The organism is Burkholderia sp. AU19243 (assembly GCF_018148075.1).
GTDB classification, from domain to species: Bacteria; Pseudomonadota; Gammaproteobacteria; order Burkholderiales; family Burkholderiaceae; genus Burkholderia; species Burkholderia latens_A.
In genome coordinates, this window is record NZ_JAGSTV010000013.1 from 1 (window position 1) to 56,487 (window position 56,487).

Sequence of the window (56,487 nt, forward strand, 5' to 3'; positions counted from 1 at the left end):
CGGTGGTCGCGGTGGTCGCGGTGGTCGCGGTGGTCGCGGTGGTCGCGGTGGTCGCGGTGGTCGCGGTGGTCGCGGTGGTCGCGGTGGTCGCGGTGGTCGCGGTGGTCGCGGTGGTCGCGGTGGTCGCCGAGATGCGTCCACGGAGGAGGCCACATTCGCCGGCGATTTATGCGCATAAACTGACGACGCCATCGGCTGCAGCCGGATCGCGCGGGCCAAGCTCCATTACCACCACCGCGACCACATTCGGAACAGCAACGCAGTTGCCGGATCGCCGCCCACGCGAATCCTCGCGCCCGAGCTTCACACCGCTCCAAACTCGGTCCCACGTCAGCGCTCCGGCAGAGCGTGACTTTATGCGCACAAACCAATAGCCCAAACGGCCAACGCGTAGTTGGCGAACCACAATTTCATTGAAATATAAATATCGTCCTGTAGAATTTCAACGACCAAAAACAGGAGTGAAAATTGGCCGCGGAAATCATTGCAGTCACTCAACAAAAAGGCGGCGTCGGCAAGAGCACGATCGCCATGCACCTGGGTGCCGCATTCCATGAAAAAGGGAAGCGCGTCCTCGTCATTGACGCAGACGGTCAAAACACGCTGGTTCACTGGTCCAGCGCATCCGGTGACAGCGACGCCGGTATCCCTTTCCCGGTAGTCAATCTCGCTGAAGCCGGCGGCCAGATCCACCGCGAGATCAAGAAGTTCATCAACGACTACGACATCATCGTCGTCGATTGCCCGCCGTCGATTACCGAGAAAGTATCCGGCGTCGTGTTGCTGGCCGCATCGATCGCCGTGATTCCGACTTCGTCGTCGCCGGCCGATTACTGGTCGAGCGTCGGGCTGGTCAAGCTGATCCAGCAGGCGCAGGTAATGAACGAAGACCTTCGCGCCGTTTTCCTGCTGAACAAGACCGAAGAGAAGCGCATGCTGACCCGCGAGCTCAAGCGCGCGCTCGAGGAGCTCGGTTTCCCGTTGCTTAAGACGCAAATTCCGACCCGGGAAGCCTACAAGCAGGCGATGGCGCTCGGTCAGACCGTGCTGCAAATGAACGATCGCGGCGCCAAGCTGGCCGCCGCGGAAATTCGCGCATGCGCCGACGAAATCGTCGCCATGCTGCCCTGACTTTATGCGCATAAAGGAGTCACATGAAGCCCTCCCAATTTGCAAAAGGATTCCAAGCGCGCCCGGATATCACGACGAGCGAGAAGCGGACCGCGCTTGATCGGCTGAATGCCATCGACGGCATCGTCAAGTCCGAGACTGCTACGACAGCACCGACGAAATCCGCCAGAAAGGACGTCGCGCCACCTGCCGTTGCCGACGTCCTGCTCGATCCGTCGACGGACGAGTCGCCGCAATATCGCGCGTGGCGCCTCGAGAACCGCTATGCCCCCGGTCAGGTGATCGAGCTGCCGCTGAAGGCGATCAAACATAGTCCGTTCAACCCGCGGCATTTCTATCTGAAGTCGTCGATTGCAGAGCTTGCGGTCAACCTCGCGAAGCAGGGGCAACAGCAGGCGATTCACGTGATTCCCGATTACGAGAATCCGGGTTCCTATTTCGTCAGCGACGGCGGCCGCCGCGTGCGCGCGTTGAAGGAAGCGAACAAGGAAACCGTGAAGGCGATCGTGATCGACGTGCCGATCGGAATCGAGAGCTACAAGCTCGGCTACGACTTGAACGTGCAACGCGATTCGCAGACGGTATTCGACAATGCCGTCGTATGGCGCCGCTTCCTGGACGACAAACATTTCCAGAGTCAGAAGGAACTGTCCGAACATCTCGGCCTTGATGAGTCGACGGTCGCAGTTGCGCTGTCGATCGGCAAGCTGCCGGAAGCCGTAATGCAGGAGATGGTCGCACGCCCCGATCGTTTCGGTTCGAACATGGCGTATCAGGTCGGCCGTTATCACAATGCGCGCGGCACCGAGGCAACGCTACGGCTGATCAACAAGATCGTGTCCGACGACCTCAGCACGCGCCAGGTGTCGGACATCGTAAAGGGTCGCGTGGCAGCGCAGGAAACGCCTAAGCCGGCCGGCCGCCAGCGCTACGCGCAGCGGCTCGAGATCAAGCTTGGCGGCAAGTCGGTCGGCGACCTGAAGTCGTACGGCGAGGACCGGATCGAATTGCGCCTGCGCGGCTTGCCGAAGGACAAACGCGACGCGATCCTCGAGCAACTCGAGCGGATGCTGCTGTCGGAGTGACGGTAAGAGCGGGATGGGCCTGGCGATGTGCCGGGCCCGCTCAGATTGGACGAGACGAGCCGGCGGCTCAGAGGGAGGCCTGAACGGCCTCAGGCCGCCCGCGATTGATTCAGCGTGAATGCAAGCAGATCGCCATCGGTCGGCTCTCCCCAGGTCTTTTGCGCAAGCCAGTCGAAAAACGCCGTTTCTGCCAGCTTGGATTCGAGCCCGCGCTTGCGCCAGTCGTCACGCAGATGCGAGCCCATTGTCGGCAACACTTCCGACTCGAACGACTCGCGCGCCACTTCGCGCTCCGCGTCGCCCTGCTCCTCGTACAGCACCTTCGCTTCCTTGCGGCGGAACGCAGCGAATTCGCTCAACAACCGTGCCTTCAGATCGTCCGGCTGCGCCGACACCGCCTTTGCCGACGGCGTGGAAGGCAGCGCATCGACGGACTCGACCGGCGGCGCATATCCCTTCTTCAGCGCATCCTTGAACAACGCGGGCGCGCTGCGCACCGGCGGCAGCGTCGTGCTACGCATCCGCTGCTCGGTCATCTGCAGCGCCGCGCGAATCCGGTTTTCCTCGCTGTCCGCGTAGAGCGTCTGCGCTTCCTTGAGCGGAATCCCGAGCTTCACCATCCGGTCGACCAACGTACTGTCAAACACGTTCGGATGCTCGTCGAGCGCGAGCATCGGCTGCTTGCGTTCGGTCACACGGAACTGGATCTCCGCGACTCGCCGCCCTTCGCGATGCTCGATCAACTCGACGAAGATGTTCGTGACCGCGTTCACCTCGGCGATCGCCGGGCGCAGATAGTCGCGCTTGAAATACTTGTACTCGCGCTTCGCCTCGTCGCCCGCTTCAGTATCGGGCGTGCCCGACAGGATCGGCCGCCACCATTCCCACGGCTCGCGCATCGTCAGGTGGCTCGGGTTCGTCAGATAGCGCACGCAGATCTCGTACAGCGCGAGGCCGGCGCTGCTGCGCAGCTGGCTCTGAAACTGCAAGCTCAGACGCGCGTATTGAACCGGATCGAGTAGCTTCTTCTTGATCTTCGGCGCGAACGAGAATTCAACCCACACCCGACGAGTAGCCGGGTCCTCGAGAATTTCCGCATCGGCGATCAACGTCGAGATCCCCCACTTGCGGCCAGGCTTCTGGCTCGACGTGCCGGTGCTCCATTCGACCTGCACCGACACCATGCGGCGCAGGTGTTCCTTCACCAGTGCAGTGTCATTCGAATCGAACGCGGAATTGGCGACGATGTCCGACAGCAGCGCGCGATAGGTGTCGCCCGAGTCGTCGGCCTGCTGCGCGACGGCGAGCAGCACGTTGAACAGCTTGCGGGTCAGCAGCGTGATCTTGCCGCTCTTCGGCTGAATTGCGATCGCCTCGACGGCCTTCCGCAATTCGGCTGAACTGGCACTCACCACATCCACATCGGTCTTCTTGGCGCGCTTCGTGGCCATGCGTCGGGTCGGAGGAGAAGTTTCACGGAAGGATAGCGCCTGTGGTGATGTGCGTCCAGAACGACATGCTCACCGTTGCCGGTGAAGTGCGCGTGCGAAACAGCGCTCACCCCAACCCACTCCCGAAAATCCTCACCGGTCCGGATTGACGGCGTTTCCGACGCATCCCGACGTGTCGCGGGATGCGCGGATTCACAGATTTTCGCCTGTGCCGGACCCGTGCGGAACTTGCTCCCGTATCAGCTCACCTTTCGATTTGTCGTAATTTTGCGACTGTACGGCGACACGCCGGCCATGGCATGCCGTCACTCGTCTGTGCCGTCCTGTATGCATGTACAGGCAGGACGGTGCCCGCGATTGCGGCCAGGTTTGCCGTGTACGAACACAGGCTCAAAAAGCCGTTGGCCGTAGGGACGACAGCGATTTCGCGCGCCGGCGCGCATTGTACAGCGCCTAGCAAGCAGCCAATCCCGAAAATTCTCACCTTACCGGCTCGATAAGCTGTGACGCGAGCACCCGGAATCCCGCGCCGCACGCGGTGCCGGCACAGCTGGCCTCCCGAAAAAGCTCACCTTATTGGAAAAAACGGCGCCGTAGCAGCCCGAGAACCGACTCCCGAAAAATCTCACCGTAACCGGCGCGGTATCAAAAATGTCAATCGCATCCGATACTTATGCGCGAATGGCCGCGACGCGGGCCCGGCGCTTCTCTCCCCGAAAAGCCTCACCTTTGCGGCATCCACAGCGACGCAACACCTGTGCGAGGATTCCCGAAAATCCTCACCTGCGCCCAAGAGTGGCACAGCGGAAATTGGATTTCTGCCCCTTCCGGCGGGCTTTTCAGCGAATTCGACTGGTCGGTGCCCCCGTAAAGCCTCACCTGTGCACAATTTTTGCGCACAGAGGTCCCCCGAAAACCCTCACCTTTCAACCGAACGGCGCGCTGTGATCTACCTCCCGAAAAAGCTCACCCTAGTGAAACCCGCCTCGGCGAACGGGCAATTTATCTCCCGAAAACCCTCACCTTCCTGCCGTCGATGGACCTCCACTGCACTTTTACTGTGCAAAATGGCGGTCCGTTCCCGGAAATCCTCACAGCAAATCCTGGTCCAGTCCCGCGAAACCTCACCTTTGGCCTAAAGTGCCCAAAAGATAGGCAGAATCGGGGCACGAAGAAGGTCCCGCAAATTCTCACCTATGTCTGCACAGGCAGAAAACTGTGCGCGTAGGCACAGCGCGGGTTGTACGGCTGTGGTGTCCCGTAAACCCTCACCGTTCGGGAATCTCGTGTTTTACTGTGATCCCGAATCCGCTCACGACCTTTCCTGTATCGGCTCACGCAACTTCCCGAACCCCATCACTTCAGCTCCCGCAGAAGATCACCTTGGTTCCCGTAAAACTTCACCTTATCGGCTGGAAACCCTTGATACGTAAGGCTGTGCCGTGGCGTTAACGTTTTTAACTAAGGGTTCAAGGGTGTTTACTTCTAATACTCTCAAGACCTCGGTCACCGAGTTTTCCACAGATACCCCAACGCCTGAACACCGATCGGCTACGATGACGATCGCGATGTGAAACAAATGCCCTTTTTTCGTGCTTGCCAAAAAATCCTTTGGGAACAATGGATTAGGCAACTTTCTTCGCTTTGTTTCACGAAATCCGGCCACGGGATCGCCGAGATCGGCTCACGCATGCGGTTTCCGGCCACAGCGACGTAAATGCGCCACAGTCGACGGCAATCGGTATCAAAAAATACGTATTTCGTTATGATCTCAACATCTCAATGTCTGTGAGTGTTGTCATGACGCTGGATGAAATGCGGGAAGCTATCCGTGGTGAGCTCGAATCCCTGCGCGCAAGCGGCGCGCGCCGCCAGGAGTTGTCACTCCATGCGTGCAAGCGCCTGTTTTTCGACCTCGGTATCCGGCCGTCGGCCGCCAGCGTTCGAGATCTCACGCAGACGGGCAGTGCGAGCGACATCCCGAAAGATATCGATCACTTCTGGGAGCGGATTCGTTCCGCGTCCAAAGTCCGGCTCGACGGCGCGGCCATCCCGAAAGCGGTAGAGGAAAAGGCGGGAGCATTGCTCGGCGCGTTATATGAAGAAGCATTGAAAGCGGCACGGGAAAGTCTCGATGTCGACCGGGAGCAGGTCCGCGCGGGCATAGCCGATGCGGAACAGCGGTTGCGCGACGCCACGGTCCGCCAGGAAACCCTTGAAGCGGCGCTGGCTCGCAGTGAAAGCCGCAACGATCAACTGCAGGCCCGCGTGACCGAACTCGAAGTGCAGCTTGCGTCGCAATCGACCCACGGTTCGGCAAACGAAGCAACGCTGCTCACCACGGTCGCCCGGCTCGAAAAGGAACTGGCCGCGATGGCAGGCCGCGTCGACGTCGAACAGACACAGAATGCCGCGCTGCGCGAGCGAATCGATACGCTGCAAGCCGAATTGCAACAGCGAACCGAGCACTACGCGCAGCAAATCAAGGATGCGGTGGCCGAAGCCGAACGCCGCGTGAAGCCGATGCTTGTCGAACTGGACTCGCTGCGCAGCATGGCGTCGACTTACCAAAGCGGGTTACGCGACGTGCAACGCAAGGAATTCGATTTTCTTCAGCAATTGAGTGCAGCCAAGACACGTGCCGACCGGCTCGAGGAACAGTTGCGCGCGCAGAGCGACGAACTCGAACGCGCGACGCGCGATCTGCATGCGCTGCAGGCCAGCCGCGGCATGAATCCGGAAATTTCGGCGCTGATTCGGCGTCTGGCCGACGCCGGTCAACTCGACGCAGCAGCGTTTGCAGCGATCGGTACGTCGATGGACCACGACACGCCGGTACCGAACCAATGTCCACGTTGTGACGGCGAACCAGAACTTTCGCATGGCGCTGACGGGTTCGAAGTGTCTTGCCCCGAATGCGAACATGCGTCGGGACCTTGGCCGTCCCGATTCGAAGCGGTCGCGCGCTTTACTCGCGACTGACGCGTTGACGCGCACAGCGATCACACAGGTGAGACTTTCCGGGAAGCTTGAGGTGAGGTTTTTCGGGAGCTGTGAAACGGTGAGGCCACATCGCACAAGGCTGCTCACGGATCATGTCGTCGTGAGCAGCCGACGCCGCATCAGTGAGTTTCGTCCAGATCCGGTGCGTCACCGTTCGTGAGACTTTCCCGCCAGTTTTTCCATGCGCGGTGCAGGCGGTTCGACGAGATCGGCCGCATGAAGCCGAGCCATTTGCCGACGCGTTCGGGCGGCACGTCGTGTTCAAACAGTTCGGCTGCATAGGTGTTACGCAGCGTTTGCGGGCTCGCGCGTGCGGTGCGCGACGATGTGAGCCCGGCGGATTCGACGATCGCATCGATCGCGCGCAACATCGTTGCCTTGTGCATTGGCCGCCCTGTGTGGGATGCCGGAAACACGAGTTCTCCCGGAATCTCCTGGCGCTTGCGCTCAACGAGCCACGCTTCAAGCAACGCGATCGCAAATGAAGCAAGATGGGTTTCGCGCGCGAAATCGGGATGCGTCGACGGGATCTGCAGCGACGTTCCACTCGTATTGATGCAACTAATTGTGAGCACGCGCGCTTCGCCGGTTTTCACGCCGGCACCGAGAAACGCGGCGACGAGCGCACGGTCGCGGCGTTCTTTCCAGTACGCGGCGCCGGATACACCGATCGGCGAGAACAAGTAGGCCAGCAATTTCGCGCGCTCGGCCGGCGTGAGGAAGCCGGTCGGCTCGTTGTCTCGCGCCTGACGCCAGTTCGCTTCGCCATCCTGAGCAATGAAGCGCGCAGGGTTGGTGGATGCGAGCTCGGTGCGGCGGATATGGTCGAGAACGCGCTCGATCAAACGGAGATAGCGCATGCGCTGGGTTTTCCGGATCGGAAGCTCGGCGACGAAGTTCGCGATTGACGCGGTGTCGACCGTGGCGAGATTCTTCTGATGCGCGCGCAGCCACGCGAGAAACGCCCCCCATTGGGCGCGGTAGACGTCGGCCGATGAGCGGCGGTAGTCCTGCATCGCGAGCCACGCATCGAATGCGGTTTCCGGCGACAAGATCCAGTCGGAGGCGCCGCGGTCGAACAGATCCTTTTCTTCTGGACGAGCCGGCGTGTCGAGTGACGTAGGAGGGGACATGGTATTTATTCCGTTAGTTGCGTATATGGTAGCCCTTTGCGCAACATCGCGGGCGGCGACACTGCAACGGTCCGCCGCCGGTTTTGGGAATGTCGACGCGCGGCGTCAGTCGCCCCAAGCCTTCGACGGACGATGCGTTCGCTCGCGGGGCGCAGCTTCTTGCGAATCCGCGGCCGCTTCATACGCGAGAACCGCGAACGAGAACACGGCGGGCAGCGCATTCGAACGGCCGAAGTCGATCGGATCGTCCGTTTCGGGGAAAGTCATGTCCGACGGCCGTTCGAACAGCTGGCGCATGCCCGCGTCGTGCCGGCTTGCAAAGCCGAGATCGGCGAGCGCTTCGGCTTCGATCGCGTGCAGCAGACGCCACGACAGCGGCACGCGCTGACGAATGTAGCGCGCGGCAATGTGGCGAACGATCAGTTCGAGGTCGTGCGCGGCAGCCTTGAAGCTGAGCGCGGCCAAATCTTGTTCTTCTGTCATTGCAGGCTCCTGTCGACCGCCGCAGCGCCTCGGTGCGCCGCAGCGGCCAATGCATGGCGGAATGTCCGTATACTGTACAAATATACAGTTATTTCCGCAACTGGCCGTTCGGCCAGCTAGGCGCCGCGTCAACGATGAATCACGATCAGCAGTGCACGCGCCTCGGCTTTGCCGTGGTTGCGGATCGCGTGCGGCGTGTCGGCCGGGTAGCGCGCGGTATCGCCGGCCTTCAGGCGTCGGCTGGCCGCGGCGGCTTCGATTTCCATCGCGCCTTGCAGCACGGTCAGGTGCTCGCGTGTTCCGGGCTCGTGCGCGTTCGATACGAGCGCGCCGCCGCCCGGAAGCGTCAGCTCGTACCACTCGAACTTGCCGGCCAGGTCGATCGGGCCCCATACGCGCAGCTGGTAGCGGCCGTCGTGGCCGGCGAGCGTCGGGATGTCGTGCGGGCCGTCCACGCGGATCGTCTCCGGCGCTTTCGGCTGCGAGAACAGTTCGTCGAGGGTGATGCCGAGCGCGTTCGTGAGCCGCCACGCAACGGCGATCGTGGGGTTTGCCTTGTCGCGCTCGATCTCGGAGAGCATCGACTTCGACACGCCGGCCGCGCGCGACAGGTCGTCGAGCGTCAGCTTGCGCTCGTTGCGCAGGCGCTGGATTTGCTCGCCGACGCGAGGCGGCGTCACGCCCGGCGGCTGCGGTGCGGCGCCGGCGGGCGTGCGCCGCGACGCGGAGGAACTTGCCATTTGGTTTCCGTTCGCTTAGAGTTGTTCGATATTCCGAATTCTAGTTCGGAATATCGGATAAATGCGGTCAATCGAACGACCGACTATAACAGTAGCAGGCCGCCGCGCCGCTGCCACGAGCGGCGCGCGTCGGCATGCGAATCCCTGTCAGGAGCTTTGCGATGCGTGATGCCTTTCTCGCCCAGGTGCGCGGGACGCTCGACCAGATCCGCGCGGACGGTTTTTACAAGACCGAGCGCGAGATTGCGAGTCCCCAGGCGGCGGCCGTGCGGCTCGCCGGCGGTGCCGGCGTGCTGAATTTCTGCGCGAACAACTATCTGGGTCTGGCGAACGATCCGCGCCTGATCGCCGCGGCGCAGGCCGGGCTGGATCAGGACGGCTTCGGCATGGCATCGGTGCGCTTCATCTGCGGCACGCAAACCGTGCACAAGCAGCTCGAAAGCGCGCTCGCGTCGTTTCTGGGCACCGAGGACAGCATTCTCTATTCGAGCTGCTTCGACGCGAACGGCGGCCTGTTCGAGACGCTGCTCGACGAGAACGATGCGGTGATCAGCGACGAGCTGAACCACGCGAGCATCATTGACGGCATCCGCCTTTGCAAGGCGAAGCGCTTCCGCTACAAGAACAACGATTTGTCGGACCTCGAGGCGAAGCTGAAGGAAGCCGACGCCGCCGGCGCGCGCCACAAGCTGATCGCGACCGATGGCGTGTTCTCGATGGACGGCATCATCGCCGATCTGAAAGGCATCTGCGACCTCGCCGATCGTTACGGTGCGCTCGTGATGGTCGACGATTCGCACGCGGTCGGCTTCATCGGCGCGCATGGCCGCGGCACGCCCGAGCACTGCGGCGTCGACGGCCGCGTCGACATCATCACCGGCACGCTCGGCAAGGCGCTCGGCGGCGCATCGGGGGGCTACGTCGCGGCCCGGCGCGAGATCGTCGAACTGCTGCGCCAGCGTTCGCGTCCGTACCTGTTCTCGAACACGCTCACGCCTAGCATTGCCGCTGCGTCGCTGAAGGTGCTGGAACTGCTCGGCAGCGACGAAGGCGCGAAGCTTCGCGAACGCGTGCGCGAGAACGGCGTGCGGTTCCGCGAGCAGATGACCGCTGCGGGCTTCACGCTCGTACCGGGCGCGCATCCGATCATTCCGGTGATGCTGGGCGACGCGCAGCTCGCGACGAACATGGCCGACAAGCTGCTCGCCGAAGGCGTCTACGTGATCGGCTTCTCGTTCCCGGTCGTGCCGCGCGGCCGCGCGCGGATCCGCACGCAAATGAGCGCCGCGCATACGCCCGAACAGATCGATCAGGCGGTCGCCGCGTTCGTGCGCGTCGGCAAGTCGCTCGGCATCGTCTGACGGAGGCGCGAACATGAAAGCACTGGCAAAGCTCGAACGCGGCCCGGGGCTCACGCTTACGCGCGTGAAGCGCCCGGAAGTCGGACACAACGACGTGCTGATCAAGATTCGTCGCACGGCGATCTGCGGCACCGACATCCACATCTGGAAGTGGGACGACTGGGCGCAGAAGACGATTCCCGTGCCGATGCACGTCGGTCACGAATACGTCGGCGAGATCGTCGAGATGGGGCAGGAGGTGCGCGGTTTCGAAATCGGCGATCGCGTGTCCGGCGAAGGCCACATCACGTGCGGTTTCTGCCGCAATTGCCGCGCCGGGCGGCGGCATTTGTGCCGTAATACGGTCGGCGTCGGCGTGAACCGCGAGGGTGCGTTCGCCGAATATCTGGCGATTCCCGCGTTCAATGCGTTCAAGATTCCGCCCGAGATTTCCGACGATCTGGCGTCGATCTTCGATCCGTTCGGCAACGCGACGCACACGGCGCTGTCGTTCAACCTCGTCGGCGAGGACGTGCTGATCACCGGCGCCGGCCCGATCGGGATCATGGCGGTCGCCATCGCGAAGCACGTCGGCGCGCGCAACGTCGTGATCACGGACGTCAATGACTACCGGCTCGAACTTGCGCGGAAGATGGGCGCGACACGCGCGGTCAACGTGGCGCGCGAATCGCTGCGCGACGTGATGGCCGATCTGCGGATGACGGAAGGCTTCGACGTCGGCCTGGAAATGTCGGGTGTGCCGAGCGCGTTCACGAGCCTGCTCGAGGCGATGAACCACGGCGGCAAGGTCGCGCTGCTCGGCATTCCGCCCGCGCAGACGGCGATCGACTGGAACCAGGTGATCTTCAAGGGGCTCGAGATCAAGGGCATCTACGGACGCGAGATGTTCGAGACCTGGTACAAGATGGTCGCGATGCTGCAAAGCGGCCTCGATCTGTCGCCGATCATCACGCATCGCTTCGCGGCCGACGATTACGAGAAGGGCTTCGCCGCGATGCTGTCCGGCGAAAGCGGCAAAGTGATTCTCGACTGGACGGTCTGAGTGTCGAAGGAGCGGCCCGGCGTTCTTTGCCGGCCGTTCCGCTCGCATCGGCTCGTGTGTTTGCCGGAGCTGTCAGCTGCGGCAAGCGCTTGAGGTGAGGATATTCGGGAGCCGTGATTGCGCGCCCGACGAAGGCTCGATCTCGCTGTCGCGACGTGCTTCGGCGGCACTCAATCGGCGGCGAACGGTTACGCGTTGACTGTACGCGCGCGATCGAGCCAAAGCGGCCCGCACCCATCGGTGACATCACATCGCGCACGCAGCTCACCTGTCAGCGGGGCTCCGCCGATGCTTCGCTCGCGTCCTTTGACGCGGGTCTTTCTTCTCATCCTTCCGTATCCGCTCGCCACGTTCGACTGGCAAGCGCGTGCCGCGTGATCGGAGGCTCGCGTGACGGACGTACACGTGTTTCCGCGACAACACAGCGACGGATGATGCATATCGCATTGCACCCTCCGACGTGAGGCTATCGATCACTCGCGATCTCACCTTTCCATCATGCATGTACCCCGGTCGGTGCGGTGTCGGCGATCGAAGCCGCTCACCATTCAGCTCGTATCGTCCGGGCTCCCGATGCACTGACGCGCCGGGGTTGCGGGCATCTCGAGCCGATCTTGACCGGTTTGCCGCAGAGACACGCAACCGTCGCGAGTCCGTGCCGTGCCGCATCCCGTTATGTGCCGCACGCGCCCCCGCGGCCGCAACGTGAGGTGACGAAGCGCCCCGGCCTTCACGTCACCGCTTCGGGCATGAGGCCGCCGCCCGACATTCGCCCTCCATCCGACAGGGCTTTTACACATCCGCGTTGACGAGGGAGAACGATCGTTCTACCGTAAACGCATGAACTCACACGACGATCCCTCAACCGAACCGGTCGTTCGCGACCGGCTGCTCGACGCGGCGGAAGCGCTGATCTACTCCGGCGGTATTCATGCGACCGGTGTCGATGCGATCGTGAAACGCTCCGGCGCCGCGCGAAAGAGCTTTTATTCGCATTTCGAATCGAAGGAAGCGCTGGTCTTGGCCGCGCTCGAGCGGCGCGACGAACGCTGGATGCGCTGGTTCGTCGACGCGACGCTTGCGCGGGGCAAGTCGCCGCGTGCGCAATTGCTCGGCATGTTCGACGTGCTGCGCGACTGGTTCGTGCAACCGGACTTTCACGGTTGCGCGTTCCTGAACGCGTCCGGCGAGATTGCCCGCGCCGACGATCCGGTGCGCGTCGTCGCGCGCATGCACAAGGCGCGCTTGCTGGCGTTCGTGCGCGAGCGGTTCGACGCGTATGCCGACGCAGTCGCGCTCGAGCGCCGCGGGCTGGCTCGCATTGCGCGTCAATGGCTGGTGTTGATCGATGGCGCGATCGGCGTCGCGCTCGTCAGCGGCGACGCAACCGCCGCGCGCGATGCGCGCGCGACCGCCGAACTGTTGCTCGATGCGGTGTCTCGAGCGCAGAAGAAGTAACACGTCCCAACCGGTTGCGCGCGTGCGCGGCCGGAACCTTGCTCAGGAGCATTCCATGTCCGCTTCCCCGGAAGTTCGCCCGCCCGTTCCGCCCTTCACGCTCGAAACGGCACGCCAGAAAGTGCGCGCCGCCGAAGACGCATGGAATACGCGCGACCCGCAGCGTGTGTCGCTGGCCTACACGCCGCAGAGCCGCTGGCGCAATCGCGCGGAGTTCGTGACGGGCCGCGACGAGATCGTCGGCCTGCTGCAGCGGAAATGGACGCGCGAGCTTGACTATCGATTGATCAAGGAGCTGTGGGCATTCGGCGGCAATCGCATCGCGGTGCGGTTCGCATACGAATGGCACGATGACGCCGGCAACTGGTTTCGCTCATATGGAAACGAGAACTGGGAGTTCGACGAAAACGGGTTGATGGCGCATCGCCACGCGAGCATCAACGACCTGCCGATTCGCGAAGCGGATCGCCTGTACCACTGGCCGCTCGGTCGTCGTCCGGACGACCATCCGGGCTTGTCCGATCTCGGCCTCTGACGCGCGCGATGACGACGCCCGACCGCGCTCGATGTCACACCGTGCGCGGGGGCAGCGTTCAATGGTGAGGAAATACGGGAGCCGCGTGCTGAGGTGAGTGTTTTCGGGAGAACAGCGTTTCGCACGGAACGGTGTGACGCTTCGCGTCCTGCTTCTCACCGATCATTCTTCGCAGGAAACGGCGCGATTGCGCTGATGAAAGCACCGCGCATTGCCGTGGGCGCTGTCGCGTCGCGAACATGCGCGTACGAACCCGCATCGAAGGCGACACGGTGGCGTCGCTGCCGAATGACGATGAAGTCCAACCGGTGTGTGTCGACGCGCGATGCAACTCACCGCTCGGCGTCGACGTGATGCCTTTCACATCGATGCATCACCGTGACGAAACCTGACGTGCCGCGTCGCCGAACGACATGACATGCAGAACCGGCATCGCGCGGCGCATCGAATTCGACAAAGGTGTGCGGCGCTCCGTCGTGTTCACACTACTGAACACAACGTGCATCGATGCCGTCTCCGCCGCGCACCCTTCCCGTTCGAGTGTCAGCCGGCGATCCGCGCAGCGATCGCTTCGCCCACTTCTTGCGTTCCGGCCTGACCGCCGAGATCGCGCGTGCGCGGGCCGGCTCGCAGTACGTCCTCGATCGCGGCGACGATCGCGTCGTGCGCTTCGCGTTCCGGCCCCGCGCCGTTGCCGAGGAAGTCGAGCATCATCGCCGCCGACCAGATCATCGCGATCGGGTTTGCGATGAACTGCCCCGCGATGTCCGGTGCGGAGCCATGCACCGGCTCGAACAAGGACGGAAACGTACGATCCGGGTTCAGGTTCGCCGACGGCGCGATGCCGATCGTGCCCGTGCATGCCGGGCCGAGGTCGGACAGGATGTCGCCGAACAGGTTCGACGCGACGACGACGTCGAAGCGGTCCGGCTGCAGCACGAAGCGCGCGCACAGGATGTCGATGTGCTGCTTGTCGACGGCGATCTCCGGATAGCGCTCGGCCATTTCGGCTGCGCGGGCATCCCACCACGGCATGCTGATCGCGATGCCGTTGCTCTTCGTCGCGACGGTCAGGCGCTTCGCGCGGCGCTGCGCGAGCTCGAACGCGAACTTCAGCACGCGTTCGGTGCCGTGCCGCGTGAAGATCGACTGCTGCATCACGACTTCGCGCTCGGTGCCTTCGAACATCGTGCCGCCGACCGACGAATATTCGCCCTCGGTGTTTTCGCGCACGATCATGAAGTCGATGTCGCCGGCGCGGCGGCCGGCGAGCGGCGACGGCACCCCGTCGAACAGGCGCGCGGGCCGCAGGTTGATGTACTGATCGAACTCGCGACGGAATTTCAGCAGCGAGCCCCACAGCGAAATGTGATCGGGCACCGTGGCGGGCCAGCCGACCGCGCCGAACAGGATCGCGTCCATGCCCGACAGCTGCGCCTTCCAGTCGTCCGGCATCATCTTGCCGTGCTGCGCGTAGTAGTCGCAGCTCGCCCACTCGATCTGCTCGAACGCGAACCGGATGCCGAAGCGCGCGGTGACGGCGTCAAGCGCGCGCAGGCCCTCGGGCATCACTTCACGGCCGATGCCGTCACCGGGGATGACGGCAATCTTGTACGTCTTGTCGCTCATGCGAGTCTCCTTGGCTGGTTGGGCCGCTGGCGGCGTGCGCAGCGGAACATGACGTCATTCTATTTATTTCCATTCGGATTAAAATCGCGGAAAAGGTTAATCAACTTTCCACGAATCGTGAATAAATCGCCGAATCTCGACGACCTGCGTGTGTTCAGCCTTGTCGTCCGCTTGGCGAGCTTCAGCGCGGCCGCCGAGCAGCTCGCGGTGTCGCCCGCGTACGTGAGCAAGCGCATCGCGTTGCTCGAGGCGCAGCTCGGCACGCGGCTGCTGCATCGCTCCACGCGCCGCGTGACGGTCACGGAAGCCGGCGAACGCGTATTCGCGCGCGCCGAGAAGATTCTCGACGACGTCGATCATCTCGTCGAGGACGTGTCGACCACGCGCACGGTGCCGCGCGGCACGCTGCGCATCTCGACCAGCTTCGGCTTCGGCCGGCATGTGATCGCGCCGGCGCTGCTGGACTTTTCCGCTCGCTATCCGCAGCTGAACGTGCGGCTCGATCTGTTCGACCGGCTCGTCGACGTCGCGGGCGAAGGCTACGACGTCGACGTGCGCATTGGCGACGAAATCGCCGACCATCTGATCGCGCGTCGCCTCGCCGCTAACTACCGCGTGCTGTGCGCGTCGCCAGGCTATCTCGCACGCCGCGGCACGCCGCGCACGCTCGCCGATCTCGCATCGCACGACTGCCTCGCGATCAAGGAGCGCGATCATCCATTCGGTGTATGGCGGCTGAACGTGCGCGGAGAAACGGCGACGGTGAAGGTCGGCGGCGCGTTGTCCACGAACCATGGCGAAGTGGCTGTGCAATGGGCGCTCGCCGGACGCGGGATCGTGTTGCGTTCGATCTGGGAAGCGGGGCCGCTGATCGAACGCGGCGAGCTGCGTCGCGTGCTGCCGGATGCGATTCAGCCGGCGAACATATGGGCGGTGTATCCGGAGCGCGTCGCGGCGTCGGCGAAAGTGCGCGTATGCGTCGACTATCTGGCGGAGACGCTCGCCGGTCTAAACGCCGCAGCAAGCGACGACGCGGGCTGACATCGGGGAAAGGTGAGCTTTTACGGGGGCACGTGATTGGCATCGGCGCATGCCCGTTTTTTTGCGACTTGCCGCCGCGTTGCCGGTGCAACGGCCTGCGGCGGGCAGGGATGCACTGCCCGCCGCGAAGCGCCTTTCAAGTTGACGATGGTATCGGCCGGGCACCCTGCGCGCAGCTCCACGCTGCGCGCCCACTGCCCGCGACGCAAAGTTCAACACCGCACATTAACGCCCCTTACGCCACGCTCTGCACGCCCAGCATCAGGTCGAGATTCTGCACGGCCGCACCGGACGCCCCCTTGCCGAGATTGTCGAACACGGCGGACAGCAGCACCTGACCGTGCTCTTCATTGACGAACACGCCGAGCTGCAGGTCGTTCGTCCCGTTCAGTGCTTGGGGATCGAGATGCGTGATCGCGCGGGTGTCCGCGAGCGGCATGACGTCAACGTGGCGCGCGCCCGCGTAATGGTGCGCGAGACACGCATGCAGCATCTCACCGGTCACGCCAGCGGACAAAAGCCGCAGCTCGATCGGCACGGTCAGCACAATGCCCTGCCGATAGGCGCCGTAAGCCGGCACGAACAGCGGCCGATGGGCGAGCCCGACATGCTGCCGGATTTCCGGCACATGCTTGTGTGCAAGCGCGAGGCCGTAGACCTGCAGCGGTTTCGCGCGGGCAGCGTCGCTCGATTCCAACGCGTCGACGGCGGCCCGGCCGCCGCCCGAGTAACCCGACACCGCGTGAATGCTCACCGGATAGTCGCGCGGCAACAGGCCGGCTTCCCGCAGCGGCCGCAACAGGCCGATCGCGCCGGTCGGATAGCAGCCCGGATTGCTCACGCGCCGCGCGCCGGCGATGGTCTGCGCGTGTCCGGCGGCCATCTCCGGAAAGCCGTACACCCATTCGGCGTCGGTGCGATGGGCGGAACTCGCGTCGATCACGCGTACCGCGGGATTGCGGATGAAGCCGACCGCTTCGCGTGCGGCGGCGTCGGGCAGGCACAGGATCGCGATATCCGCCGCGTTGATCGCTTCGGCGCGCGGCGCGGGATTCTTGCGAGCGGCATCGGGCAGTGTGACGAGCCGCAGATCGGTGCGATCGCGCAGGCGCTCGTGAATCTGCAAACCGGTCGTGCCCTGGTCGCCGTCGATATAGACAGTGGCGTGGCTCATGATCGTCGCGTTCCTCGTGTCGGAGATCGGGAAAGCCGTATCGTCCACCGGACGCATAGAATAGGAAAAGTTGAATTTCCTGATTACAGGATTCAGCTTTTCTGAACGAGAGGTGGGAATGCGCGAGATCAGTCTGGATCGGCTGCGTACGCTGGTCGCGATCGCCGATCGGGGCTCGTTCGTCGCCGCCGCGCAACTGTTGCATCTTGCGCCGCCGACGGTCAGCCTTCATGTTGCCGAACTCGAAAGCCGCATCGGCGCGCCGTTGCTGTCGCGCACGCGCGGCAACGTGCGGCCGTCGGCAATCGGCGCGGTGCTGGTGGAGCGCGCGCGCCGTCTGCTCGCCGAAGTCGAAGCGACGCTCGACGACGTGGAGCGGCAAGTGCAGGGGCTGACGGGGCGCGTACGCCTCGGCGCATCGACCGGCGCGATCGCGCATCTGTTGCCGCAGGCAGTGGCCCGGCTTCGCGAACGGCATCCGGACATCGACGTGCAGATCGCGGTGCTCACGTCACACGACACGCTCGCGCGCGTTGCACAGGGCACGCTTGACGTCGGGCTCGTCGCGCTGCCGCAGCCGGCGGTCGCGGGCTTGTCGATCCGCGCGTGGCGGCGCGATCCGGTGCTGGCCTTTCTGCCGGCGGACTGGAAACTGCCGGCCCGGGTGACACCGGCGTATCTGGCTGCGCGTCCGCTGATTCTCAACGATGCGACCACCCGCCTGTCGAGGCTGACGACGGAATGGTTCGCGCTGGGCGGCCACCGGCCCGAGCCGCGCATCGAACTCAACTATAACGATGCGATCAAGAGCCTGGTTGCCGCGGGCTACGGCGCGACGTTGTTGCCGCACGAAGCCGGCGCGCCGCTGCCCGATGCGCGCATTGTCACGCGGCCGCTGCGCCCGGCGCTGTGGCGGGAACTCGGTATCGCGCATCGGGCCGGCCCGGTCGAGCGGTCGACGCAGCACGTGCTCGACGCGTTGTGGGCGCTCGGCGTGCGATAGAAAATCGCGCCGGAAAGCGACGCATCGGACGCGCCGCCGTGGCCGGCCGTTACAGCCGGTTGTCCTTCGCAAGCATCAGCACGCGGGCCCAGCGCTGCGCGTCGCGCTTGTCCATCATCGGCAGTTTCCATTCGCCGCGCTCCGTGTCGCGCACACGCACGACCAGATGCCAGCGGCCATCGATCGGCGCGGCTTCGCAGCCATCGAGCTGCGACAGCGTATAGCGGCCGTCCGCGCCGTCGTGCGACATCCACAGCAGGCCTTGTGTCGCGGACACGCGCAGCTCTCCCCATGCGCGATGGACGATATGCGTCCAGCCTTGTTCCTTCGTGTTCGGGGCGATGTCGCGGCGGCGCTTGATCCACCACGCGGCCAGTGCGAGCACGATCGCGGCCGCGAGCACGGCGGCCGCGATCGCCACCGGTTGGCCGAACTGCGCGGCGATGACGTGAAACAGATGAACGGCGCCCCATCCAAGTGCGATGAGCGCAAACAGCGCAATGAAAATCGGCATGTCGAATCGGAAAAGAGAACGGACCGGCGCTGCGAGCGTCCCGGCCCGTTGCATGCGGCGTTACCGGTGGCGATGAATGTCGTGCGTGACGAAGCCCGCGTCATTGGTGGGGAGCGCGAGGCCGTCCTTGACGGCGAGCGTCTTGCGGATGTCGTCGAGACCGGCGCTCCAGTGGTCGCGCATCGTCGACAAACCGAACTGGTAGTCCTTGTAGTGGTGCTCGTACGCCTTCTGCTGATAGATCAGGTGCTGGATGTTGTACTTCTTCCCGCTCGACATCGCTTCTGCCTCGATGCACCAAGGGTCGTTCTTGCGCTGCTCTTCCGGCACCTGCTCGAGTACGTGGCGCAGCACGTTGCGGTAGCGCTGTTCGCGCTGCAGCGTGTCGGTGACGAAACGCGTGCGGCTCGAATACTGCACGTCCTTCGTGCGTTCCGCGACGTCGGCCATCGTGCGCGGCAGCGGGCCGCGCGCGCTCCACAGGTCGACCTGGAACGCGAGCGTGTCGCGGCGCGGCCGCGCGCGCAGCACTTCCATCAGCGGCGTGTTCGATACGACGCCGCCGTCCCAGTAATACTCGCCGTCGATCTCGACGGGCGGGAACGCGGGCGGCAGCGCGCCCGACGCCATGAAGTGCTCGGGCAGCAGGCGGATCCGCGAGTTGTCGAAGTACACGAAGTTGCCCGTGCCGACGTTGACTGCGCCGACCGACACACGCGTCTCGCCCGAGTTGATCCGGTCGAAATCGCAGAGCTTGAGCAGCGTCGCGCGCAGCGCGGACGTGTCGTACCAGCTGATTTTTTGCGGATGATCGGACACGCCCGGCAGCGGCGGCGGGAAGCGCGGCACGAAGAAACCCTGCTGGCCCTGCATCATCGCGCTCGCGGCCTGCGACGCGGTGAAGAATGTGCGAATCTGGTCAATGCTGTTGAACAGCGCGAATTCGAAGGCGGCCGGGATCGCGGGAAAGAACGCCGGCTGGCAGATCGTTTCCCAGAATTCGCGCAGCCGCTCGACGCGATGCTCGGGCGCATTGCCGGCGATCAGCGCGGTATTGAGCGCGCCGATCGAGATGCCGGCGATCCAGTCGAGCGGAATGCCTGCTTCGTGCAGCCCTTCGAATACGCCGGCCTGATACGCGCCGAGCGCGCCGCCGCCTTGCAGGACGAGCGCGATCGTTTCGTACGGCAGCGATCGCGCAGAGGCCGGTGCGCCGGCTTCGTGGTGCAGGTCCGCCGCATCGACGGCCTGCTTTTCTGTACGCGCGTGCGGTTTCATCAGTTGCTCCGAGAAATCCCGCCGTGGAGGGCGGAGACGCCGGGAGCAACGTCGGCCGACGGCGCTCCCGCGTGGAAATGAGCGAGGCCGCGGGAATTGCTTCCCGCGACGGACGCGGCGACGTTACTGCATGAACCAGCCGTGGCTGACGACGAACGACTGCCCCGTGAGCGCGGCACTCGGGAATGCCGACAGAAACAGCACCGTCTGCGCGACGTCCTGCACCGTCGTGAACACGCCGTCGACCGTGTTGCCCAGCATCACCTTCTTCACCACTTCCTCTTCGCTGATCCCGAGTTCCTTCGCCTGCTCCGGAATCTGCTTGTCCACCAGCGGCGTGCGCACGAAACCCGGACACACGACGTGCGAGCGCACGTTGTGCTTCGCGCCTTCCTTCGCCAGCACGCGCGCGAGGCCCAGCAGCCCGTGCTTGGCCGTCACGTATGCCGACTTCAGCGGCGATGCTTCGTGCGAGTGCACCGAACCCATGTAGATCACGACGCCGCCGCGGTCGTCCTTGTACATATGCTTGAGCGCGGCCTTCGTCGTCAGGAACGCGCCGTCGACGTGGATCGCCTGCATTTTCTTCCAGTCGGCGAACGAATAGTTCTCGATCGGATTGACGATCTGAATGCCGGCGTTCGACACGAGGATGTCGACCGAGCCGAACGTCTCGGCGACCTTGTCGATGCCGCTGTTCACCGCGTCTTCGCTGGTCACGTCCATCGCGACGCCGATCGCCTTGCCGCCTGCCTTGTTGATCTCGTCGGCCACCGCATTCGCGCCGTCCTGGTTCAGGTCGGCGATCGCGACTGCCGCGCCCGCCTTCGCCAGCTCCAGTGCGATTTCCTTGCCGATGCCGCTTGCGGCGCCCGTGACGACTGCGGTCTTGCCATTCAGGTTGCTCATTTTGGATTTCCCGTGGTGAAAGGATTGACAGGGAGAAAGGACTGCCGACGTATCAGTATGGTTACTGGGCGAGGTAATCGTAGACGACTTCGCCGAGGCCCAGCGTGAGATCGGCGATGATGTGGCGCGCTTCGACGATCTCGAGCACCGGCAGGTCGGCTACCGGCGCGAGCGCATGCGGCGCCAGTTCCAGCGATGCGAGGCCGGTCCACGCGCCCTTCATCTTGATGTCCTGCATGTAGTAGCGCACCAGTTCGCATACGCGCGCGGTACCGTCGACGTGCGGGATGATCTTCAGCAGGAAGTTCGGGCCGGCGAGGCGCTTCGTCTGCTCGTCGATGTCGAGTTCCTTGTGCTTGTAACCCATCGTGCCGGTCGCGACGCGCACCTTCCCGTAGTCGAGCGTGCCGAGCAGGTGATCGGTGTTCACGTGCAGCGTCGGCGACGCGAGCTTCTTCGGGAAGCCCCACAACTCGCGGCCGCCGGCAATCGGCGGGTGATCGTCGAGATACATCGCGAGCGTATAGCCGCCGGCCTGGCCGTTGTATTCGACGGGGATCACCTGGCCGCTTTCGGTGTAGTCGCCGAAGCCGGTCGAATCGGCCATGCGAATGAATTCGTAATGGACGAGCGGCTCGGTGATCTGCAGCGGCTCCGGGACGATTTCGCGCAGACGGTCCGGATCGGTGCGATACGTGATGATCAGAAATTCACGATCGACGAAACGGTACGGCCCCATTGGAAATGCCGGGCTGGTCAACGGCATCGCAAACGCTTTCGATCGGACATCGCTCGTTTTCATGCGGACTCCTTTGTTGATCGCTTCGTGGATGAATGCTCGCAAGCTCGTAATCCTATGCCTGTGCGATGCCGTTGTGCGATGCCGCATATGGAATTAATTGTTGCCGATTTCGAATTATTTACCGGGCAATGTTGAGGCGATCGGTACGAAGGACACGGATGGCCGGGGAGCGCCCGATCCTCGCACGCTTCGATGACGCGATGATGTGAAGAAGGTGAGCCTTTACGGGACGCTTGGTGAGCTTTTACGGGAGACGGCTACGCGCCAGTGTGACAATTGTGTGAACTTGTGTTGCAGTGCGGGATCTAAGTGCGCTCGCGCGCAAGTCGGAGTCCACATCGCCGATCGGGCTGCGCATTAAGCGGCGCTTAAGCGAGTGAGCACTAGCATCGTTCGCGTCCGACCGGCCCGCCCGGTCTTGTCCCATCCTTACGCCCCACGCAACCTGATTCATGCAAAACCTCAATCTCATCCTGTTTTCCGCGATCAATGCCGGCAACGCGCCGCACCAGGGCATCGCCCGCGTCGCGATCTTCGCCGCCGACTGGCTCGTCTATGCGTTGCCCGCGATGTTGCTGTCGACCTGGATCTTCGGTGAGCGGCCGACGCGGCGCCAGGCGATCGAAGCCGGCCTCGGCACGTGCGTCGCGCTCGTACTCGCGCAGGTGATCGGGCATTTCTGGTTCTCGCCGCGGCCGTTCATGGCCGGCGTCGGCACGCAACTGATCCCGCATGCGCCTGACAGCTCGTTTCCGAGCGATCACATGACGTTCGCGTGGAGTCTTGCGATCGGCATGCTGTTCGCCGGCACCACGCGGCTCACCGGATACGTGATGATCGCGATGGCCATCGCGATTGCATGGGGGCGCGTGTACGCGGGCGTGCATTGGCCGTTCGACATGGTCGGCGGCGTGCTGGTCGGCACGGCCGGTGCGCTCGGCGCACACGTGTATGGGCAACGGGTCGTCGAACTGCTCGAACGGATCGGCGACGTCGTGCACGCGGTGATGATGGGGCGCGAACGTATGCCCTGAGCGCGGGAACGACGCGGGAGCGGATGCGCCGGACGCCGTCAGCCGGGCGTCTTGGCAGACTCCGCCGATGCCGAAGTGCCGCCGCCCGCATCGTGCAGTTCGGGCGTTTCGCCCGGCTGCCTTGCGGCGTCGCGCTCGAGAGAACTTTCCTTCAGGATCGCGCACATCGCGACGAATAGCGCGAGCACGACCGCTGCCAGGCCGCAATAGCCGGCGATTTTCAGGTTGCGAAGGAACGGCGAAGCGTGGCTTTCTTTTGTCATGACCTGGCGCTCCTGGGGGCTGCGGCGGCTGTCGCCCGACAGCGGCGTCGCAGACATACATATATACCAGCCGCCCCGCGGATGCCAAGCCCGCCGATGCACGGGGGGCCCTGTCCGCTCAGTCGTCCAGCGTTTCGTGCACGGCCGTTGCGCCCCGTTTCCAGTAGGCTGCCGCGCGGATCCGCGACTTGTCGATGCCGCGCTCGCCTGTCAGGTGCTGGCGCACCGCGCGCATCGACTGCGCTTCACCCGCCGCCCACACGTACCCGTCGCCGGACGACGGCAGCGGCAGTTCGCGCACGGCGCTCAGCAGCGCGTCGCCGTCGGCGGTATCGGCTTCGGCTCGAAAACGCCAGATCTCGTGCACGTCGGCGCGCGTGTCGAACGCAATCTGCGCGGTGCGATCCGCGACTTCCAGCACGACGGCCACACGCGCATTGGCCGGCAGCTGCTCGAGACGCCGCGCGATAGCCGGCAGCGCCGTATCGTCGCCGATCAGCAGGTGCCAGTCGAAATCGGTCGGCACGACAAACGAACCGCGCGGGCCGCCGATACCGAGCCATTGCCCCGCGCGCGCCTGTGCTGCCCATTGCGATGCGGGGCCGGGATGGTTCAACACGAATTCCAGATCGAGTTCGCACGCGGCGCGATCGAAGCGGCGCGGCGTGAAATCGCGGGCAACCGGTTTCGGCTGGCCTTCCGGAAACTCGGGGCCGTTCGCACCGAGCGTCGGCATCGTCGGCCGTTCCGCACCGGGCGCCGGGAAAAACACCTTCACGTGATCGTCGAACGACGACGATTCGAAATCCGCGAGGTCGGGGCCGCTCAGCGTGACGCGCAGCAGATGCGGCGTGACCGCATGCACGCGCACGACCTGCAGCAGGCGGAACTTCAGCGTATGGCGCACGCGGGTAACGGTGCGTTCGGGTGGGTTCTGCATGAATCCGTTCTCCTTGAGTGTGGACGGGCGCGCGCGTTACGCGCCGGTGCCGCCTTCGATTTCGGCCGTCGCGCGGCGCATGATCGCCGCGATGCGCCGTTGTTCGTCGGCCCCTGCAGCGCTCTTGTGGAGCAGTGCACGCTTCAGCGCGAGACGGGCCTCGACGAACTCCGGCAGCCAGCCGGACTGCGCGTCGTCCTGCGTGTCGCCGCCGGTCGATTCCCCGGCGAATGCGCGACGCATGAATTCCATCTTGCGCGCGAGATGCGTGAGGCGCGCGAACAGGGTGTCGACGCGCTCGCGCTGCGCGTCGAGATGCGCGCGGCCGGCGTCGGTCAGCGCGTAACGCTTGCGGTTGCCTTCCGCCTGCGACACGACAAAGCCGACTTCCTCGAGATAGGTCAGCGCCGGATACACCATGCCCGGGCTCGGGCTGTAGAAACCGCTGGAGCGCGTGTCGAGCGCCTTGATCAATTCGTACCCATGGCTGGGCTGCTCGGCGACCAGCGCGAGCAGCAGCAGCTGGAGATCGTCGGAGCTGAACTGGCGGCCGCGCGGCATGCCATCGTCGCCGAAATCTCCAAAGCCGCCGCGTCCGCCGCGGCCCCCGAACGGGCCGCCGCCGAATGGGTCGTGACCGCGGCGGTGGCGGCCGATCGCGTGCCAGAGACCGACGAACCAGTCGGCGCGCGTATGCGCGCCATGTCCGTCGCATCGGACATGGCCGCGGGAGGGGATGTGTCGCATGATCGAGTCCTATATATCGGAAAACATATCTAAAGATATATATCGAAAGATAGGGTGTCAAGGACGTTTATTGGGGCTCGATGGGGCGTGCATGCGACGTCCCGACGCTTTCGAAATACTCCGATTCATTATTGCGGGCACGCAGTCGAAAACTCATTACCGGCGTCACCCATATACGGGTATTACCCTACTACCGGGTTTTGAGTTCAATTAATTTTTTATGAAGGAGAGGATATCGGAATGCAAAATCCTATACTTCGGCCGTAGCTTAATTTTGAGAATTGGCCTTCGATATTCCGATATGGATGACGGAATGTTCGTTCGTGAATAACTTAAATGACGAGTTCGTAATATTTCTCTGCGACGACACGTCGTGAGCGCGGGACCAAATAACTGTGGGACATTAGCGGCCTGATTTCCGTGGGCGCAGTGCCAGCCGTCGATCGTTCCGCCGGGCCGTCGAGCGGCTCGCCGTGTTCGACCGGGCGCAGGCTGTGCGTTGCGTCCGCAAGGCGCAGCGCCATGCATGGTCCCGCACGTCGCGCCGTTGCAGGCAAAACAATGAGACCAACATCTGATCCGGGGGCGTCGTGTCGATTCGTTTCGTCATTCGCCATTCTGCGCGCCACTATTTCGAAAAAGTGGCCGCGATGCGAATTCATGTCGGGGAAATGGCGTCAGCCGACTTCCGCGCTATCGGGAAATCATATTTCGCGGAAAAGCACGGAACATCGTGGAAATCGATTTCATTTAATTTAATCGAAAGGCGCTGCACGTTCGGAGGCGATTTTCCGGCCGGGCGGCTACGCGTGCCGGCATTCATCGTGTGCGATTCCAAGCAAACGGAATCGTGCCGCACGACGCGGGAAGTCCGCACGGGCCGCCCCGGGGCCGCGCTGCCACGACGCGTCCGGTCCGTGAGCGCGCTTGCACTGCCGCGCCTCCCCCGATGAATTCGACCTCGTTCGTCCCGTTCGTCCCGGACAAGGACGATCAGCGCACGTTCATCGGAGCGTCGCCGCCGTTTCGCCAGCTGATGCAGATGATCGACCGGGTCGCGCCGACCGACCATGCGCTGTTGATCGTCGGCCCCACCGGCTCGGGCAAGGAACTGGTCGCGCGGCGAGTACACGCACGCAGCCTGCATCACGATCAGCCATTCGTGGACGTGAACTGCGGCGCGATCCCCGAGCATCTCGTCGAAGCGGAGCTGTTCGGGCACGTGAAAGGCGCGTTCACCGGCGCCGGCGAGAATCGGTCCGGTCTGTTCCAGGCGGTCGGCAAAGGTACGCTGCTCCTCGACGAGATCGGCGAACTTCCGCTGGCGCTGCAGCCGAAGCTCCTGCGCGTGCTCGAAACGCGCACATTCCGTCCGATCGGCGCGTCGGCCAGCCTGCGCTTCGAGGGGCGTGTCGTCGCGGCCACGCATCGCGATCTGCGTGAACTGGCCCGCGACGGCCGATTTCGCGAAGACCTGTTCTACCGCCTGGCGGTATTCGTGCTCACGGTGCCCGGTCTCGATCAGCGCGTCGACGACATCCCGGCGCTCGTCGCGCACTTTGCCGCGCAGCAGCCGCGGCATCTCGAATTTTCGCCAGCCGCCATCCGGCGTTTGTGCCAGCACGCATGGCCGGGCCACATCCGGCAATTGCGCAACCTGGTCAGTCAACTGAGCGTGCTCGCCGAGCGCACGCACGTCGACGTCGAAACGCTCGAGCCGTTCCTCGCGAACGAGACGGCCGGCTCGGTGTCGCGCTCGAGTCTTGCGGACATGCTGCTGCAGCTGGACGGGCGGGACAAGCTCGCGGCCGCCGAGAACCTGATGATCGATCGTGCGCTGGAACGCACGGGACACAACAAGAGCGCGGCGGCGGTTCTGCTCGGAGTGGGGCGCAAGACGATCGAGCGGCGTCTGAAAGCGCGTGAGGAGCACGGGCGCGAGGCGCGCAAATGTCTGGAGCGCGCGAGCGCACTGATCGATGCTTCGCGCTTTACCGATGCGATCGCGCCGCTGCGCCGCTGCCTCGACGTGCTGCAGGCCAACCACGAGCAGGACGATGTGCGCCGGCTGCAGTTTGACGCGTACCGGCTGCTCGCCCTGTGCCTGCGCAGCGTGCATGGCTGGCTGTATGCGGAGGCGACCGCATGTTATGCCGCGGCGCTTGCGATCGGCGAAGGCGTGTGCGATGCGGCGGAAATTGCGTCGATCCAGTTCGGAGTGTGGACGACTCAACTGACGTCGTTGCAACTCAAGCAGGCGCGCGCGACGGCGCAGGACATGCTGCAGCGCGCGCAGGCTACGGGCTCGCGAAACGCGCTCGACGAAGCGAACGTCGCGATGAGCAATACGCTGTTCTGGCTCGGCGACAGCGAGGAAGCGCTGGCATGCCTCGCGCGCGGCAACCTTCTCGGCATCGCGCGCGACGACACGCGCACCGGTTCGCAGGGGCTGGATCTGGCCAGTCTCGCGCTGACGTTCGAAGGGCTCGCGGCATATCAGGTCGGTGCGTTCGACCAGGCACGGCGCGCGATGGAGATGCTGATCGAGCGCGCATGGGCGCAGGAGTCGCATGTATTCGCTCGCGCGGTCAACCTGCAAGGGGCGGCGTGGCTCGCCTGCCTGTTCGGAGACATGGAGCGGCTCGGGCCGCTGGCAGGCCAGCTCGAATCGATCTCGATGGCAAACGGCTTCGCGTTCTATCGCGGGGTCGGTCAGGTGTTTCGCGCCTGTCACATCGAATCGCTGGGCCGGTTCGGCGAAGCCGAGGAGATGATGCTGGACGGTTACGACAATCATGTCGTCTGCAACGGCGGCGCGTTGTTCCATTCGTTCAAGGCATGGCGACATGGCGAGCTGCTGCTTCGCGCCGGCCGGCCCGACGCATGCGACGTGGTTACGGCGATCGCGCTCGATGAGGTGCTGGCCCGACAGGAGCGCGTCTACCTTGGCGAACTGCTGATCGTACGCGCGCGCGCGCAATGGGCGCTCGGCAATCCGGTCGTGGCCGAACAGGGTCTGCGCACCGCGTTGTCGACAGCGCTCGCGCTAGGGTCGGTACCCGCGCGCGTGGACGCTGCCCGTTATCTCGCCGAGCTGCTGCGGCACACCGACCGCCGTGCGGAAGCGGCGGATACGCTGGAGCGCGCATTGCGCGCGCTTGCGCCCGATCCGCTGCCGCGCTTTGCGGACGCGCGCGCTCTGCTTGCCGAACTCCACCGCGACATGTTCCCTACCCCGTCCAGAAAAGGACTCGCAAATGAGCTATGAACTGCGTCAGGAAGACCTCTCCTCGCTGCTGCTCGGCGCAGCGTTTTTCGGAAGCGGTGGTGGCGGAACCACTATTTCCGCCAGCCATCTTGCCAGCCAGTTTCGCCGCGGCGACTACTACGCGGTCGATACGGTCACGGTGGTGCCGGTCGACGAGGCGACTGAAGGCGAAGCCGTGATGGTCGCCTATCTCGGCGCGCCCGAGGCGATCAATTCGGCGCTGTATCCGACCGGGCCCGTGATGGCAGTGCAGAACGTCCAGGCGCGGCTTGCATCGCAGGGCCGCAAGCTCGCGTACGTCATGCCGCCCGAGAGCGGTGCGCTCGGCTTCACCGTGGCCGCACTGGTTGCCGCGAAGCTCGGCCTCGCGGTGATCGACGCGGATGGCGCCGGGCGCGCCGTGCCGTCGCTGCCGATGCTGACGTTCGCCGCCGCCGAAATCGATCCGCGCCCAGCCTTCCTCGTCAGCCAAGGCGGTTTGTGCGTCGAGCTCGACGTGACGCCGCGCAACGGCGATGGCGGCAACGCGACACACCAGCGCGACGTGTCGGCGATCGTCGAGCAGATGTTGCGCCCGGTGGTTGCCGATCCGGAATTCGGCCAGTTCGGCGGCCTCGCGATGTGGGTGATGACGCCGCCGGAGATTCGTCGCGCGACGCCGATCCGCGCCACGCTGTCGCGTGCGCTGGCACTCGGCCGTGCGGTGAAGAGCGGGGACGTGCGCAGCGCGTCGCAGATGATCGCGTATCTGGCCGCAGAATGCGGGATCGCCGCACGCGCGGTGTCCGAGCCGGGAGAGCTGGTGTCGGCCCAGGTCGACACCACCGGCGGCTTCGACGTTGGCAGGATCTGCATTCGTGCGGGCGAGCACATGTACACGGTGCTTTACCAGAACGAGTCGCTGCTTGCATGGGATAGTTGCCGTCCTGAACCCATCGTGCTGTCGCCGGACAGCATCGCCTATTTCGTCGGCGGCGACGGCCAGTCGATCTTCACCAACGGCGATCTGCTGATGGACGACGGCTCGTTGAACCCGGCCGTCGGCAAGCGTCCCGTGACACTGCTCGCGTGGCGCGCGGACCCCGAGCTGTCCCGTCCTGGCGGGCTGATTCTCGACAGCTTCATGCAATTGCTCGCGTCGCTCGGGTATCTCGGGCCGTACGTTCCTGTGGAATCGCTGGCGGCCAACCGCCACGGAGATGCATCATGACGAAGCCGCTTCGGATCTGCGTACTGGTGCCGGTCGCGACTGCCCGGTTCAACGAACGAATCATGAAGGCGGTCGCTCCGGTCGTGCCGCCCGACGTGGAGGTCGACATCCGCAACATCGCGGCCGGCCATCCCGACATCGAGAACCGCACCGACTGGCTCGAGAACGGCATGCCCGTCGTCGAGCTCGCACGGGCAATCGAGCGCGACGGCTTCGACGGCATCTGGCTGACCGATTTCGACATGTGCGGCGTGGAGGCCGCGCGCGAAGCGATCGACATCCCGATCATCGGCGGCTTTCCGACGTCGGCGTTTTCGGCGCTGATGCTGAGCCAGCGCTTCTCGATCATCACGATCCTGCCGAGTACGCTCGCGATGCAACGCGGGCATCCGCAAAGCTACGGCCTGCAGGACACGTTCGCGTCGATTCGCGCGATCGACTGCCCGGTGGACCAGCTGGGCAACGTCGACGTGGTGGTCGCGCGAACCTTCGAGCAGGCCATGAAGGCGATCTCCGACGATGGCGCGCAATCGATCCTGCTCGGCTGCACGGGTTTCGTCGACGTGGCGGCGCGTGTGTCGGTACTGATCGAGGAAGCGATCGGCACGTACGTGCCGGTGATCGATCCCAATCATGCGGGCTTCTCGTTGCTCGTCTCTCTGGTGCGCATGCGCGTGCGGCCAAGCCGGCTTACGTACAGCAAAGTCGCTGCCGGCGGCTGACCGGCCCGCGGGCGCCCTTCCGGTGCGACACCGTGCATCGCACCGGATTTCCCGACGCGCCGCCGTTTTACTCCCCGTTTATTCGAATCCGAGCGTGCGTCATCACGTGCACGCCGGATATGCTCGCGCGCGTCGTGCGTGCCGTCATCGGCCGTGCCGCGAGCGCATCCGCATGCGACTGGACGAAATCGTCCACGGTGCGTGCGCGCCGCGGACGCCGCCGTCCGCTTCTCGGCCCCGCATCGGTTTCCAATACCGTACGCATGCGTGAATGCGTCGTTGGCACAGGCGTTGCTTGATGTTTCAGCGGGCGGCCAGGCGACGGTGAGGCGAGGGGACCACCGACACCATCGATTCGGTTGCCGGCGGCGTGTGGCGGGATGATCGACGGCGTGTCGGATGCCAGATGGTTAGGCATGCAAATCGATGCGTCACGATGCGATCAAGTGGATTACCCGACGGACGTCATGGTGCGCGGATTACGGATCCGTTCGTGCACGTCGATTACGGATCCACACTGAGAGGAAGTCATCATGTCAGGCTGCTCATGTCAGGAAAACGGCACGAACGAACACGTGCCGAATTTTGCCGCAACGGGTTTCGACGGGGATGTTTCCCGGCAAGGCAATGTCCAGCTCGAGGGCGTCGAAGCGCTCAAGCTGTCGGTATGCGTTGGAGCGACCTACGATCCCGCGACCCGCAAGTTGTGTTTCACGATTCCGATCTACGGAAACTACTGCATCACGCTGCCAATTCCGGTTCCGGTCGGCGGGCAACTGAAGGTCTGCGCGCAAACGTGCGGCACCCTCATTCCGACCGGACTGAAGGCAACCGTCTATCTCAACGGCACCGCGGTCTACACGATCGTGCTGTGGGGCAAGTGCTGACAGTCGTCACGCCATTCGCCGCCGATGGCGGGGCCCACACGCGCTCCGCCACCGGAGGCGACAGGGCGACGACGCAGCCGACGCCGCGAACGGCGCGTTCTGCGCGTCTCTGGACAATCTGCTGTAATCGATACGGAGCTTCATCATGGGTACGCAAAACTGGAACGGCGGCAATCGCCTGGTGGTGAGCCAAGGCAATCCGCTGCAGGCCGTGAATTCGATCGTGAACCCGATCAACGTCGCATTTCTGTACAACACGACGCAGGCGGCGCAGGACGTGCCGATCGATCTGGTCGGCGCGAACCAGTACTACGTTCAGGTCAAGATCGCGCAAACGACCGGCAATCAGGGGTCGGCCGCGTTGCTGACGTTCTCCGGGCCGGGCAACGGCGGCTCGGCCAGCCTGACGGCGACGCTCGACCCGCAGGCCGGCAACGGCGCGCAGGCCGAAGCGTGGCTGGGCAGCCAGGCGATGCCGACCAATACGTCGGGCCTGAACAACACCAACCTGCAGGCCAACGGCGAGCGCTATGCGTTCAACAAGTACAGCCGCTACTACTTCGTGCCGAGTGCGCAGCGGTATGTATTGAACGTATCGTCGGGCATCAATTCGTTCTACTTCGCTGTGTTCAATTCGTCAGGACAGGTGGCCGTCTACGTACTGAACGCGCCGGATGACCAATATCCGGCCAACGTGTCGCAGTTCCCCGGCGATACCTATGCGATCACGAACACGAAGGTCCAAGTCACGACCGAGTCGTCGATCTCGATTCCGCTGTTCGGCGCGAATCAGCAGTGGGTCGTGATGAACGCGGACAGCGTGTCCGATTCGACGAACGCAAGTATTTCGTTGACGCCGCTCGGCTGATGTGTTGCGTCGCGCCGGCGTTGCGGCGCGGGCGCATGACCGGCATTCGCGGCCATACGCTCGCGTCTCGTGAGGCTGAAGGATCGCGGCATGCGAACCAATGTGTGTGCGGATGCCGGAAATTTGCGCTGCCGAGCCGGGCTGCGGACCGTGCAATATTGACGCTCTTTAACAGAAATCGTACTCGTCTTATAGATCCTGCGAGCCCCGGTGCAGACAATCCAGTTTTTGACCACGGGGTGCCGCATGAGCTTGATAAAGGCGACATTGATCACTGTTATGTGTTTGATCGGGCCGCTGGATGCGCATGCGCTGTCGTGCTGGCAGGGCAAGGAGAATGGCCCTGTAACCGCCGTTACGACGTTGCCCGGCGATCTTTACGTGCTTGCATCAATGGAAGAAGGCGGGGTCATTTGGGAATCCGGGGCGATCAGTCAGCACATATACTGTTCGTCCAACATCAAGGAGCCCATTTCCTTCTGGGTGAATCCGCGCAATGCGGTGGTGGGAGAGGGGGTAGAGGTCGCCATTCGATACAAGGGGAAACTGTATCGTCAGAGCGATGGATCGATTCCGACCGGGCTGACAATTGACCGGCCGATGTGGTTCTGGTACGAGCAGGAGTTCGACATTAGCTATTCACTGGTCCTTTTGAGAAAAGGGGCCGCGCCTGCCACCGGCGAAACTTCGATAAACAACTATTCGGTGTTCCAACTAGATGGCCGTTACGGAGTCAATCCGCAACCCGCCATGAATTTCAATCATCTGATCAACGGGCGGATCCGTTTCTCGCCCGGTACATGTGATCTTCGGGTAGGCGATCGAAACAGGGTGGTCCCGCTGCCGAGCGTCTCGACCAGCAGGTTGTCCGCGGTCGGTAGTACGGCCGGCCGCCAGACGTTTTCGGTAGCGATGGAGAACTGTGCGGTTGGCGTCAAGCAAGTGAGCTTCTCGTTCACCGGCGATCCGGATGCGGATATGCCGAGCGCTTTTCGGAATACCGGCACTGCGAAGGGCGTGGCAATCCGGTTGTCGAAAGCCGACGACAATACAACGCTCGGCGCGAACGGCATCGGAAACTCGGCATCGATGCCGGTGACGGACAACTCCGTGATGCTGAACCTTGCGGCCGAGTACATTGCGACAAACGGGCGTCCGGGCGGTGGCACCGTGAATTCATTGGCGACAATGACGATCAACTATCAGTAGTGTGCCGTTCGAGGTCGCTTGCCATCGGGAGTTCATGGCTGATCGACCGACACGCTCGTAGTTCGCGCGCTGGCCGATGGGCGGTTGCGCACGACGAGCAACGGCGAAATCGCGTTTCGCGGGGTTTTTCGAGTCGGGCGCAATTCAGCCGCGCGAGGTGCGAACTACGGTGCATCGTCGATGGCGCTGCGCAACGCCCGTTGAAGCTGCGAACCGATGCCGAAGCGGCGCGTGACCCGGGCCGACGGTTGGAACCGCGCATCGTCGCGAGTCAAGCCACCGGTCCGTAGCCGAACGGCGTCACACCGCGCTGGCCGCGTCGATCTTGCGGATATCGTCGTCGTCCAGCCGCACGCGGACTGCTTCGCCGAGCAGCGCGAGTTGCTCGAGCGACGTCGCGCTCGCGATCGGTGCCGTGATCGTCGGCCGGGCGATCTGCCACGCGAGTGCGATCGCGGCTGGTTGCGTGCCGTGCTTCGCCGACACGTCGTCGAGCGCCGCGAGGATGCGCAGGCCGCGCGCATCGAGATAGCGGGCGACACGGTCGCCGCGCACGCTCTTCTTCAGGTCGGCTTCGCTGCGGTACTTGCCCGACAAAAAGCCGCTCGCGAGCGCGTAATAGTTGACGACGCCGAGCTTCAGGTCGCGCACGACCGGTTCGAGGTCGCGTTCGTATTCGGCGCGGTCGACCAGGTTGTATTCAGGCTGAATCACCTGGTACGCGGGCAGGCCGTTGCGCCGGCTGATGTCGGCGGCTTCGCGCAGACGCGCGCCGCTGTAGTTCGACGCGCCGATGATGCGCACCTTGCCCGCGTCGATCAGCGTCTGGTACGCGCCGAGCGTTTCTTCGAGCGGCGCGGTGTCGGCGAGATCGCGATGCGAGAAATACAGGTCGATGTAGTCGGTCTGCAGCCGCCGCAGCGAATCGTCGGCGGCTTTCAGAATGTTCTCCCTCGTCAGGCCCGCGCGCGCCTGCAGCATCCCGACCTTGGTCGCGATCACCACCTGTTCGCGCTTGCCGGAGCGCTTGAGCCACTTGCCGATGATCGTTTCGGATTCGCCGCCGTTGTTGCCCGGCGCCCAGGCCGAATAGACGTCGGCGGTGTCGATGAAGTTGATGCCCGTATCTGCAAGGGCGTCGAGCAGCGCAAACGATGCATGCTCGTCGACGGTCCAGCCGAAGACGTTGCCGCCGAATGCGAGGGGTGAAACCCGGATGTCTGACGTGCCGAGAGTGCGTAGTGCCATGTTTCGCTCCGATGTCTGCGAGGAGAAGGAATCGAACGACGTGATGGGTCGAGACGAATGCGACGGGACGGCGGTTCGGCCAAGCACGTGCGCCGTTGTCGCGGGACGCCGGATCATTCTCGCGCATCGCCCGGAATCGTGCAGGCGGCGTGCGGCCGCGAACGCTGAAAGATGGCACCGCATAGCAGATGCGGCGCTCGTTACATAGGCAGGCCGTGCGGTTCGGTTGGATCTGGAGCCGAATTTCGCGTCGCCGGTGCGCGACAGCCGGCACGGTGCCGACCGGCGCGCATGTAGGTTTCAACGCCGGGCCGAAGCGAAAAACGGGCGGCACGCGGCCGCCCGTGATCGATCGGTAGCGCAACGCGCTATCGCAACTGCACGGCCGCGAGAAACAGCACCATGCTGCCGATCGCGCCATCCAGTACGCGCCAGGCGATGGCCTTGCGGAACCACGGCGCGAGCAGTCGCGCGCCGTACCCGAGCCCGAGGAACCACACGACGCTGACCGACATCGCGCCGATCGCGAACGCGACGCGCGCGCCTTGCGGTTCGCGCGCACCGGCCGTACCGATCAGCAGGAACGTATCGAGATACACGTGCGGGTTGAGCCACGTGAACGCGAGCGTCATCAGCACGATCGCGATCGCGCTCTGCGGCGGCGGCGCGACTACGTCGCCGTGCACGTCGAGTGTTTCGTGCGCGGATTTGAACGCGCGGCGCAGTGCGTTGAAACCGAACCACGCGAGATACGCGAGGCCGACGTACAGCACCACGTGCACGAAAGTCGGATAGCGTTCGACGAGCACCGACGCGCCGCCGACCCCCGCGCCGATCAGGATCATGTCGGACAGTGCGCAAAGCAGCACGATCTTGCCGACATGCGAGCGCATGATGCCCTGGCGGAGGACGAACGCGTTCTGTGCGCCGATGGTGACGATGAGCGAACCGCACAGGGCGGCTCCGTGGGAAAAGGCGATCCAGTTCATGATGGGGAGCGTGGCAGCAGTAGACGAAGCAAACGGTTAGCGCTAGTCTGCGGGCAGAGTGGACATAAGAGAAGCTAATTCGTCTAATGTAGATTAAGGAAATCTAATGCTCGACTATGCGTTGCTCGATGCCCTCGCGGCCGTGATCCGGCACGGTTCGTTCGAGCGGGCGGCCAAGGAGTTGAACGTCACGCCGTCGGCGGTATCGCAGCGCGTGAAACTGCTGGAGGAGCGTGTCGGCAGCGTGCTCGTCAAGCGCGGGCAGCCGTGCGTCGCGACGACGTCGGGCGCGCTGCTGTGCCGGCACACCGAGCGCGTGCAGTTGCTCGAGGCGGAACTCGGCGGCCGGATGCCGGCGTTGCCGGGCCAGATCGCGAGTGCGTGGCCGACGTTGCGCGTGGCCGTCAACGACGACAGCGTCGCGACCTGGTTCATCGATGCGGTCGGACCGTTCTGCACCGAGCGCGAAACGCTGCTCGACCTCGTGATCGACGACCAGGACTACACGGCCGCCCGAATTCGCGACGGCAGCGTGCAAGGTGCGGTGACCGCGCAGGCCGAGCCGATCCAGGGATGCCGGTCGACGCGGCTTGGGCGCATTCGCTATCGCGCGGTGTGTTCGCCTGCGTTTTATGAGCGCTATTTCGGTACGGGCATCACGCGCGATGCGCTGCGCCGGGCGCCGTGTGTGATGTTCAATCCGAAGGACGGCCTGCAGGCGCGGTTCATCCGGCGGGTGACGCGCGCGGATCTCGATCCGCCGCAACACTGGATTCCGCACGTCGCGGGCTACCTGCGCGCATGCGAAACGGGGCTCGGGTGGGGAATGTGTCCGGACCGGATGGTCGATCGCCAGCTGGCGGCCGGCGAATTGGTCGACATGTCGCGCGGACGGACCGTCGATATCGAGCTTTACTGGCAGAGCTGGCGTCTGTCGATCGGCTGGCTCGACGATTTCAGCGCGGCGCTGAAGGCGCGCGCCGCGCTATTTCTCGACTGATCGAGCGGACGGGGTGGGGACACGGGGGGCGCCGAGGTATGCGCCGCGGCGTCACACGTGATGCAGGCCGTCGAAGTCCACGATCTGCACGAGGCGGCCGTGCATCTCGATCAGGCCGCGCTTCTGGAACTTCGACAGCGTGCGGCTGACCGTTTCGAGCGTCATGCCGAGGTAGCTGCCGATGTCTTCGCGTGTCATCCGGAGGTTGAATTCCGACGGCGAGTAGCCGCGCTTCAGGTAGCGCGACGAAACGTCGAGCAGGAACGCGGCGACGCGCTCTTCGGCGTTCAGCGAGCCGAGCAGCATGGTCTGCGTCGTTTCTCGCACGATTTGCTCGCTCATCAGCTTGTGCATGCGCAGCTGCATCGAGCCGGCTTCCGAGCACAGCGCCTTGAGCGCACTGTACGGAATCACGCAGACGGAACTGTCCTCCAGCGCGACTGCGGTACGCGGATGCGTGTCGTCGCAGATGCCGTCGAGACCGAGCGCTTCGCCCGCGAGATGCAAGCCCGTGACCTGCTCGCGGCCGTCGTGACGCGTGGCGACGGTTTTCAGCGAACCGGAGCGCACTGCGTACAGGTTGTCGAACGCGTCCCCTTCGCGGAACAGCGCTTCGCCGCGCTTGACCGGGCGCGCCGCGCAGATCACCGATTCGAGGCGGCTGAGCGCTTCGGGTGCGAGGCCCTGCGGCATGCACAGATGCCGCATCGCGCACGACGAGCAGTGCGGCGCCTGGCGGGGAGCCCAGTTGCCTGCATGGGACGAGACGGCGGGACGTGTGGCGACGGGCGTCAGCATGATGAGTTACTCCGGCGTTGAATCGACGGAATCATTGTCCCACCGCAAGTTGCGACTGTCGGGTGACAAAACGTCGCGACCGCGCGTACATGCCGCGGCAGGCGCAGCGGCGTGCAGGCAGGGCGAGCGCGCGTGCGCGCCGCATTGCACGGCACCGCGTCGCGGCGCGCCACCACCGCTGCCGCTCAGCCTTCCTGCTCGTCCGTATGCGCGGCGGCCGGAATCAGCAGCACGGGCAGCGTCGCATGCCGCACGCACTGCTCGGCGATGCTGCCGAGGACGAGCCGACGGAACCCGCGGCGCCCATGCGTGCCGAGCACCAGCAGATCGGCTCCGAATGCCTTCGCGCCATCGAGGATCAGCGTCGACACGTCGTGGAGCGACGATGCCTCGCTGATCAACGTCTTGCCTTTCACGCCGGCCGCCTGCATCAGTGCCGTGAAATCGGCCGCCAGCGCATTGCCCTGTTCGACGAGCTGGTCGCGCAGCACGGACGGATCGTAGCCCGGCACGTTGTAATAGATCGCGGCGTTCTCGACGACATAGAACGGCTGCAGCTCCGCACCGTGCTCCTTCGCGAGCGCGAGTGCGGCGTCGAACGCGTGGCGCGACGTGTCGCTGCCGTCGATGGCAACCAGAATGCGCTTGTACATAGTGTCTCCGTGTGGCGGGTTGAACGAAAGCCGGCCGAATGGCCGCAGGCCAAGCATTGCTGCGAGGCAGAGTAAACCAACGGCCGGGACTTTGCAGCGACGCCCCGGTTGCCGGGCCGCTGCACCTCGGCCGTTCCGACTGCGCGGCGCATGGCGATCGCCCGGCCAGGCGCGCGCTGCATGCTGAGCTGAGCGATCGCCACGCCGGATCGCGACGCATGCGATGTTCGCGCCGGCCGTCGACACGGCTGATCCCACCCGTCGCCGCGCGCGACGGGTGGATATCTCGAATCATCGTCGGTTACTGCGCTTGCGGATTCGGGCGGCGGCCCGGCTCGCGACCGCGCACCACCCGAGCACGCGCCGCATGGAAGGCTGGCGACGAATGCGTGCCGCGCCGCGCCGTCGCGTCCATTGAATCGCAATTGCATCGCGACGACGTGACGTCGATCAATCCTCGCGCATCGATGCCGTGCGGAATGCGGTGCTCGTCGCTGTATCGCGTCATGGTGCCGAACGGGAACCGACGCCGTTATCGAGGGCCGCGCCGCTACGACGGATCACCCGCATCCGGACCGGCCACGCAACGCGCGCCCGCGCCGGCCGGTTTGCACGCGTCACCGCGGGCTACGTTCGAACCCGGCCAAGCAATCGAACGCCCGATTCAAACGCCGCGGAAGCTATCTCGGCACCGTCGTGATTTCGATCACGCGTTCCGGGCGCCGTCCGTGAACGGGCCAGTACGCGCTGCCGTGCATCCGGTGAACGGGGCCGAACAGCTCGTCGGCCACCTGCGGCGGCGCGTCGAATCCCTTCTCGATCACCACGTAGCCGGCCCGCAGCGCGAACGCCGGATGATTCCCCCCGGGGCGGCTGTCGAAACCGGCAAAGCCGTCGCCGGCCTCGGGCATCGCGTTGACCAGCGACGCGTTGCTGCGCGTGATCTGGTCGGGCGAGAACGCATGGCCGCTCGCGAGACGCGCCGCCTCGCGATGCTTGCCGTCGGTGTCGACGGTGCTGTCGTGCGTGTCTTCGTTATCCAGTTCGATGCTGCGCGGGTGCATGGCGCGCGCATGAGCTGACGTTTCCATCACGGCTCTCCTGGCGGCGAAGCGCTCCGGATTCAAGCAAGTCCCGTTCCGGGCACGGCGGGAAACGGCGCGCGGGGCGATCGCCGCGGTCGCGCGGCGCGCGCTGATTTGTCCTGATTTATTTCAGCTAGAACACCCGTTTTCTACAGAGTATGATTCTTTTCCTGCGAAGCGGCGACAGGGGACGCAGTCTCGCCGCCTCTGCCCGCGCCGGGGCGCCGCAGCACCCTTAAAGACGGGTAGCGAACAACAAAGCAAGGGACTAAAGGTGGCGGACTCATGCAAGCGACTACTGCCTTCACGCACCGCGGATATCTATTGAATTGCGCGCCCGCGCGCGCCAGTGACGGTTCGTTCAAGCCCTACGTCGTGATCTCGCGATCGAGCGACGGGGAACTCGTCGCGAACCGGTTTTTTCCGACCGAGCTCCAGTTCAACGACGAAGGCGATGCGATCGCGCACGCGCGCGATTGGGCCGTGCGCTGGATCGATGCAAGCAGCATCACGATCTGACGCCGGCGCGCACGGACAAGATCGGCCGTCCGGCCGATCCTCCGGTGTGCCGCTGCCGCACGAAAACGCGGTAATCTTGCGGAACCCGTCACTTTATTAGCGGCCGTGCGAACGCGCGCGGCTGCCTGCATTGGCATATGTCGACATCACCCGCCCGTCAGTGGGGCCTCGAAGAAATCGTCGCCGGCTTGCGCGAATCGCGCGAGGAACTTCATCGGACGCGTCATCCGCGCGGCATCCGCGAATTGCCGTCGCGCGACGCGATCTGCAAGATCGTCACCGGCCTGCGCGCGTCGATGTTTCCGACGCACTACGGCGCGCCGGATCTGACCGACGAAAGCGTCGACTATTACGTCGGCCATACGCTCGAAAGCACGCTTCGAATCCTGTCCGAACAAATTCGCCGGGCGCTGCCGTTCCTGCCGGAGCACGCGGACACGCCGTTCGCGGAACTCGACGAACGCGCATTCGAGATCGCGCGCGAATTCGGACGGCAGTTGCCGGCGATTCGCGCGCTGCTGGTCAGCGACATCCAGGCAGCTTATGCCGGCGATCCCGCCGCGCAGCACATCACCGAGATCCTGCTGTGCTATCCGGGCGTGTTCGCGATGATGCACCATCGGCTCGCGCACGCGTTGCACCGGCTCGGCGTGCCGCTGCTTGCGCGCTTCATCAACGAGATCGCGCACTCGGCCACCGGCATCGACATCCACCCGGGCGCACAGATCGGCCCGAGTTTCTTCATCGACCACGGCACCGGCGTCGTGATCGGGGAGACCGCGATCATCGGCGAGCGCGTGCGCGTGTACCAGGCCGTCACGCTCGGCGCGAAGAGCTTCCCGGCCGATGGCGACGGCGCGCTGGTCAAGGGCAATGCGCGCCATCCGATCGTCGAGGACGACGTCGTGATTTATGCGGGCGCGACGATCCTCGGCCGGGTGACGATCGGGCGCGGCTCGGTGATCGGCGGCAATGTGTGGCTCACGCACAGCGTGCCGCCCGGCACGAGCGTCGCGCAAGGGAAGGTTCGCGAAGGCGGCAGTGCGGACAAGCCGTAACGCGGCCTGCGCGTGGCGGGCGGCGTAACGGCGGCGCGCAAACGGCTCGAATGCCGTTGGCGCCGAGCGATTGAAGACGGAGGCGGAGCGCGTCGTGCTGCTTCACGTGCGACGCGATTCCGACCGGCGCGCGGCCGGCGACGCAAGATGGGGCGGCTGCTGCGCGGCCGGCGCCGTCCGTCGTGTGCGACGCGATCGCGCCACACGGCACACCGACGCACCGCACACCGACGCACGAAAGCGACCGCGCGGGCGGGCCTTTCGACGCCCGATCGGTCAGTGCTTGCCGTCCGGCGAACGATGCTTGTACAGCACGTCCTGGTCGACACGAATCAGATTCTGCCCCGCATCGACAACGAAATCGACGCCGTTGTACGCGCTGCCCGTCAGCAGCAGGATCGCGCTCGCGACGTCGTCGGGCCCGGCGATGCGCGCGAGCGGCGTCGAGGCGCGGCTCGCGTGTTCGAAGTCGGCCTGCGTCTGGTCGTCGCTTGGCAGCATCAGCCCGGGGAACACCGCATTCACGCGCAATACCGGTGCGGACGACAGTGCCAGCATCTGCGTGAGGTTGCCGAGCGCGGCCTTTGCGACCGTGTAGCTGAAGTGGTCGCGGTGGAAGTTTTCCTTGATCTTCTGGTCGACCACGTTGACGACGACACCCTGCGTGCCGGCCGCGCGCGCCCGTTCGTAGAATGCACGCGTGAGCAGGATCGGCGCGCGGCAGTTGACTGCCCACGCCTGGTCGAACGCTGCCAGATCGAAGCTCGGGAAATGGTCCTGCCAGAACACCGACGCATTGTTGACCAGTACGTCGAGACGGCCGAAGCGCGCATAGACTTCATCGATCAGCGCGGTGATTTGCGCGGCGTCGGACAGGTCGGCCCGCAGTGCGGCCGAATCGGGCCCGCGCTCGGCAATCGCGTGTGCCGCCGCGTGCGCGGCATCGGCCGAGCGATCGTAGTGCACCGCGGTGCGATAGCCGTGCGCGGCGAAATACTCGGCGAACGCGCGCCCGGCCCGGCGCGCGGCGCCGGTCACGAGCACGACCGGCGCGTCCGCCGTTTGCTTCGTGGACTGCATTACGTGTTCGTCAGGTTGACTGAAGAAGGATTCGCGACGATCGACAGGAATTCGCGTCGCGTCGACGGATCGGTGCGGAACGTGCCGAGCATGCGCGACGTAACCATCTCGACGCCCGGCTTATGCACGCCGCGCGTCGAAATGCACTGATGCGCAGCCTCGAGGATCACGCCGACACCCTTCGGCTGAAGCACGTCGAACAGGGTGTCAGCGATCTGCACGGTCATCTTTTCCTGAATCTGCAGGCGCTTCGCGAACGCGTCGACCAGGCGCGCGAGCTTGGAGATGCCGACGACCCGATGGTTCGGCAGATACGCGACGTGCGCGCGGCCGATGATCGGCACCATGTGATGCTCGCAGTAGCTCTCGAAGCGGATGTCCTTCAGCACGATCATCTCGTCGTAGCCGTCGACCTCGCTGAACGTGCGGGCGAGGATGTCGCGCGGCTCCAGCGCATAGCCGGCGAAGAACTCTTCATATGCGCGCACGACGCGCGCCGGCGTGTCGAGCAGCCCTTCGCGGTTCGGATCGTCGCCGGCCCAGCGCAGCAGCACGCGAACGGCATCCTCCGCTTCCTCCCGGCTCGGGCGGGATGCGGCCGGCTCCGGCCGCGCGTTTTTTTTACCCATCTAGTCGCTCCATCGAATGCGGCCGCCTGCGGCGGCGCGGATATCCGGCCATTGTTTCATGCTTTCGCGGGTCGTGCGTGCGGACGCCGTTCGCCGGCCATTCAGCCGCATTTACTTCGGCCATTCGTCCTGCTCGTCGTTGAACAGCGACGCGACCACGCCGCGCAGCCATGCGGTGCGCGGATCGTTGTGGAACTTGCGATGCCAGTGCTGCTTCAGGTCGAAGCGCGGCAGCGGCAGCGGCGGTTCGACCGGCACGATGAACGCGTGTTCGGCCGCGTACGCGTAGCCGATCGCATGCGGCACCGTTGCTATGAGGTCGGTGCGGCTCAGGATGAACGGCAAGCTCATGAAGTGCGGCGTCTCGAGCACCGCGCGCCGGTGCATGCGCTGCTTCGCGAGGTATTTTTCGAGCACCTCCTGGCTGCGTCCTTCGGCGCGCACCACCGCGTGCCCGCACGACAGAAACTGCTCGGCCGTGAACGGGCGGGCCTGTTCGAGCGGATGGCCGCGCCGCATCAGGCAGACGAACCGGTGCGTGAACAGACGCTGCTGGAAGAAGTTGTTGCCGTCGAGATCGGGAAAGTAGCCGACCGCAAGATCGATCGAGCCCGCTTCGAGGCCGCGGCCGAGTTCGTCGTGCGCGAGCGATACCGAGCGCAGGTTCGCGTGCGGCGCGTGCGTCGCGAACGCCTGCAGCAGCTTCGGCAGGAACACGATCTCGCCGACGTCCGACAGCGCGATCGAGAACGTGTGCGTGCTTGCCGCAGGCTCGAAGTCGTGCGGCGCGACCAGGCCGCGCTCGATCTGCGCGAGCGCGTCGCGCGCGGCCGGCAGCAGCGCGAGCGCGCGCGGCGTCGGCTCCATCCCGCGCGACGTGCGCACGAACAGCGGATCGCCGAAGTACTCGCGCAGCCGGCCGAGCGCGGTGCTCACGCGCGGCTGGCTCACGCCGAGCAGGTCGCCCGCGCGGCTGACGTTGCGCGTGTCGTCGAGCGCGACGAGGTACGGAATCAGGTTGAGGTCGAGCGGGTTCATCGCAGCAGGCCAATATCCGGAAAACGCATACAACTTATCTCCAAAATCGCGTTGCCGCATAGTCGGGAAAGCGCTCAAATTGTTTCCATTACTCGAACCAAAGTTCTGGAGACGAACAATGCGCACTCAGGTCGCCATCATCGGCGCCGGCCCGTCCGGCCTTTTGCTTTCCCATCTACTGCGCCTCCAAGGCGTGGATTCGATCCTCGTCGAAGCGCGCTCACGTGAATACTGCGAAAACCGGATCCGTGCCGGCGTGCTCGAGCAGGGCACCGTCGATACGCTGAACGAAGCGGGTCTGGGCGACCGGATGCGCCGCGAAGGGCTCGAACATCACGGCATCGAGCTACTGTTCTCCGGCCAGCGGCATCGCATCGACCTGAGCGCGCTCACCGGCGGGCGGGCGATCACGGTCTACAGCCAGCATGAAGTCGTGCGCGACCTGATCGCGGCCGGCGACGCGCACGGCCACCAGATGCACTTCGAAGTCACCGGCGTCGCGCTGCACGATGTCGAAAGCGAGCACCCGTTCGTCACGTTCAAACACGCGGACGGCCGCCCGGACCGCATCGATTGCGATTACATCGCCGGCTGCGACGGCTTCCACGGTATCGCGCGCCAGACGATTCCCGCCGAACGGTTGAACACGTTCGAGCGCGTCTATCCGTTCGCATGGCTCGGCATCCTCGCCGATGCGGCGCCGTCGCTCGACGAACTCGTCTACGCGCATCACGACAACGGCTTCGCGCTGTTCTCGATGCGCTCGCCGACGGTCACGCGTCTCTATCTGCAGTGCAAGCCCGACGAAGACCTCGCCGAATGGTCCGACGCGCGGATCTGGGACGAGCTGCACACCCGCTTCTCGAACGACACCGGCTGGACGCCGACCGAGGGCCGGATCACCCAGAAGAGCGTGACGCCGATGCGCAGCTTCGTGTCGGAAACGATGCAGCATGGCCGCCTGTTCCTGGCGGGCGACGCCGCGCACATCGTGCCGCCGACCGGCGCGAAGGGGATGAATCTCGCGGTGGCCGACGTCCGCGCGCTGTCCCGAGCGCTCGGCGCACGCTATCGCAACGGCGACACGACGCCGCTGGAGCGCTATTCGGCGACCTGCCTCGAACGCGTGTGGCGCGCCGAGCACTTCTCGTACTTCATGACGAACATGCTGCATTCGTCGCCGGAGGACTCGCCGTTCGTCAATCGCCTCAAGTTTGCCGAGCTGAAATACGTGACGCGCTCGCGAGCGGCCGCGCAGTCGCTGGCCGAAAACTACGTCGGTCTGCCGTTCGACGATCAGCCGACCCCCGAAGGATCCCGCCTTGACAACGCGCTCTGCGCGACTCTATGATCGGCCCATCGTTCGCTAATCGAATCTAGGTTCGAATAGCGAACAAACCGAAGGTCGACGCCGGCCTTCCGGCGCGGCACGCGACACGCGCGTGTCCCCTCGACAGGCCGCGCATCGTGCCGCGGGTTCGTATCAGGAAGAGACATGGTCAACAAGATTTTCGAATCGCTTCAATCGGCGGTCGCGGACGTCCACGACGGCGCGACCATCATGATCGGCGGCTTCGGCACGGCAGGGATGCCGTCCGAGCTGATCGACGCGCTGATCGAGCAGGGTGCGCGCAACCTGACGATCGTCAACAACAACGCGGGCAACGGCGAGACCGGCCTCGCGGCGCTGCTCAAGGCGAAGCGGGTGCGCAAGATCATCTGCTCGTTCCCGCGCCAGAGCGACTCGCAGGTGTTCGACGCGCTGTACCGCGCGGGCGAAATCGAGCTGGAACTGGTGCCGCAGGGCAATCTCGCGGAGCGGATTCGCGCGGCCGGCGCCGGCATCGGCGGCTTCTTCACGCCGACGGGCTTCGGCACGAAGCTCGCGGAGGGCAAGGAAACGCGCGTGATCGACGGCAAGTCGTATGTGTTCGAGACGCCGATCCACGCCGATTTCGCGCTGGTGAAGGCATACAAGGGCGATCGCTGGGGCAACCTCGTCTATCGCAAGACCGCGCGCAATTTCGGGCCGATCATGGCCAGCGCCGCGAAGGTCGCGATCGTGCAGGTGTCGGAAGTCGTGCCGCTCGGCGGGCTGAACCCGGAACACATCGTGACGCCGGGCATTTTCGTGCAGCGCGTCGTCGAAGTGCCGCAGGCCGCGCATGCGGCCGAGCTGGCCGCCGAACGTGCATCGCAAGCCGCGTGAACTTGTATCGGACCGGAGCCAAGCGCCGACGCGCCCGCTCCGGTCGACCGGAGACCCGAAATGAAACGATTGACCCGTGATGAAATGGCCAGGCGCGTTGCGCAGGACATCCCCGAAGGCGCTTACGTGAACCTCGGCATCGGTGTGCCGACGCTGGTGGCGAACCACCTCGATCCGAGCAAGGAGATCTTCCTGCACAGCGAGAACGGCCTGCTCGGCATGGGGCCGGCGCCCGCGCCCGGCGACGAGGACGACGAGCTGATCAACGCAGGCAAGCAGCACGTGACGCTGCTGACCGGCGGCGCGTATTTCCATCACGCCGATTCGTTCGCGATGATGCGCGGCGGCCACCTCGATTACTGCGTGCTCGGCGCATTCCAGGTGTCGGCGAACGGCGATCTCGCGAACTGGCATACGGGCGCGCCCGATGCGATTCCGGCGGTGGGCGGTGCGATGGATCTTGCGATCGGCGCGAAGCAGGTGTTCGTGATGATGGAGCACTTGACGAAGCAGGGCGAGAGCAAGATCGTCGCGCAGTGCTCGTATCCGGTCACCGGCGTGCAGTGCGTGAGCCGCATCTATACGGATCTCGCCGTGCTCGACGTGACGTCCGACGGCCTCGCGGTGAGCGAGATTTTCACCGACCTGTCGTTCGACGAACTGCAAAAGCTGACCGGCGTGCCGCTGATCGACGCGACGCGCAGGGCCGCCGCCTGAACGGCAAGCGTGCCGGTGGGTGCAATCGGCCGATCGGTCTGATCGACTGCACACCGGCCCGCTTGGGTAGACAATAGGCGCACGCCGTTTCCCCATTCCGATGCCATGCTCGAAGACAGCGCTCGCCTGACCTCCCTGATCTGCGGCACCGAGCCGCTCAACCGGATCTGGTCGCCTCGCGCGACGATCCAGCGGATGCTCGACGTCGAAGCCGCGCTTGCGCGTGCGCTCGCCGCGCAGCATGTGATTCCGGCCGCCGCGGTCGCCCCGATCGAACGCGCGTGCGACGCTGCCCGGCTCGACGCGGACGCGCTCGCGCAAGGCGCGGCGCTCGGCGGCAATCTCGCGATTCCGCTCGTCAAGCAGCTCACCGCGCAAGTCAAGGCCGACGACCCCGAGGCCGCGAAGTTCGTGCATTGGGGCGCGACGAGCCAGGACATCATCGACACCGCGACCGTGCTGCAGTTGCGCGACACGCTCGACGTATTGGAGCCGCTGCTCGACGAAGCATGCGCGTCGCTTGCGATGCTCGCGCGAACGCATCGCGCGACGCCGATGATCGGGCGCACGTGGCTGCAGCAGGCGCTCCCGATCACACTCGGCCTGAAGTTCGCGCAATGGCTCGATGCGCTGCTGCGTCATCGGGCGCGCTTCGCCGAGCTGCGCGCGCGTGCGCTGGTGCTGCAGTTCGGCGGCGCGGCCGGCACGCTGGCGAGCCTGCGCGAGCACGCGGCCGGCGTGAGCGCCGCGCTCGCGGCCGACCTGAAGCTCGCGTTGCCGGCCGTGCCATGGCATACGCAGCGCGACCGCATCGCGGAAGCCGCGTCGTGCTTCGGGATGTTGACCGGCACGCTCGGCAAGATCGCGCGTGACGTGTCGCTGCAGATGCAGACCGAAGTCGGCGAGCTCGGCGAACCGGCCGCCGCCGGCAAGGGCGGTTCGTCGACGATGCCCCACAAGCGCAACCCGGTCGGCTGCGCCGCCGTGCTGACTGCCGCAGTGCGCGCACCGAACCTTGTCGCGACCGTGTTCGCGGGAATGGTGCAGGAGCACGAGCGCGCGCTCGGCGGCTGGCAGGCCGAATGGGACGCATTGCCCGATCTCGCGCGGCTGACCGGCGGCGCGCTCGCGCAGATCGCGCAGATCGTCGCGGGCCTCGACGTGAACACCGAACGCCTTGCCGCGAACCTCGACCTGACGCACGGGCTGATTCTCGGCGAAGCGGTGATGCTCGCGCTCGGCGACCGGATCGGCAGGCTCGATGCGCATCACGTCGTCGAACATGCGTCGAAGGAGGCCGTGCGCACCGGCGCGACGCTGTTCGACGTGCTCGCCGCCGATGCGACCGTATCGGCCCACCTGTCGCGCGAAGCGCTTGCGCGGCTGCTCGATCCCGCACATTACGTCGGCGAGGCGCAGGCCTACGTCGACGCCGTGCTCGCGCTGCACGCGGGCGCGCATTAACCAGGAGAACCTTGAGATGCCCTTCGCCACTGTCAACGGCGTGAAACTGCATTACCGGATCGACCGTGCCGCGCGCGACGATGCGCCGTGGCTCGTCTTCTCGAACTCGCTCGGCGCGGACCTTCAGATGTGGGCGCCGCAGATTCGCCCGCTCTCGCAGCATTTCAACATCTTGCGCTACGACACGCGCGGTCACGGCCATTCCGAAGCGCCGGCCGGTTCGTACACCATCGATCAGTTGGCGGCCGACGTGATCGGCCTGCTCGATCACGTCGGCATCGGGCGCGCGCATTTCTGCGGGATTTCGATGGGCGGCCTGACCGGCGCCGCGCTCGCCGCACGCTTCCCGTCGCGCATCGTGCGTGCGGTGCTCGCGAACACGTCGGCCAAGATCGGTTCGCCCGAAGTATGGGCGCCGCGTGCGCAGAAGGCCCGCGCCGAAGGGATGAGCGCGCTCGCTGATGCGGTGCTGCCGCGCTGGTTCACCGACGCGTTCGTCGAACGCGAGCCACGCCTGTTCGATGCGATCCGCGACACGTTCGTGCATACCGACAAGGACGGTTATGCCGCGAACTGCGACGCGCTGAACGCCGCCGACCTGCGCGACGAAGTGACGGGCATCGGATTGCCGGTGCTCGTCGTGACCGGCGCGAAGGACATGTCGACGCCGCCCGATCAGGGCCGTGCGCTCGCTGCGGCGATTCCCGGCGCGCGTCACGTCGAATTCGACGCCGCGCATATTTCGAACATCGAGTGCACCGACGGGTTCAACCGTGCGCTGCTCGACTTCCTGACCGCGTGAGGTTTCGAAGATGGACGACCAGCAACGTTACGAAGCAGGGATGAAGGTGCGTCGCGCGGTGCTCGGCGACGCACACGTCGACCGCTCGATCGAGAACCGCACCGAGGTGACGGAGGAATTCCAGAACCTGATCACCCGCTATGCGTGGGGCGAGATCTGGACGCGCGACGGCTTGCCGCGCCATACGCGCAGCCTGCTGACGATCGCGATGATGGTCGCGCTGAACCGCGGCGAGGAACTTGCGCTGCATTTGCGCGCCGCGCGCAACAACGGCGTAACGCGCGACGAGATCAAGGAAGTGCTGCTGCAGACCGCGATCTACTGTGGCGTGCCGGCCGCGAATTCGGCGTTCCACCTCGCGGACAAGATCTTCAAGGAACAGGATGCGGCCGCTTAGATGCAGTCGCCCGGACGGGGCCGCGCAGGCGCGGCCGCCTGAGTACCGGCACTGATCCGGTCAAGCGGTCCGCCAATGCCGGCGGCCCGTGACGATCGACCGCGCACCGGCAGCGAATCGGTGCGCGAACGAAGGAAGGCGCGGCCACGAGGCCGCGCTTGTTGCATATATCAATGTTGGATGCGACCGGAGCCGGCGCCGAAGCGCCCGTTCCGGCCGACAAGGAGACTAGCGATGAACCGCACCCCCGTGGTCGATGTCCAGACCTTCATCAACGAGCAGCCGTTCGGCGGCTTTCAATGGCTCGTATTCCTCATGTGTTTCGTGATCGTCCTGCTCGACGGCTTCGATACGGCCGCGATCGGCTTCATCGCGCCGTCGCTGCTCGGCGAGTGGAACCTCACGAAACCCGATCTCGCGCCCGTGCTCAGTGCCGCGCTGTTCGGCCTTGCGTGCGGCGCGCTCGTGTCGGGCCCGTTGTCCGACCGCCTCGGACGCCGCGCGCTGCTGCTCGGCTCGGTGTTCCTGTTCGGCGTCGCGTGTTTCGTGTCGGCGTTTGCGAACACGATCGGGCACCTGACGGTCCTGCGTTTCATCACCGGCGTCGGGTTGGGCGCAGCGATGCCGAACGCGGTCACGATGATGGGCGAGTTCTGCCCGGACAAGCGCCGCGCGACCGTGATCAACCTGATGTTCTGCGGCTTCCCGCTCGGTGCCGCGTTCGGCGGTTTTCTCGCGGCCTGGATGATTCCGCATTTCGGCTGGCGCAGCGTGCTGATGCTTGGCGGCGTGACGCCGCTGCTGCTCGGGGTGCTGTTGCTGCTGAAGATGCCGGAGTCGGTGCGCTTCATGGTCGCGCACGGCCAGAGCGTCGACCGGATCCGCGGGACGCTGGCACGGATCTCGCGCGACGCGCTGAACGCAGGCTCGTTCGCGATGACCGAAGCCGCGCCGCAGACCGGCGGCAAGGGGCTCGGCGTCGTGTTGTCGCGCTCTTACATCGTCGGCTCGGTGATGCTGTGGATTGCGTACTTCATGGGCCTCGTGATCTTCTACGCATCGATCAACTGGATGCCGATCCTGCTGAAGGATGCCGGGCTCACGCCGAAGAGCGCGACGCTGATCTCCGCGCTGTTCCCGCTCGGCGGCGTCGGTGCAGTGCTGTGCGGCGTGCTGATGGACCGCTTCAACGCGAACCGCGTGATCGCCGTGTGCTATGCGCTGACTGCGATCAGCGTGTATGCGATCGGGCAGGCGGCCGGGAATGTGGGGTTGCTCGTGCTCGTCGTGTTCATCGCCGGCGTGCTGATGAACACCGCGCAATCGTCGATGCCGGCGCTCGCAGCGGCGTTCTATCCGACAGAAGGGCGCGGGACGGGCGTCGCATGGATGCTCGGTGTCGGCCGCTTCGGCGGGATCGCCGGATCGTTCCTCGTTGCCGAGCTGACGCGCCGGCACTTCTCGTTCGCGGGCGTGTTCGCGACGATCGCCGTCGCGGGCCTGCTCGCGTGCGTCGCGTTGCTGATCAAGCAGATGGCGCGGCCGCACGGCGTCGCGCAGCCGGCCGGCAAGATGGAATCGCTCGGGCATTGAGCGAAAGCAGGGCTGGGCGATGCACCGGCCCTGCAAGTGTTGCGATCGTCGCGGTGGCTGCTGCCTGCCAATCCGGTCAATACGCAACGTCGGCACGGGCCGCTTCAGCGGCCCGTTGCCATTGCGGCCGCCGCGCTACGGGCGCCGCTACTCCTCCGTGTCGTGTTCCTTGACGAAGCTGCGCAGGTACGCGCGCAGCGCCGCTTCCTGACTGCGATGATCGTCGTGGTTCGCGGCGCCCAGTTCTTCCTCGTCGCCAAACAGCGTGGGCGGCGCGCAGTACGTACCCACTTCCACGTTTTCGCGCAGCACGCGGATGTCGTGCGTGAGCGGGCGGTACTCGGCGACCCAGTGCATGCCCTCGATGCGTTCGCCGGCTTTCAGCAATGGCTTCATCGGCAATCTCCGTGCAGAGCAGCGGTGCAAGCGCCGAAGCGATTGCACGCGCCCGTCCCGAAAGGGTACGCCTGCATGGGATGAAGCTCAACGGGTACGCTGGTGAGTGCTCACTGCGGCAGCACGTGCGCGACGAGCGGATACAGCGACAGGATCAGCAGCACGGCCATCGTCACGTTGAAGATGCGCAGCGCGCGTCGGTTCGACAGGAAGCGGCGCAGGCCTTGGCCGAACGCGGCCCACAGGCTGATGCAGGGGAAGCCGATCAGGATGAACACGACGGCCATCCACGCGGCGTTCATCCCGTAATCGGCAGACAGGCGGATCGTCGTGGCGGCAGTCAGCACCATCATCCATGCCTTCGGATTGACCCACTGGAACGCGGCGGCTTCGATGAACGTCATCGGTCGCGGCTTGGCGCCGTGTGCCTTCACTTCGCCGGACGTGCCGATGCGCCAGGCCAGGTAAAGCAGGTAGGCGACGCTTGCCACTTCGAGAATCGTGTACAGCACGGGCACGCGGCGGAACGCCTCGCCGAGGCCGAAGCCGACGCACAGCATCAAGATCGCGACGCCGATGCTGATGCCGAACAGGTGCGGCATCGTGCGGCGGAATCCGAAATTGACGCCCGACGCGAGCAGCATCGTGTTGTTGGGGCCGGGCGTGATCGACGTGACGAGCGCGAACAGCATGCCGGCAGGCAATGCGCTGAGGGTGAGGAATTCCATCGCGAGGCTCCATTCGTGTTCTAGACCGGGATGGAGTTCAGTGTAGCGACGGTTTTATGTACAGTACCGGTACAGTTGGATTGACGATTGCCGGTACGGGAGGGGGCGAATAGGGGAAGTGAGGCATTGGCTCCCAGGAAAGTTGTCCGCAGCCTCGATATGTTGTCGTTGAATAAAAACCTGTCCTTCCCGACTCTGGGACGTGTTCCTCGAGCTTTTCAGGAAAGACGCTCGCCGGACGAGGCCGCGCAGCTACTGATTCGGTTGGCCCCACGCAACGTGGATTTCATACTAGTCCAATGTTAATCCGTCCACCGGTCGAATAGGATCGCGCGGGGTACTCCGTAAACGTTCCATAGAGACAGTTCATGTCGGTGAGTACGGTGATTTCCAATGCGACCGCGCGTGCGGGTGTCAACATCCATCAGTTTTACAGTCTGGACCTGATGGGTACACCCGATGCGGCGCTCGCCGACATCTACGCGTTTGACGGCACGCGCGGCATCGGCGAGCCAACCCGGTACACGATTCAATTCACTCATCCTCGGCATGACCTGTCGCGTAATGAGTTCCTGAATCGGATCGGCGCTTTCGTGATCCAGCCGCCGCCGCGTGACCGCTGGAGTCAGCCCGAAGGCGCGCGACGCGTGCAAGGCGTGGTGACGGAGTTTGCGTTGAAGGACACCAACCGAGACCAGTCACTCTACGAGATCGTGCTGGAATCGCGGCTCGCACTGTTGCGCAACGTGCCGAAATGCCGATTTTTTCTGGATATGACCATTCCGGAGATCATCGAGCAGATTCTGCGGGAGCACGAGTTCAACAAGATCTTCGCCGGCTTTGCATTCAAGCTGCACCGGACCTATCGCAAGCGCAGCTTCGTGATGCAATGGGGCGAAGATGACCTGGCGTTTATCACACGGCTGTGCCGTCGTTCCGGTATCTGGTTTGTGTGTGAGGAAGGCGAGCGCTGTGAGTTGGTGCGTTTCGGCGATGACTATGCGCACTATCGTCGCGACCCCGACCGCCTGACGGCCGCATACCGGCCGCACAGCGGACTGGAAACCCGCAGTGTCGAGTCGGTCAGCGTACTCGAAATGCGCGCGAAGACCTTGCCCGCGACCTACACGGTGCGCACGTTCAGCGCCGAGACGGCGGTATCCGAGCCGATCGAGACGGGCAGCCAGATCCACGAGGACCGCACCACGTATGGCGAGGCGTATGCGTGGGGGACGCCGAACCTGAGTGAGGACGAGGCGAAGGAAGAGGCGCAGCTGCGTCGCGAGGCGGCGCTGGCCGAGCAGGTCGAGTATCACGGCGAATGCGACATGCTGGATCTCACGCCCGGCTCGGTGCTGAAGCTGTCGAACCGGGCATTGCCTGACGCGAAGCACGGGCTGGTCGTGGTGCGGGTAACCTGCCGCGCGTCGCGCAAGCAAGCCTATCGCGTCGAATTCGACGCAATCCCATCCGATCGTCAGTACCGGATGCCGTTGAAGGAGGAAACCTGGCCCAGGATCGACGGGGTCATCACCGGAACGATCGCGTCGCCGGGCGGCTGGAAAGATCCCTATCTGGGCAAGGACGGCGATTACGTCGTCGACCTCCATATGGATCGCGACAAACGTGTGCCGGGCCTGCAAAGCTGTCCGATGCGCCTGGCCAAGCCGTTCGCTGGTCCGGGCCAGACCGGCTTTCACTTCGGGCTTGTCGAGGGCACTGTCGTCGGCGTGAGCTTCCTGTGGGGCTGCGTGGACTTGCCGTTCATCAGCCATGTGCTTCACACCGCCCAACATACGGACCCGATCGTCAGTGGCGTCCCCTGGGGCACGCGCAATACGCTTCGCACGCGCTCGAACAACACGCTGGAGATGGATGACCGCCAGGGGCGCGAGCACATCAAGATCGCTACCGAACACGGCAAGACGCAGCTGAACCTGGGTCATACGGTGGACCGGGACCAGCAACCCCGTGGCGAGGGTTTCGAGTTGCGCACGGACGATCGGGGGCACGTGCGCGCTGGCGGCGGCCTACTGGTGTCGTCCGACAAACAGGACAAGGCGATCGGGAAGACGACCGACATGCGGCCGGCAGCGAACCAGTTCGCGCTGACGCAGGCGCAGGCTCAGGGGCTGACCGATGCCGCCGCGGTGGCGCAGGCGGAGATCGCGGACCTGAAGGCGGAAAACGCGTGGCTCAAAGACGAGCTGACTAGCTTGAAGACGGCCGTGATCGCATTGTCCGCGCCGAACGGCATTGGTCTGGCGACGCCGGATCGGGTGATGGTGTCGGCCGGCAAGGATGTGAGCGTCGGTACGTCGTCACGCTTTAACGTGAATGCACTGCGCAACGTCGCGATTGCGGCCGGCGACGTGCTGTCGCTGTTCGCGCACAAGTTCGGCATCAAGATCTTCGCTGCACGTGGCAAGGTCCAGATGCAGGCGCAGTCGGATGCGATGGAACTGGTGGCGCAGAAGGACATGCGTATCACGAGTGCCGACGGCACCACGACGGTCAACGCTGCCAACGGGGTGGTGCTCGGCGGCGGCGGCACGGCGTATGTCAAGGTGCAGGGCGATAACGTCGAGATTGGCGGGGCCGGCTGCCTGATCCTGAGGGTCATCGAAATCCAGAAGCAAGGCCCGGGTGCGCTGTCGCTGCCGCCGCCGAAGTTCAACCAGGTCGATATTGCGCACGACGAGCGATTCATTCTCAGCGATGACATCACCGGCCGGCCGGTCGCGAACCGCCCATACAAGATACAACTGGCCAATGGCCAGATTGTCGAGGGCATCACCAGCGACAAAGGCGAGACCTCGTTGAGCCTGCAGGATGTTGCTCAAGGGATCAAGTTAATACTCCAGAACAATAAAGAAGCCTGACTCATGACCGACCAGTCCAACCCGCCAGACAATGCGACCAACGACGCCGAAGCGCCGAAGCCTTATCGGCACCCGTTTGCGACGCGTATCGTGCCGATGAAACGCGACCATCTGGGGCGACCGTATTGGGAGTCATTTCTTACGCCGACCAGTTTCCAGGTGCGCGCCGAGTGCCGTATTCCGCCGCATATGCCCGGTGTCATTATCTTCGTGCATGGTGTCAACTCCGACGGGGAGTGGTACGACGCAGCGGAAAGAGCGCTGTGCGATGGCCTCAACGATCGGCTGCGGCGCACGGACGAAACGGCTCTTATAGCCAACACATATACCGACGAACCGGCGCAGGATGGCGGGGTCCGGACTCGTCGGATCAAAAAAGCAGGACACTCACCGGTGATCCGCTTCTACTGGGGTTATCGTGCGGAGGACCGCAAGGAGGGCAATTGGCGCATCCCGCTGCGCAACCTGCGCGGCACGGACTTGTCGGCATGGGGCTCTCCTGATTGCACGAAGGAGAAAGGCCCGTGGTTCTGGGGCGGCGGTCCCTTTCAGAACGGCACCAACAACTTGCAGCAGCTGTGGAGTGAAGCGGGCTTCAAACGTCATGTACTCGGCTTCGACATGGAGACGTTGAATACGGAAGCCGATCGCCAGTTGCAGGATGCCCCGCCACGCTCTTACTACGCGCATGCGGCCCAGCGATTGGCCGACCTGATCGACCGCATTCGCGAAGAATGTCCACGCGATACGGTGACGGTAATGTCGCACAGCCAGGGCACCATGATTGCGATGGCCGCGACCGCGTTGTGCAAGACGCGCGCACCGGATGCCCTGTTCCTGATGAACTCTCCGTATGCGCTCGACGACAAGATCACGGACGCCCTGACCTGCGGAGCAGAGCGACCCACAGCCGAAGCACGCGTCAATACCTTCCGGAACATCGCAAACCGGATCAAGGCGGACAAACGCCTCTTTACCGAGGCGCAATTGCAGCAGTTGCAGTGTGGCGCGTCCGAGGAGATGGATTTCTGGCGACCGGACAACCAGCGAAAGTCGGGCGTCCATGAGCGCGACAATCACGGCCGACTGTACGTGTACTTCACGCCACACGATCGTGTCATGGGTGCGGTGCCGCTGCAAAGCATCGGTTGGCAAGGCATCGATGACAAACTGCTCGCCGAATTGGGCGATACCGTCAAGCAGCGCATGCTGGCGCGCAGTACGCCGGTTGGAGACGCCCCAGGCGTGAAGAAGTTCGGTACGTTGCCACCGACCCCGGACGACAAGCTCGTGCCCGGTGCAAAGCCGACGGATTTCTGGAATGGAAACCGGGCTATTTTTACGCCGCTCATGAAACTGTGGGCGGTACCTCATCCCGACAAAACCGTGACGATCAACGCGGAGGAGGTGCCGCAGCCGGTCACGGTGGAAGAAGTGGACGGCTTCGAGGACTCCCGCGCCGAAGCACCTCCCATGGGAAAGTGGGTTCCCGATCCGAACGATCAGAATCAGGGGCGATACGCCGATCCAGAATACCGATACATGCGGTCGATCTATCAACCTGCACGTACCGTGACGACTGCGGACATTTACAGCTCCACGCGCACGACTCGTTTCGAAACGCAAGACGAAATGCTGGAGCGACTCGACGGCTATCTTGCCGAGCCTCCCAATCACAGCACGCTGCCCAAGCATCAGGCGTTCATGCGTCGGGTGGCCGCCTACGATTTGCCAGTCGGTTTTTGTGATGCGTACGAGAGACCGGCGTTCTGGAACCGCCTGATGAAACTGGCCGACTGGACATGGGGCTATGACAATTACTTCGAAAGTGGGGCATCGCAAAGCATCATCAAGCCATCCTATATCGATTGGACGACAGTCGCCGACGAACAAAGCAAGGCCGAAGCAGAACAACTCCGGCAGCAGCAATGGAAAGGAGGAGCGTAATGAAATACGCCATAGGGATAATCGCGCTGGTCGCTTTCGTGCAGGGATGCACGGCGCAACCTCCGAAACGTCCGATCTTCAGACTGAGCGATTTTTGGAGTTCGACGCTCAAGGAATTACCGTATGACTCGCCGCCCCAAGTCATCTATCGGATCGACGGGCACCGCTTTGTAACGCTGGAACATTATCGTGATTGTTATCATGGAGACTCGTACTATAACGATACCCGTGCGGGAGTTCGAAAGTACTTGGGGCGAGGCATGTTCGAAAGTTTCCAGGGGCGTATTGTTAATGCTGACCCGACCGGAAAGAACATTGTTTTGCCGCTTGCATAT

General features: G+C 64.4%; 53 protein-coding genes (1 of these 53 only partly in view). 30 read left to right on the plus strand and 23 right to left on the minus strand.

Annotated features, from left to right (window positions below; all coding sequences use genetic code 11):
* The 3 genes from KDW55_RS22110 to KDW55_RS22120 form a co-directional block, all read left to right on the plus strand.
* Nucleotides 1-374, plus strand: a 374-nt coding sequence (locus KDW55_RS22110) for a hypothetical protein (RefSeq protein ID WP_212161147.1), incomplete at its 5' end; no start/stop codon positions are given.
* A gap of 94 nt (nt 375-468) precedes the next feature.
* The gene (gene parA / locus KDW55_RS22115) at nt 469-1,131 is read left to right on the plus strand and encodes a ParA family partition ATPase (protein WP_040138954.1); all 663 of its coding nucleotides are present in this window, start codon (nt 469-471) and stop codon (nt 1,129-1,131) included.
* Between the two features lie 23 nt (nt 1,132-1,154).
* Entirely contained in the window at nt 1,155-2,216 is a 1,062-nt protein-coding gene (locus tag KDW55_RS22120) for a ParB/RepB/Spo0J family partition protein (RefSeq protein WP_040138955.1), read from the plus strand.
* Between the two features lie 89 nt (nt 2,217-2,305).
* On the opposite strand, the gene KDW55_RS22125 is transcribed toward KDW55_RS22120, so the two are convergent.
* Nucleotides 2,306-3,667, minus strand: a complete 1,362-nt coding sequence (locus KDW55_RS22125; RefSeq protein WP_040138956.1) for a replication initiation protein — start codon at nt 3,665-3,667, stop codon at nt 2,306-2,308.
* 1,800 nt (nt 3,668-5,467) lie between these two features.
* Here KDW55_RS22125 and KDW55_RS22130 point away from each other — a divergent pair.
* On the plus strand, nt 5,468-6,649 hold the full coding sequence (locus KDW55_RS22130) for a DNA-binding protein (protein ID WP_212161146.1): 1,182 nt from the start codon (nt 5,468-5,470) through the stop codon (nt 6,647-6,649).
* A 140-nt stretch (nt 6,650-6,789) separates the two neighbouring features.
* Here KDW55_RS22130 and KDW55_RS22135 read toward each other — a convergent pair whose 3' ends face one another.
* From KDW55_RS22135 to KDW55_RS22145, 3 genes are all read right to left on the minus strand, one after another.
* Nucleotides 6,790-7,803 (minus strand): tyrosine-type recombinase/integrase, encoded by a 1,014-nt coding sequence (locus tag KDW55_RS22135; protein ID WP_059548510.1) that lies wholly within the window; start codon nt 7,801-7,803, stop codon nt 6,790-6,792.
* Between the two features lie 105 nt (nt 7,804-7,908).
* Nucleotides 7,909-8,286 (minus strand): DUF2471 family protein, encoded by a 378-nt coding sequence (locus KDW55_RS22140; protein ID WP_040138959.1) that lies wholly within the window; start codon nt 8,284-8,286, stop codon nt 7,909-7,911.
* Nucleotides 8,287-8,414: 128 nt separating this feature from the next.
* Nucleotides 8,415-9,026, minus strand: coding sequence for an XRE family transcriptional regulator (locus KDW55_RS22145; protein ID WP_212161145.1), 612 nt, complete (start codon nt 9,024-9,026; stop codon nt 8,415-8,417).
* 161 nt (nt 9,027-9,187) lie between these two features.
* On the opposite strand from KDW55_RS22145, the gene KDW55_RS22150 reads away from it, so the two are divergent.
* The 4 genes from KDW55_RS22150 to KDW55_RS22165 all read left to right on the plus strand — a co-directional run bounded on the left by KDW55_RS22150 (nt 9,188) and on the right by KDW55_RS22165 (nt 13,422).
* Complete coding sequence (locus KDW55_RS22150; RefSeq protein ID WP_059548511.1) at nt 9,188-10,387, plus strand: glycine C-acetyltransferase; 1,200 nt, start codon at nt 9,188-9,190, stop codon at nt 10,385-10,387.
* Nucleotides 10,388-10,400: 13 nt separating this feature from the next.
* Nucleotides 10,401-11,429 (plus strand): L-threonine 3-dehydrogenase, encoded by a 1,029-nt coding sequence (gene tdh / locus KDW55_RS22155; protein ID WP_040138962.1) that lies wholly within the window; start codon nt 10,401-10,403, stop codon nt 11,427-11,429.
* A gap of 840 nt (nt 11,430-12,269) precedes the next feature.
* A complete protein-coding gene (locus KDW55_RS22160; protein ID WP_209825716.1) occupies nt 12,270-12,887 on the plus strand; it encodes a TetR/AcrR family transcriptional regulator in 618 nt (205 codons plus the stop codon).
* Between the two features lie 55 nt (nt 12,888-12,942).
* Complete coding sequence (locus tag KDW55_RS22165) at nt 12,943-13,422, plus strand: nuclear transport factor 2 family protein (protein ID WP_027781811.1); 480 nt, start codon at nt 12,943-12,945, stop codon at nt 13,420-13,422.
* A 543-nt stretch (nt 13,423-13,965) separates the two neighbouring features.
* Here KDW55_RS22165 and KDW55_RS22170 read toward each other — a convergent pair.
* Nucleotides 13,966-15,051 carry a tartrate dehydrogenase gene (locus KDW55_RS22170; protein ID WP_212161144.1) on the minus strand — a complete coding sequence of 362 codons (1,086 nt, stop codon included), beginning with the start codon at nt 15,049-15,051 and terminating at the stop codon, nt 13,966-13,968.
* A 117-nt stretch (nt 15,052-15,168) separates the two neighbouring features.
* On the opposite strand from KDW55_RS22170, the gene KDW55_RS22175 reads away from it, so the two are divergent.
* Nucleotides 15,169-16,092: a LysR substrate-binding domain-containing protein gene (locus KDW55_RS22175; RefSeq protein ID WP_040138965.1), complete on the plus strand. Its 924-nt coding sequence runs from the start codon at nt 15,169-15,171 to the stop codon at nt 16,090-16,092.
* A gap of 235 nt (nt 16,093-16,327) precedes the next feature.
* Here KDW55_RS22175 and argC read toward each other — a convergent pair whose 3' ends face one another.
* On the minus strand, nt 16,328-17,266 hold the full coding sequence (gene argC / locus KDW55_RS22180) for an N-acetyl-gamma-glutamyl-phosphate reductase (RefSeq protein ID WP_212161143.1): 939 nt from the start codon (nt 17,264-17,266) through the stop codon (nt 16,328-16,330).
* A gap of 118 nt (nt 17,267-17,384) precedes the next feature.
* Between argC and KDW55_RS22185 the strand changes: the two genes are divergently transcribed.
* A complete protein-coding gene (locus KDW55_RS22185; RefSeq protein ID WP_212161142.1) occupies nt 17,385-18,269 on the plus strand; it encodes a LysR family transcriptional regulator in 885 nt (294 codons plus the stop codon).
* A 49-nt stretch (nt 18,270-18,318) separates the two neighbouring features.
* Here the strand turns inward: KDW55_RS22185 and KDW55_RS22190 are convergent, their stop codons facing one another.
* From KDW55_RS22190 to KDW55_RS22205, 4 genes are all read right to left on the minus strand, one after another.
* Nucleotides 18,319-18,783 carry a hypothetical protein gene (locus KDW55_RS22190; protein ID WP_212161141.1) on the minus strand — a complete coding sequence of 155 codons (465 nt, stop codon included), beginning with the start codon at nt 18,781-18,783 and terminating at the stop codon, nt 18,319-18,321.
* A gap of 60 nt (nt 18,784-18,843) precedes the next feature.
* Nucleotides 18,844-20,061, minus strand: a complete 1,218-nt coding sequence (locus tag KDW55_RS22195; protein ID WP_040138968.1) for a patatin-like phospholipase family protein — start codon at nt 20,059-20,061, stop codon at nt 18,844-18,846.
* Nucleotides 20,062-20,184: 123 nt separating this feature from the next.
* On the minus strand, nt 20,185-20,970 hold the full coding sequence (locus tag KDW55_RS22200; protein ID WP_011881120.1) for a 3-hydroxybutyrate dehydrogenase: 786 nt from the start codon (nt 20,968-20,970) through the stop codon (nt 20,185-20,187).
* 61 nt (nt 20,971-21,031) lie between these two features.
* On the minus strand, nt 21,032-21,772 hold the full coding sequence (locus tag KDW55_RS22205) for an acetoacetate decarboxylase (RefSeq protein ID WP_212198038.1): 741 nt from the start codon (nt 21,770-21,772) through the stop codon (nt 21,032-21,034).
* Nucleotides 21,773-22,224: 452 nt separating this feature from the next.
* Between KDW55_RS22205 and KDW55_RS22210 the strand changes: the two genes are divergently transcribed.
* Nucleotides 22,225-22,806, plus strand: a complete 582-nt coding sequence (locus KDW55_RS22210) for an undecaprenyl-diphosphatase (protein WP_040138970.1) — start codon at nt 22,225-22,227, stop codon at nt 22,804-22,806.
* A gap of 38 nt (nt 22,807-22,844) precedes the next feature.
* On the opposite strand, the gene KDW55_RS22215 is transcribed toward KDW55_RS22210, so the two are convergent.
* The 3 genes from KDW55_RS22215 to KDW55_RS22225 form a co-directional block, all read right to left on the minus strand.
* Nucleotides 22,845-23,069: a hypothetical protein gene (locus KDW55_RS22215; RefSeq protein ID WP_040140887.1), complete on the minus strand. Its 225-nt coding sequence runs from the start codon at nt 23,067-23,069 to the stop codon at nt 22,845-22,847.
* A 118-nt stretch (nt 23,070-23,187) separates the two neighbouring features.
* A complete protein-coding gene (locus tag KDW55_RS22220) occupies nt 23,188-24,009 on the minus strand; it encodes a siderophore-interacting protein (protein WP_059548909.1) in 822 nt (273 codons plus the stop codon).
* A 36-nt stretch (nt 24,010-24,045) separates the two neighbouring features.
* Complete coding sequence (locus KDW55_RS22225; protein ID WP_069242493.1) at nt 24,046-24,756, minus strand: PadR family transcriptional regulator; 711 nt, start codon at nt 24,754-24,756, stop codon at nt 24,046-24,048.
* Nucleotides 24,757-25,705: 949 nt separating this feature from the next.
* On the opposite strand from KDW55_RS22225, the gene KDW55_RS22230 reads away from it, so the two are divergent.
* The 6 genes from KDW55_RS22230 (at nt 25,706) to KDW55_RS22255 (ending at nt 32,920) form a co-directional block, all read left to right on the plus strand.
* A complete protein-coding gene (locus tag KDW55_RS22230) occupies nt 25,706-28,024 on the plus strand; it encodes a sigma-54 dependent transcriptional regulator (protein WP_212161140.1) in 2,319 nt (772 codons plus the stop codon).
* Entirely contained in the window at nt 28,014-29,234 is a 1,221-nt protein-coding gene (locus KDW55_RS22235) for a DUF917 domain-containing protein (RefSeq protein ID WP_212161139.1), read from the plus strand. The genes KDW55_RS22230 and KDW55_RS22235 overlap by 11 nt, the downstream gene beginning before the upstream one ends.
* On the plus strand, nt 29,231-29,956 hold the full coding sequence (locus KDW55_RS22240) for an aspartate/glutamate racemase family protein (RefSeq protein WP_069242497.1): 726 nt from the start codon (nt 29,231-29,233) through the stop codon (nt 29,954-29,956). The genes KDW55_RS22235 and KDW55_RS22240 overlap by 4 nt, the downstream gene beginning before the upstream one ends.
* 533 nt (nt 29,957-30,489) lie before the next feature.
* On the plus strand, nt 30,490-30,843 hold the full coding sequence (locus KDW55_RS22245; RefSeq protein ID WP_040138977.1) for a hypothetical protein: 354 nt from the start codon (nt 30,490-30,492) through the stop codon (nt 30,841-30,843).
* Nucleotides 30,844-30,988: 145 nt separating this feature from the next.
* Nucleotides 30,989-31,711 (plus strand): hypothetical protein, encoded by a 723-nt coding sequence (locus tag KDW55_RS22250; RefSeq protein WP_040138978.1) that lies wholly within the window; start codon nt 30,989-30,991, stop codon nt 31,709-31,711.
* A gap of 246 nt (nt 31,712-31,957) precedes the next feature.
* Entirely contained in the window at nt 31,958-32,920 is a 963-nt protein-coding gene (locus KDW55_RS22255) for a fimbrial protein (RefSeq protein ID WP_212161138.1), read from the plus strand.
* Between the two features lie 300 nt (nt 32,921-33,220).
* On the opposite strand, the gene KDW55_RS22260 is transcribed toward KDW55_RS22255, so the two are convergent.
* Nucleotides 33,221-34,168 carry an aldo/keto reductase gene (locus KDW55_RS22260; RefSeq protein ID WP_069242499.1) on the minus strand — a complete coding sequence of 316 codons (948 nt, stop codon included), beginning with the start codon at nt 34,166-34,168 and terminating at the stop codon, nt 33,221-33,223.
* 368 nt (nt 34,169-34,536) lie between these two features.
* A complete protein-coding gene (locus KDW55_RS22265; protein ID WP_059548922.1) occupies nt 34,537-35,157 on the minus strand; it encodes a LysE/ArgO family amino acid transporter in 621 nt (206 codons plus the stop codon).
* 106 nt (nt 35,158-35,263) lie between these two features.
* Here KDW55_RS22265 and KDW55_RS22270 point away from each other — a divergent pair, with 106 nt between their 5' ends.
* A complete protein-coding gene (locus KDW55_RS22270; protein ID WP_040138981.1) occupies nt 35,264-36,157 on the plus strand; it encodes a LysR family transcriptional regulator ArgP in 894 nt (297 codons plus the stop codon).
* A gap of 51 nt (nt 36,158-36,208) precedes the next feature.
* Here KDW55_RS22270 and fnr read toward each other — a convergent pair whose 3' ends face one another.
* From fnr to KDW55_RS22285, 3 genes are all read right to left on the minus strand, one after another.
* A complete protein-coding gene (gene fnr, locus KDW55_RS22275) occupies nt 36,209-36,955 on the minus strand; it encodes a fumarate/nitrate reduction transcriptional regulator Fnr (protein WP_040138982.1) in 747 nt (248 codons plus the stop codon).
* A 185-nt stretch (nt 36,956-37,140) separates the two neighbouring features.
* Nucleotides 37,141-37,608, minus strand: a complete 468-nt coding sequence (locus tag KDW55_RS22280) for a universal stress protein (protein ID WP_069242501.1) — start codon at nt 37,606-37,608, stop codon at nt 37,141-37,143.
* Nucleotides 37,609-38,288: 680 nt separating this feature from the next.
* Nucleotides 38,289-38,699, minus strand: a complete 411-nt coding sequence (locus KDW55_RS22285) for a DUF3005 domain-containing protein (protein WP_212161136.1) — start codon at nt 38,697-38,699, stop codon at nt 38,289-38,291.
* A 279-nt stretch (nt 38,700-38,978) separates the two neighbouring features.
* Here KDW55_RS22285 and KDW55_RS22290 point away from each other — a divergent pair, with 279 nt between their 5' ends.
* A complete protein-coding gene (locus tag KDW55_RS22290; protein WP_011659947.1) occupies nt 38,979-39,212 on the plus strand; it encodes a hypothetical protein in 234 nt (77 codons plus the stop codon).
* A gap of 137 nt (nt 39,213-39,349) precedes the next feature.
* Nucleotides 39,350-40,270 (plus strand): serine O-acetyltransferase EpsC, encoded by a 921-nt coding sequence (gene epsC / locus KDW55_RS22295; protein ID WP_040138986.1) that lies wholly within the window; start codon nt 39,350-39,352, stop codon nt 40,268-40,270.
* 276 nt (nt 40,271-40,546) lie between these two features.
* Here epsC and KDW55_RS22300 read toward each other — a convergent pair whose 3' ends face one another.
* The 3 genes from KDW55_RS22300 to KDW55_RS22310 form a co-directional block, all read right to left on the minus strand.
* Nucleotides 40,547-41,350, minus strand: coding sequence for an SDR family oxidoreductase (locus tag KDW55_RS22300; protein WP_059548928.1), 804 nt, complete (start codon nt 41,348-41,350; stop codon nt 40,547-40,549).
* Nucleotides 41,350-41,979 carry a GTP cyclohydrolase I FolE gene (gene folE / locus KDW55_RS22305; protein ID WP_040138988.1) on the minus strand — a complete coding sequence of 210 codons (630 nt, stop codon included), beginning with the start codon at nt 41,977-41,979 and terminating at the stop codon, nt 41,350-41,352. Before folE ends, KDW55_RS22300 begins: the two co-directional genes overlap by 1 nt.
* Nucleotides 41,980-42,090: 111 nt before the next feature.
* Nucleotides 42,091-43,017, minus strand: a complete 927-nt coding sequence (locus KDW55_RS22310; RefSeq protein ID WP_069242504.1) for a LysR family transcriptional regulator — start codon at nt 43,015-43,017, stop codon at nt 42,091-42,093.
* Between the two features lie 118 nt (nt 43,018-43,135).
* Between KDW55_RS22310 and pobA the strand changes: the two genes are divergently transcribed.
* From pobA to KDW55_RS22345, 7 genes are all read left to right on the plus strand, one after another.
* Entirely contained in the window at nt 43,136-44,368 is a 1,233-nt protein-coding gene (gene pobA / locus KDW55_RS22315; protein WP_040138990.1) for a 4-hydroxybenzoate 3-monooxygenase, read from the plus strand.
* A 144-nt stretch (nt 44,369-44,512) separates the two neighbouring features.
* Nucleotides 44,513-45,226 carry a 3-oxoacid CoA-transferase subunit A gene (locus KDW55_RS22320; RefSeq protein ID WP_040138991.1) on the plus strand — a complete coding sequence of 238 codons (714 nt, stop codon included), beginning with the start codon at nt 44,513-44,515 and terminating at the stop codon, nt 45,224-45,226.
* Between the two features lie 60 nt (nt 45,227-45,286).
* Nucleotides 45,287-45,943: a CoA transferase subunit B gene (locus tag KDW55_RS22325; RefSeq protein WP_040138992.1), complete on the plus strand. Its 657-nt coding sequence runs from the start codon at nt 45,287-45,289 to the stop codon at nt 45,941-45,943.
* 105 nt (nt 45,944-46,048) lie between these two features.
* Nucleotides 46,049-47,407, plus strand: a complete 1,359-nt coding sequence (locus tag KDW55_RS22330) for a 3-carboxy-cis,cis-muconate cycloisomerase (RefSeq protein ID WP_040138993.1) — start codon at nt 46,049-46,051, stop codon at nt 47,405-47,407.
* A 16-nt stretch (nt 47,408-47,423) separates the two neighbouring features.
* Nucleotides 47,424-48,209: a 3-oxoadipate enol-lactonase gene (gene pcaD, locus KDW55_RS22335; protein WP_069242505.1), complete on the plus strand. Its 786-nt coding sequence runs from the start codon at nt 47,424-47,426 to the stop codon at nt 48,207-48,209.
* Between the two features lie 10 nt (nt 48,210-48,219).
* Complete coding sequence (gene pcaC, locus KDW55_RS22340; RefSeq protein ID WP_040138995.1) at nt 48,220-48,606, plus strand: 4-carboxymuconolactone decarboxylase; 387 nt, start codon at nt 48,220-48,222, stop codon at nt 48,604-48,606.
* A gap of 234 nt (nt 48,607-48,840) precedes the next feature.
* The gene (locus KDW55_RS22345; protein ID WP_069242506.1) at nt 48,841-50,199 is read left to right on the plus strand and encodes an MFS transporter; all 1,359 of its coding nucleotides are present in this window, start codon (nt 48,841-48,843) and stop codon (nt 50,197-50,199) included.
* Between the two features lie 147 nt (nt 50,200-50,346).
* Here KDW55_RS22345 and KDW55_RS22350 read toward each other — a convergent pair whose 3' ends face one another.
* Nucleotides 50,347-50,595, minus strand: a complete 249-nt coding sequence (locus tag KDW55_RS22350; protein WP_069243471.1) for a hypothetical protein — start codon at nt 50,593-50,595, stop codon at nt 50,347-50,349.
* Between the two features lie 110 nt (nt 50,596-50,705).
* Complete coding sequence (locus tag KDW55_RS22355; RefSeq protein ID WP_040138998.1) at nt 50,706-51,323, minus strand: LysE family translocator; 618 nt, start codon at nt 51,321-51,323, stop codon at nt 50,706-50,708.
* 368 nt (nt 51,324-51,691) lie between these two features.
* On the opposite strand from KDW55_RS22355, the gene vgrG reads away from it, so the two are divergent.
* The 3 genes in view from vgrG to KDW55_RS22370 are tightly spaced (at most 3 nt apart) and all read left to right on the plus strand, a layout consistent with a single transcriptional unit that may run on beyond the window.
* On the plus strand, nt 51,692-54,205 hold the full coding sequence (vgrG, locus tag KDW55_RS22360) for a type VI secretion system tip protein VgrG (RefSeq protein ID WP_212198039.1): 2,514 nt from the start codon (nt 51,692-51,694) through the stop codon (nt 54,203-54,205).
* A 3-nt stretch (nt 54,206-54,208) separates the two neighbouring features.
* On the plus strand, nt 54,209-56,152 hold the full coding sequence (locus KDW55_RS22365; protein ID WP_212198040.1) for a DUF3274 domain-containing protein: 1,944 nt from the start codon (nt 54,209-54,211) through the stop codon (nt 56,150-56,152).
* Nucleotides 56,152-56,487: the 5' portion of a hypothetical protein gene (locus KDW55_RS22370; RefSeq protein ID WP_212161133.1), read on the plus strand. Its footprint extends 390 nt past the window's final position; only the first 336 of its 726 coding nucleotides appear in the window; the start codon lies at nt 56,152-56,154; the stop codon falls past the right edge of the window. The genes KDW55_RS22365 and KDW55_RS22370 overlap by 1 nt, the downstream gene beginning before the upstream one ends.

Bases quoted from the DNA above. Each gene is read 5' to 3' on its own strand.
- KDW55_RS22120 (WP_040138955.1), top strand. From the start codon at position 1,155: ATGAAGCCCTCCCAATTTGCAAAAGGATTCCAAGCGCGCCCGGATATC.
- KDW55_RS22125 (WP_040138956.1), bottom strand. From the start codon at position 3,667: ATGGCCACGAAGCGCGCCAAGAAGACCGATGTGGATGTGGTGAGTGCC.
- KDW55_RS22130 (WP_212161146.1), top strand. From the start codon at position 5,468: ATGACGCTGGATGAAATGCGGGAAGCTATCCGTGGTGAGCTCGAATCC.
- KDW55_RS22135 (WP_059548510.1), bottom strand. From the start codon at position 7,803: ATGTCCCCTCCTACGTCACTCGACACGCCGGCTCGTCCAGAAGAAAAG.
- KDW55_RS22140 (WP_040138959.1), bottom strand. From the start codon at position 8,286: ATGACAGAAGAACAAGATTTGGCCGCGCTCAGCTTCAAGGCTGCCGCG.
- KDW55_RS22145 (WP_212161145.1), bottom strand. From the start codon at position 9,026: ATGGCAAGTTCCTCCGCGTCGCGGCGCACGCCCGCCGGCGCCGCACCG.
- KDW55_RS22150 (WP_059548511.1), top strand. From the start codon at position 9,188: ATGCGTGATGCCTTTCTCGCCCAGGTGCGCGGGACGCTCGACCAGATC.
- tdh (WP_040138962.1), top strand. From the start codon at position 10,401: ATGAAAGCACTGGCAAAGCTCGAACGCGGCCCGGGGCTCACGCTTACG.
- KDW55_RS22160 (WP_209825716.1), top strand. From the start codon at position 12,270: ATGAACTCACACGACGATCCCTCAACCGAACCGGTCGTTCGCGACCGG.
- KDW55_RS22165 (WP_027781811.1), top strand. From the start codon at position 12,943: ATGTCCGCTTCCCCGGAAGTTCGCCCGCCCGTTCCGCCCTTCACGCTC.
- KDW55_RS22170 (WP_212161144.1), bottom strand. From the start codon at position 15,051: ATGAGCGACAAGACGTACAAGATTGCCGTCATCCCCGGTGACGGCATC.
- argC (WP_212161143.1), bottom strand. From the start codon at position 17,266: ATGAGCCACGCCACTGTCTATATCGACGGCGACCAGGGCACGACCGGT.
- KDW55_RS22185 (WP_212161142.1), top strand. From the start codon at position 17,385: ATGCGCGAGATCAGTCTGGATCGGCTGCGTACGCTGGTCGCGATCGCC.
- KDW55_RS22190 (WP_212161141.1), bottom strand. From the start codon at position 18,783: ATGCCGATTTTCATTGCGCTGTTTGCGCTCATCGCACTTGGATGGGGC.
- KDW55_RS22195 (WP_040138968.1), bottom strand. From the start codon at position 20,061: ATGAAACCGCACGCGCGTACAGAAAAGCAGGCCGTCGATGCGGCGGAC.
- KDW55_RS22200 (WP_011881120.1), bottom strand. From the start codon at position 20,970: ATGAGCAACCTGAATGGCAAGACCGCAGTCGTCACGGGCGCCGCAAGC.
- KDW55_RS22205 (WP_212198038.1), bottom strand. From the start codon at position 21,772: ATGAAAACGAGCGATGTCCGATCGAAAGCGTTTGCGATGCCGTTGACC.
- KDW55_RS22210 (WP_040138970.1), top strand. From the start codon at position 22,225: ATGCAAAACCTCAATCTCATCCTGTTTTCCGCGATCAATGCCGGCAAC.
- KDW55_RS22215 (WP_040140887.1), bottom strand. From the start codon at position 23,069: ATGACAAAAGAAAGCCACGCTTCGCCGTTCCTTCGCAACCTGAAAATC.
- KDW55_RS22220 (WP_059548909.1), bottom strand. From the start codon at position 24,009: ATGCAGAACCCACCCGAACGCACCGTTACCCGCGTGCGCCATACGCTG.
- KDW55_RS22225 (WP_069242493.1), bottom strand. From the start codon at position 24,756: ATGCGACACATCCCCTCCCGCGGCCATGTCCGATGCGACGGACATGGC.
- KDW55_RS22230 (WP_212161140.1), top strand. From the start codon at position 25,706: ATGAATTCGACCTCGTTCGTCCCGTTCGTCCCGGACAAGGACGATCAG.
- KDW55_RS22235 (WP_212161139.1), top strand. From the start codon at position 28,014: ATGAGCTATGAACTGCGTCAGGAAGACCTCTCCTCGCTGCTGCTCGGC.
- KDW55_RS22240 (WP_069242497.1), top strand. From the start codon at position 29,231: ATGACGAAGCCGCTTCGGATCTGCGTACTGGTGCCGGTCGCGACTGCC.
- KDW55_RS22245 (WP_040138977.1), top strand. From the start codon at position 30,490: ATGTCAGGCTGCTCATGTCAGGAAAACGGCACGAACGAACACGTGCCG.
- KDW55_RS22250 (WP_040138978.1), top strand. From the start codon at position 30,989: ATGGGTACGCAAAACTGGAACGGCGGCAATCGCCTGGTGGTGAGCCAA.
- KDW55_RS22255 (WP_212161138.1), top strand. From the start codon at position 31,958: ATGAGCTTGATAAAGGCGACATTGATCACTGTTATGTGTTTGATCGGG.
- KDW55_RS22260 (WP_069242499.1), bottom strand. From the start codon at position 34,168: ATGGCACTACGCACTCTCGGCACGTCAGACATCCGGGTTTCACCCCTC.
- KDW55_RS22265 (WP_059548922.1), bottom strand. From the start codon at position 35,157: ATGAACTGGATCGCCTTTTCCCACGGAGCCGCCCTGTGCGGTTCGCTC.
- KDW55_RS22270 (WP_040138981.1), top strand. From the start codon at position 35,264: ATGCTCGACTATGCGTTGCTCGATGCCCTCGCGGCCGTGATCCGGCAC.
- fnr (WP_040138982.1), bottom strand. From the start codon at position 36,955: ATGCTGACGCCCGTCGCCACACGTCCCGCCGTCTCGTCCCATGCAGGC.
- KDW55_RS22280 (WP_069242501.1), bottom strand. From the start codon at position 37,608: ATGTACAAGCGCATTCTGGTTGCCATCGACGGCAGCGACACGTCGCGC.
- KDW55_RS22285 (WP_212161136.1), bottom strand. From the start codon at position 38,699: ATGGAAACGTCAGCTCATGCGCGCGCCATGCACCCGCGCAGCATCGAA.
- KDW55_RS22290 (WP_011659947.1), top strand. From the start codon at position 38,979: ATGCAAGCGACTACTGCCTTCACGCACCGCGGATATCTATTGAATTGC.
- epsC (WP_040138986.1), top strand. From the start codon at position 39,350: ATGTCGACATCACCCGCCCGTCAGTGGGGCCTCGAAGAAATCGTCGCC.
- KDW55_RS22300 (WP_059548928.1), bottom strand. From the start codon at position 41,350: ATGCAGTCCACGAAGCAAACGGCGGACGCGCCGGTCGTGCTCGTGACC.
- folE (WP_040138988.1), bottom strand. From the start codon at position 41,979: ATGGGTAAAAAAAACGCGCGGCCGGAGCCGGCCGCATCCCGCCCGAGC.
- KDW55_RS22310 (WP_069242504.1), bottom strand. From the start codon at position 43,017: ATGAACCCGCTCGACCTCAACCTGATTCCGTACCTCGTCGCGCTCGAC.
- pobA (WP_040138990.1), top strand. From the start codon at position 43,136: ATGCGCACTCAGGTCGCCATCATCGGCGCCGGCCCGTCCGGCCTTTTG.
- KDW55_RS22320 (WP_040138991.1), top strand. From the start codon at position 44,513: ATGGTCAACAAGATTTTCGAATCGCTTCAATCGGCGGTCGCGGACGTC.
- KDW55_RS22325 (WP_040138992.1), top strand. From the start codon at position 45,287: ATGAAACGATTGACCCGTGATGAAATGGCCAGGCGCGTTGCGCAGGAC.
- KDW55_RS22330 (WP_040138993.1), top strand. From the start codon at position 46,049: ATGCTCGAAGACAGCGCTCGCCTGACCTCCCTGATCTGCGGCACCGAG.
- pcaD (WP_069242505.1), top strand. From the start codon at position 47,424: ATGCCCTTCGCCACTGTCAACGGCGTGAAACTGCATTACCGGATCGAC.
- pcaC (WP_040138995.1), top strand. From the start codon at position 48,220: ATGGACGACCAGCAACGTTACGAAGCAGGGATGAAGGTGCGTCGCGCG.
- KDW55_RS22345 (WP_069242506.1), top strand. From the start codon at position 48,841: ATGAACCGCACCCCCGTGGTCGATGTCCAGACCTTCATCAACGAGCAG.
- KDW55_RS22350 (WP_069243471.1), bottom strand. From the start codon at position 50,595: ATGAAGCCATTGCTGAAAGCCGGCGAACGCATCGAGGGCATGCACTGG.
- KDW55_RS22355 (WP_040138998.1), bottom strand. From the start codon at position 51,323: ATGGAATTCCTCACCCTCAGCGCATTGCCTGCCGGCATGCTGTTCGCG.
- vgrG (WP_212198039.1), top strand. From the start codon at position 51,692: ATGTCGGTGAGTACGGTGATTTCCAATGCGACCGCGCGTGCGGGTGTC.
- KDW55_RS22365 (WP_212198040.1), top strand. From the start codon at position 54,209: ATGACCGACCAGTCCAACCCGCCAGACAATGCGACCAACGACGCCGAA.